Origin of the sequence: Lactococcus taiwanensis, assembly GCF_017068355.1 — a bacterium.
GTDB lineage: Bacteria > Bacillota > Bacilli > Lactobacillales > Streptococcaceae > Lactococcus > Lactococcus taiwanensis.
Map to the genome: position 1 here is coordinate 57,672 of NZ_CP070872.1, position 57,671 is coordinate 115,342.

General features: G+C 40.7%; 41 protein-coding genes, 1 tRNA gene and 5 rRNA genes (2 of these 47 cut by a window edge). 12 read left to right on the top strand and 35 right to left on the bottom strand.

The features are described from left to right. The 10 genes from comGB to rlmH all read right to left on the bottom strand — a co-directional run. A protein-coding gene (gene comGB / locus JW886_RS00360; protein ID WP_205872463.1) for a competence type IV pilus assembly protein ComGB crosses the window boundary here: on the bottom strand, positions 1–750 show its 5' portion. Its footprint begins 267 nt before the window's first position; only the first 750 of its 1,017 coding nucleotides appear in the window; its start codon is at positions 748–750; its stop codon lies off the left edge, out of view. Further along, positions 674–1,657: a competence type IV pilus ATPase ComGA gene (comGA, locus tag JW886_RS00365; protein WP_205872028.1), complete on the bottom strand. Its 984-nt coding sequence runs from the start codon at positions 1,655–1,657 to the stop codon at positions 674–676. The genes comGB and comGA overlap by 77 nt, the downstream gene beginning before the upstream one ends. 92 nt (positions 1,658–1,749) lie before the next feature. After that, positions 1,750–6,657, bottom strand: coding sequence for a PolC-type DNA polymerase III (locus JW886_RS00370; RefSeq protein WP_205872029.1), 4,908 nt, complete (start codon positions 6,655–6,657; stop codon positions 1,750–1,752). Between the two features lie 229 nt (positions 6,658–6,886). Continuing rightward, complete coding sequence (locus JW886_RS00375) at positions 6,887–8,740, bottom strand: proline--tRNA ligase (RefSeq protein WP_200407580.1); 1,854 nt, start codon at positions 8,738–8,740, stop codon at positions 6,887–6,889. A 61-nt stretch (positions 8,741–8,801) separates the two neighbouring features. Beyond that, on the bottom strand, positions 8,802–10,115 hold the full coding sequence (gene rseP / locus JW886_RS00380) for an RIP metalloprotease RseP (protein ID WP_075525585.1): 1,314 nt from the start codon (positions 10,113–10,115) through the stop codon (positions 8,802–8,804). Positions 10,116–10,134: 19 nt separating this feature from the next. Next, positions 10,135–10,938, bottom strand: a complete 804-nt coding sequence (locus tag JW886_RS00385; RefSeq protein WP_075525584.1) for a phosphatidate cytidylyltransferase — start codon at positions 10,936–10,938, stop codon at positions 10,135–10,137. After that, positions 10,938–11,672 carry an isoprenyl transferase gene (locus tag JW886_RS00390; protein WP_075525583.1) on the bottom strand — a complete coding sequence of 245 codons (735 nt, stop codon included), beginning with the start codon at positions 11,670–11,672 and terminating at the stop codon, positions 10,938–10,940. Before JW886_RS00390 ends, JW886_RS00385 begins: the two co-directional genes overlap by 1 nt. Before the next feature lie 501 nt (positions 11,673–12,173). Continuing rightward, on the bottom strand, positions 12,174–12,500 hold the full coding sequence (gene yajC, locus JW886_RS00395) for a preprotein translocase subunit YajC (RefSeq protein WP_075525582.1): 327 nt from the start codon (positions 12,498–12,500) through the stop codon (positions 12,174–12,176). An 81-nt stretch (positions 12,501–12,581) separates the two neighbouring features. Then, positions 12,582–13,292: a DNA alkylation repair protein gene (locus JW886_RS00400; protein ID WP_200407585.1), complete on the bottom strand. Its 711-nt coding sequence runs from the start codon at positions 13,290–13,292 to the stop codon at positions 12,582–12,584. 17 nt (positions 13,293–13,309) lie between these two features. Beyond that, entirely contained in the window at positions 13,310–13,789 is a 480-nt protein-coding gene (rlmH, locus tag JW886_RS00405) for a 23S rRNA (pseudouridine(1915)-N(3))-methyltransferase RlmH (protein ID WP_205872030.1), read from the bottom strand. A 381-nt stretch (positions 13,790–14,170) separates the two neighbouring features. Between rlmH and JW886_RS00410 the strand changes: the two genes are divergently transcribed. The 5 genes from JW886_RS00410 to JW886_RS00430 all read left to right on the top strand — a co-directional run bounded on the left by JW886_RS00410 (position 14,171) and on the right by JW886_RS00430 (position 19,363). Continuing rightward, a complete protein-coding gene (locus tag JW886_RS00410; protein WP_205872031.1) occupies positions 14,171–15,391 on the top strand; it encodes a S1C family serine protease in 1,221 nt (406 codons plus the stop codon). Positions 15,392–15,511: 120 nt separating this feature from the next. Next, positions 15,512–16,510, top strand: coding sequence for an LTA glycolipid anchor biosynthesis glycosyltransferase, IagA/BgsA family (locus tag JW886_RS00415; protein ID WP_075525579.1), 999 nt, complete (start codon positions 15,512–15,514; stop codon positions 16,508–16,510). Positions 16,511–16,568: 58 nt separating this feature from the next. Beyond that, the gene (locus JW886_RS00420; protein WP_200407588.1) at positions 16,569–17,909 is read left to right on the top strand and encodes a glycosyltransferase family 4 protein; all 1,341 of its coding nucleotides are present in this window, start codon (positions 16,569–16,571) and stop codon (positions 17,907–17,909) included. A gap of 108 nt (positions 17,910–18,017) precedes the next feature. After that, the gene (locus JW886_RS00425) at positions 18,018–18,242 is read left to right on the top strand and encodes a YkuJ family protein (protein ID WP_075525577.1); all 225 of its coding nucleotides are present in this window, start codon (positions 18,018–18,020) and stop codon (positions 18,240–18,242) included. Between the two features lie 107 nt (positions 18,243–18,349). Beyond that, a complete protein-coding gene (locus JW886_RS00430; RefSeq protein ID WP_205872032.1) occupies positions 18,350–19,363 on the top strand; it encodes a hypothetical protein in 1,014 nt (337 codons plus the stop codon). A gap of 52 nt (positions 19,364–19,415) precedes the next feature. On the opposite strand, the gene JW886_RS00435 is transcribed toward JW886_RS00430, so the two are convergent. The 10 genes from JW886_RS00435 to rpsB all read right to left on the bottom strand — a co-directional run bounded on the left by JW886_RS00435 (position 19,416) and on the right by rpsB (position 32,890). Then, positions 19,416–20,168, bottom strand: a complete 753-nt coding sequence (locus tag JW886_RS00435) for a tRNA1(Val) (adenine(37)-N6)-methyltransferase (protein ID WP_075525660.1) — start codon at positions 20,166–20,168, stop codon at positions 19,416–19,418. A gap of 150 nt (positions 20,169–20,318) precedes the next feature. Beyond that, positions 20,319–22,952 carry a DNA polymerase I gene (gene polA, locus JW886_RS00440; protein ID WP_205872033.1) on the bottom strand — a complete coding sequence of 878 codons (2,634 nt, stop codon included), beginning with the start codon at positions 22,950–22,952 and terminating at the stop codon, positions 20,319–20,321. A gap of 102 nt (positions 22,953–23,054) precedes the next feature. After that, a 5S ribosomal RNA gene (rrf, locus tag JW886_RS00445) occupies positions 23,055–23,170 on the bottom strand. Positions 23,171–23,252: 82 nt separating this feature from the next. Beyond that, positions 23,253–26,153 (bottom strand): 23S ribosomal RNA (locus tag JW886_RS00450). A 133-nt stretch (positions 26,154–26,286) separates the two neighbouring features. Beyond that, positions 26,287–26,359 (bottom strand) — tRNA-Ala (locus tag JW886_RS00455). Between the two features lie 91 nt (positions 26,360–26,450). After that, positions 26,451–27,997: ribosomal RNA gene (locus tag JW886_RS00460) — 16S ribosomal RNA — on the bottom strand. Together the 16S, 23S and 5S rRNA genes with 1 tRNA gene alongside form the textbook arrangement of a ribosomal RNA operon. Before the next feature lie 336 nt (positions 27,998–28,333). Beyond that, positions 28,334–28,825, bottom strand: coding sequence for a sigma-70 family RNA polymerase sigma factor (locus tag JW886_RS00465; protein ID WP_205872034.1), 492 nt, complete (start codon positions 28,823–28,825; stop codon positions 28,334–28,336). A 245-nt stretch (positions 28,826–29,070) separates the two neighbouring features. Further along, complete coding sequence (gene ezrA / locus JW886_RS00470; RefSeq protein ID WP_205872035.1) at positions 29,071–30,801, bottom strand: septation ring formation regulator EzrA; 1,731 nt, start codon at positions 30,799–30,801, stop codon at positions 29,071–29,073. 180 nt (positions 30,802–30,981) lie between these two features. Then, a complete protein-coding gene (gene tsf, locus JW886_RS00475) occupies positions 30,982–32,010 on the bottom strand; it encodes a translation elongation factor Ts (protein ID WP_205872036.1) in 1,029 nt (342 codons plus the stop codon). Between the two features lie 112 nt (positions 32,011–32,122). Further along, positions 32,123–32,890: a 30S ribosomal protein S2 gene (rpsB, locus tag JW886_RS00480; protein WP_075526251.1), complete on the bottom strand. Its 768-nt coding sequence runs from the start codon at positions 32,888–32,890 to the stop codon at positions 32,123–32,125. Positions 32,891–33,436: 546 nt separating this feature from the next. Between rpsB and JW886_RS00485 the strand changes: the two genes are divergently transcribed. Together JW886_RS00485 and adhE are read left to right on the top strand one after the other, a co-directional pair. Further along, a complete protein-coding gene (locus JW886_RS00485; RefSeq protein ID WP_205872037.1) occupies positions 33,437–34,462 on the top strand; it encodes a lactonase family protein in 1,026 nt (341 codons plus the stop codon). 216 nt (positions 34,463–34,678) lie between these two features. Then, the gene (gene adhE / locus JW886_RS00490; RefSeq protein ID WP_205872038.1) at positions 34,679–37,390 is read left to right on the top strand and encodes a bifunctional acetaldehyde-CoA/alcohol dehydrogenase; all 2,712 of its coding nucleotides are present in this window, start codon (positions 34,679–34,681) and stop codon (positions 37,388–37,390) included. 47 nt (positions 37,391–37,437) lie between these two features. Here adhE and JW886_RS00495 read toward each other — a convergent pair whose 3' ends face one another. The 5 genes from JW886_RS00495 to JW886_RS00515 all read right to left on the bottom strand — a co-directional run bounded on the left by JW886_RS00495 (position 37,438) and on the right by JW886_RS00515 (position 42,178). After that, positions 37,438–38,469, bottom strand: a complete 1,032-nt coding sequence (locus JW886_RS00495) for a SepM family pheromone-processing serine protease (protein WP_205872039.1) — start codon at positions 38,467–38,469, stop codon at positions 37,438–37,440. Then, positions 38,453–38,953 (bottom strand): pantetheine-phosphate adenylyltransferase, encoded by a 501-nt coding sequence (coaD, locus tag JW886_RS00500; protein ID WP_075526255.1) that lies wholly within the window; start codon positions 38,951–38,953, stop codon positions 38,453–38,455. The genes JW886_RS00495 and coaD overlap by 17 nt, the downstream gene beginning before the upstream one ends. A gap of 65 nt (positions 38,954–39,018) precedes the next feature. Then, positions 39,019–39,558 carry a 16S rRNA (guanine(966)-N(2))-methyltransferase RsmD gene (gene rsmD / locus JW886_RS00505; RefSeq protein ID WP_205872040.1) on the bottom strand — a complete coding sequence of 180 codons (540 nt, stop codon included), beginning with the start codon at positions 39,556–39,558 and terminating at the stop codon, positions 39,019–39,021. Positions 39,559–39,653: 95 nt separating this feature from the next. Continuing rightward, positions 39,654–40,883 (bottom strand): MDR family MFS transporter, encoded by a 1,230-nt coding sequence (locus JW886_RS00510; RefSeq protein WP_075526257.1) that lies wholly within the window; start codon positions 40,881–40,883, stop codon positions 39,654–39,656. A gap of 44 nt (positions 40,884–40,927) precedes the next feature. Continuing rightward, complete coding sequence (locus tag JW886_RS00515; RefSeq protein ID WP_205872041.1) at positions 40,928–42,178, bottom strand: MDR family MFS transporter; 1,251 nt, start codon at positions 42,176–42,178, stop codon at positions 40,928–40,930. A 153-nt stretch (positions 42,179–42,331) separates the two neighbouring features. On the opposite strand from JW886_RS00515, the gene JW886_RS00520 reads away from it, so the two are divergent. Further along, positions 42,332–42,769 carry an OsmC family protein gene (locus JW886_RS00520; protein WP_200407789.1) on the top strand — a complete coding sequence of 146 codons (438 nt, stop codon included), beginning with the start codon at positions 42,332–42,334 and terminating at the stop codon, positions 42,767–42,769. A 130-nt stretch (positions 42,770–42,899) separates the two neighbouring features. On the opposite strand, the gene JW886_RS00525 is transcribed toward JW886_RS00520, so the two are convergent. Continuing rightward, positions 42,900–44,246, bottom strand: a complete 1,347-nt coding sequence (locus tag JW886_RS00525; protein ID WP_200407788.1) for a glucose-6-phosphate isomerase — start codon at positions 44,244–44,246, stop codon at positions 42,900–42,902. Positions 44,247–44,556: 310 nt separating this feature from the next. On the opposite strand from JW886_RS00525, the gene JW886_RS00530 reads away from it, so the two are divergent. Beyond that, positions 44,557–45,060, top strand: a complete 504-nt coding sequence (locus JW886_RS00530; RefSeq protein ID WP_200407787.1) for a YkgJ family cysteine cluster protein — start codon at positions 44,557–44,559, stop codon at positions 45,058–45,060. Positions 45,061–45,093: 33 nt separating this feature from the next. Here JW886_RS00530 and JW886_RS00535 read toward each other — a convergent pair whose 3' ends face one another. Continuing rightward, positions 45,094–45,939, bottom strand: coding sequence for an NAD(P)H-binding protein (locus JW886_RS00535; protein ID WP_205872042.1), 846 nt, complete (start codon positions 45,937–45,939; stop codon positions 45,094–45,096). Positions 45,940–46,107: 168 nt separating this feature from the next. Here JW886_RS00535 and JW886_RS00540 point away from each other — a divergent pair, with 168 nt between their 5' ends. Next, on the top strand, positions 46,108–46,440 hold the full coding sequence (locus JW886_RS00540) for a winged helix-turn-helix transcriptional regulator (RefSeq protein ID WP_205872043.1): 333 nt from the start codon (positions 46,108–46,110) through the stop codon (positions 46,438–46,440). Positions 46,441–46,547: 107 nt separating this feature from the next. Continuing rightward, the gene (locus JW886_RS00545; protein WP_241003775.1) at positions 46,548–46,877 is read left to right on the top strand and encodes a hypothetical protein; all 330 of its coding nucleotides are present in this window, start codon (positions 46,548–46,550) and stop codon (positions 46,875–46,877) included. A gap of 42 nt (positions 46,878–46,919) precedes the next feature. Here the strand turns inward: JW886_RS00545 and JW886_RS00550 are convergent, their stop codons facing one another. From JW886_RS00550 to rlmD, 6 genes are all read right to left on the bottom strand, one after another. Next, a complete protein-coding gene (locus JW886_RS00550; protein ID WP_205872044.1) occupies positions 46,920–49,571 on the bottom strand; it encodes a valine--tRNA ligase in 2,652 nt (883 codons plus the stop codon). Positions 49,572–49,826: 255 nt separating this feature from the next. Beyond that, the gene (locus tag JW886_RS00555; protein ID WP_075526265.1) at positions 49,827–50,483 is read right to left on the bottom strand and encodes a FusB/FusC family EF-G-binding protein; all 657 of its coding nucleotides are present in this window, start codon (positions 50,481–50,483) and stop codon (positions 49,827–49,829) included. A 416-nt stretch (positions 50,484–50,899) separates the two neighbouring features. Beyond that, complete coding sequence (locus JW886_RS00560; RefSeq protein WP_075526266.1) at positions 50,900–51,148, bottom strand: DUF1912 family protein; 249 nt, start codon at positions 51,146–51,148, stop codon at positions 50,900–50,902. An 8-nt stretch (positions 51,149–51,156) separates the two neighbouring features. Continuing rightward, positions 51,157–51,501, bottom strand: coding sequence for an MmcQ/YjbR family DNA-binding protein (locus JW886_RS00565; RefSeq protein WP_205872045.1), 345 nt, complete (start codon positions 51,499–51,501; stop codon positions 51,157–51,159). Next, a complete protein-coding gene (locus JW886_RS00570; RefSeq protein ID WP_205872046.1) occupies positions 51,501–52,010 on the bottom strand; it encodes a GNAT family N-acetyltransferase in 510 nt (169 codons plus the stop codon). Before JW886_RS00570 ends, JW886_RS00565 begins: the two co-directional genes overlap by 1 nt. 139 nt (positions 52,011–52,149) lie before the next feature. Further along, the gene (gene rlmD / locus JW886_RS00575; protein WP_075526271.1) at positions 52,150–53,697 is read right to left on the bottom strand and encodes a 23S rRNA (uracil(1939)-C(5))-methyltransferase RlmD; all 1,548 of its coding nucleotides are present in this window, start codon (positions 53,695–53,697) and stop codon (positions 52,150–52,152) included. Between the two features lie 117 nt (positions 53,698–53,814). On the opposite strand from rlmD, the gene recX reads away from it, so the two are divergent. Further along, positions 53,815–54,627, top strand: a complete 813-nt coding sequence (gene recX / locus JW886_RS00580; protein ID WP_205872047.1) for a recombination regulator RecX — start codon at positions 53,815–53,817, stop codon at positions 54,625–54,627. Positions 54,628–54,694: 67 nt separating this feature from the next. On the opposite strand, the gene rrf (JW886_RS00585) is transcribed toward recX, so the two are convergent. Together rrf (JW886_RS00585) and JW886_RS00590 are read right to left on the bottom strand one after the other, a co-directional pair. Continuing rightward, positions 54,695–54,810: ribosomal RNA gene (gene rrf, locus JW886_RS00585) — 5S ribosomal RNA — on the bottom strand. Positions 54,811–54,892: 82 nt separating this feature from the next. Next, positions 54,893–57,671, bottom strand: a 23S ribosomal RNA gene (locus JW886_RS00590) (it continues 122 nt past the right edge of the window).

Consider the following 57,671-nt stretch of genomic DNA (forward strand, 5'->3'; position numbering starts at 1 on the left):
TCCTACTAATCCATTCGCAAGGTAGCTTCCTACTTCACTGAAAATCTGACTTTTTTGCGTGCTCATCAGTTCAAAAATATTACGCAAGTCTACGCCTTGGGCAATTAAATTTCCCCACTCATGCGCAAAATAGCCCGTTAAATATAATCTTACTGTATCTGCAAGTAAGGGAATACGTACTAATATACTGTACTTTAACAAGCTTGTTTGCTTTTTTAAAAAAAGCATGCTAAGGATTGTCAAACACAAAAGAGTAAGGACTCCTCCTCCAATTAGTTCTGGGAGATGGTTAATAAGAAGGGTAGCAAAATTACCCCTCCACCCTCCCTCATCTCCAGAAATTTGCGGCAGTAAGTAGCTTCTGAGGCCAAATATAATTCCTGTAAGAAATACCAGCAACATCACAGGATAGATTGATAATGCCAATAGCTTTTTTCGAACTGCTAAGTGCTTTCTAATATTTCTTTCAATCAGCACTAAAGTTCCAGAGAGATCGCCATGGACCTCTGCTAAAGCAATTTGCGTTACGACGGACTTAGAAAAATGTAATTCGTCTAAGATAGTCGCTAGGTTCCTCCCCGCAGCAAGCCCGTGGCGCATCTTTGCTACAAAATTTCTTTCAACCAGTCCAGAGCGCTCCAGAAAGTCCACTACTTCACCCAGATGAAAACCATTATTCAATAGATTTCCCATGAGTTGGATGAGTTTCACCTGTTTGGGAAGGGGCAATTTTTTCCCGCTCACCTTCATCTCTGTCAAGAGCTCCTTGTGTAACCAATTCTTCAATCTGCCAATTCCATTTCTCATGTGACCAGTGTTCAAAGCCTTCTTTTGCAATTTCCACCATCCCTTTTCCATTTATTAAACGTTGATAAACAACTGCTTGCAGACAACTTTTTAATTCCCATTCTGAAATACCAAATTCTAAGAGGCGTGTCCAGACAGCTGATATTGAGGGGGCATGAATTGTCGAAAAAACTGTATATCCTGTTAAACTCGCTCGAAGAACTGCGCGTGCTGTTTTTTCATCACGGATTTCTCCTACAATCAAAAGATCAGGACGGTGACGCAGGGAAAGCTTGATTAATGCTTCATAATCATTGCCTATTAGATCATTGACTTGCAATTGCACAAATTTTGATACAACAATTTCCACAGGATCTTCCACAGTCATTACCTGTCCACTATCAAAAGCACGATTAGCCCAATTAGTCATCAGGGATGTTTTACCAGACCCTACAGGTCCAGCAAAAAGATATAACCCCCGCCTAAAATTCATCTGTTTGAAAAGTTTTTCAGCTTCAAACCAGAATTCAAGTTGCTCTTTAGGCTCATGTAAAAATCTAATCACTAGCGATTCGTTTCCTTCGAAGTCACCTACTGAAGAGAGGCGTAGCCGTCTTGATTCCGTTCCAAATTGGTACCAACAAGCACCTAACTGTGTTCGCCGTTTTTCTCCGACATTCATCCCCGCACAAAACTTAAAATGAGCAATCAGTGCCAAGCCTGTTTCTAGAGCTAACTCCTCTGTAAATACTTTAGAATTTAAATTTCTAAAGTATAAGTCATAATGCGTCAAACTCCCTTGTAAATAGAGGTCTGTCACACCTCTTTCAACAGCTTGTTTGATAATGCTTTTTGCTTTTTCTTGTATCATATCCCTTTATACGTTTTTTTATAGGCAATGTCACCAAGTATCTTCCTGAAGCTTTAAAATAAAAAAGCACTGGATTTTCATCCAATGCTTTTTTAAAAGAAATCTTCAAATAAACTGAGTTGGTTATCATCAGGCATTCCTTCTAATATTCCCATGTTGGTCATATTTTCAATGATAGTCTGAGAAACGCCTCCCCGTTTTCTGAGCTCCATCTTACTTAAAAATTCACCTTCTGCACGCGCAGCTACAATCTGTTTAGCGACATTTTCTCCCAAGCCATCCATTGTAACAAAAGGAGGGATCAACGTATCGCCATCAATAACAAATTCTGTGGCTTCTGAGCGATAGAGATCTATTTTCCCAAAAGTGAAACCGCGCTCGAGCATTTCATTACAGAGCTCCAAAGTTGTATACAGGTTAGTCTCTACATTTGTAGCTTCAAAACCTTTGTCTTTAATCTCTTTCATTTTAGCTTTAACCGCTTCAAGGCCTGCACCCATTACTCCAATATCAAAAGCTGTTGCTCGTATTGAGAACCAAGCACAATAATAATAAATAGGATAGTGGACTTTGAAGTAGGCCACACGCAGAGCCATCATAATATAGGCAGCGGCATGGGCTTTCGGAAACATATATTTAATTTTTGAGCAAGATTCAATATACCACTCTGGTACATCATGAGCGCGCATTTCTGTAACATATTTCTCCCGCTCTTCGGCAGAAATCTTACTCCACATTCCTTTACGGACACGTTCCATGATATTGAAGGCCATTGAATTATCCAGGCCTGCATGAATCAAATAAACCATAATGTCATCACGACAACCGATTACGCTTGATAAATCTGCAATTCCGGAGCGAATCAAATCTTGAGCATTTCCCGACCAGACATCCGTACCATGTGATAGTCCGGAAATTTGGAGTAGATCAGCAAAAGTTTTTGGCTTAGCCTCTGCAATCATATTCATGGAAGTAAAGGTCCCCATTTCAGGAATTCCTAACGTCCCAAGTTTTACGCCGAGTTGCTCCTCTGTAACGCCGAGAGATTCTGTCCCACTAAATAGTTTCATAACTCCCGGATCATCCATAGGGATATCCTGTGGAACAATACCTGATAAACTTTGCAGCTTCCGGATCATTGTGGGATCATCATGCCCAAGGATATCAAGTTTTAAGATATTGTCATGAATGGCATGGAAATCAAAGTGAGTGGTTTGCCATTCTGCCGTTACATCATCAGCAGGGTATTGGACCGGAGAAAAATCATAGACATCCATGTAGTTAGGAATAACGATAATCCCACCGGGGTGCTGACCTGTTGTTCGCTTAACACCAGTAGAACCTGCGGCTAAACGATCAATCTCAGCATTCCCATAGTATTGGTCATAATCTCGCTCATAGCCTTTGACAAAACCAAAAGCGGTCTTTTCAGCAACTGTACCAATGGTACCCGCCCGAAAAGCATAGTCTTCCCCGAAGATATCCCGTACATCCAAGTGAGCAAAGGGTTGATCATCCCCAGAAAAGTTCAAGTCAATATCGGGAACCTTATCTCCTTTAAAGCCTAGGAAAGTCTCAAATGGAATATCATGACCATCCTTAATCAATTTATGATTGCATGTCGGACAGTCTTTATCAGGCATATCATAGCCTGATCCATAAGTACCATCTTCAAATGCTTCAAAATATTGACACTCCGGACAACGATAATGTGGCGCTAATGGATTAACCTCAGTAATCCCAATCATCGTAGCAACTAGGCTCGATCCGACCGATCCTCGCGATCCAACGATATAACCACGATCATTAGAACGCTTAACCAATTCTTGGGAAATGATATAAACCACGGAGAAGCCATTCCCCAAAATCGAACGTAATTCTTTTTCAAGTCGGGCATCAATCAAATCTGGCAAGGGATTTCCATACCACTCATGCGCTTTTTCATAGGTTAAGCGAACAATGCGCTCCTCGGAAGTCTCTCCACCATCAAATACCATCTTTGGCGTATACAAATCATCACGCACTGGTGTTAGTGTTTCAAACTCATCTGCTAATTTGTTCGTGTTCTCAATGACAATTTCACGGGCAAGTTTTTCTCCTAAAAAGCTAAAAGCTTCTAACATTTCATCAGTTGTTCGAAAATGTGCTTCTGGCAGGGGCAGAGGCTTGGCATGTTCACCATGACCTTGAGTCCAGTTGATTTCGGCACCGAGCCCTAATGAACGCACAATAATTTCACGATAAATGGCATCCTCTGGATTAAGATAATGTAAATTTCCTGTAGCGAGCACAGGCTTACCCAATGTTTTTCCGACCTTGATTAAATCTTTGAGAGTTTGTTCTAATTCTTTTTCAGATTTGAAAGAACCTCCCACCACTAAAGCACGGTAGAGCGCTGGCGGGAATACCTCGATAAAATCATAGAATTTCGCAATTTCTAATGTTTCTTCAAAAGTCTTGTTTGTGATTGCATCAAAGACCTCGCCTACTTCACAGGCCGAACCCACGAGGAGTCCTGCCCGATTTTCTTGTAAAACAGAGCGTGGTACACGAGGCACACCTGAATAATAACGAACGTTACCATAGCTGACAATCTTAAAGAGATTTTTTAACCCTTCTTGCGTTCTTGCATACAATGTCACGTGTTTAGGGCGCACTTTTTTGTAGGAATCTTCACTGACCAGCTTGTCATTAAGTTCCAAAAGGCTACGCCAACCAGTGTTTCGCGTGCGGAGTTCTTCTAAGAACACAAAGAGGAGTCGACCAGTAGCCTCCGCATCAAAGTTGGCCATATGGTGATGCTCAAGTCCGATTTGAAATTTTTTAGTCAGTTGACCAAGTCCAAAACGTTTCATTTCAGGATAAAGATTGCGAGCAAATTCTAATGTATCCACGACGGGCTGCGTAATGAGAGGCAGACCATTACGGGAATAATTCATATTCATAAAGCCCACGTCAAAAGTAGCATTGTGGGCTACAAGTATTGTACCCTCACAGAATTTTTGGAAATGTGTTAAAACTTCATAGAGTGGTTTTGCGTTTTTGAGATGCTCATCCGTAATACCGGTCAATTCTGTAGTAAATTCACTCAAATGATAACCTGGATTAATGAATTCATCAAACTCATCAATAGGGTTACCTTTATGCATCTTAGTGGCCGCAATCTGTATCAAGTCATTGTTGACAGCTGACAAGCCTGTAGTTTCTACGTCAAAGACCACATAAGTTGATTCGTACATATCCACATCGGCCTCGTTGTAAACAATAGGAATTTTATCTTCAACGAGATTGGCCTCAACACCATAGATAATTTTGACCCCATGTTTTTTTCCTGCAGCGTGAGCTTCTGGGAAAGATTGCAAGCCCCCATGGTCAGTAATAGCAATGGCTTTATGTCCCCACTTAGCGGCTTGAGCTACCAAACTGGAAGCTGAGGGAATAGCATCCATCTGGCTCATATTAGTGTGCGCGTGGAATTCCACCCGTTTTTCATCAGCTTTATCCTCCCGCACATTTTGCGTAGGAATTTCGATTAGATCACTCAGCTGCAAGACCAAATCATTTTTAAAAGTATCACGTTGGACTGTTCCACGTACACGGCACCACAATCCTGGTTTAATTTGTTTAGCAAGATTGATTTCTTCATCACCGCGTACCCATTTTTGGACATAAAAGCTGGAGGTATAATCCGTCATTTCAAATTCTAACAAATAGCTGATATTCCCCGTTTTACGGGATTTTATTTCTCGCAATTCCCCTTTAAAAACATAACCTTCAAAAACAACCGGTCCGTTAGTTGAAAATTCACTAACCGAACGCATGGGTGTTACTGGTTCGTTATTTTTAATTTCTCGTCCAAGTTGGATTTTATCCGATTTGACAGCCTTGATTTGGAGTGCCACTCGATCTGCCGTTGGCTTAGGTTTAATCTCAACAACTGCATTGGCCGTCATTACCAAGTCATCTTTGTATTTATCATGCTCAATATTACCTTGAACACGCAACCACAATCCTTCTGCTAAGAGCTCAGCCCAGCTGACCGACTCATCAGTAAACATCCGCTCGGTTTGCGCTTTTACCGCTTGGACAATATGATCAAATTGTGCGATTTCTTCTTCTTTGCGCCCCCACTTAGAAATCATAAAAGTAGAAGTCTCATCTGCCAATTTCATTTCAAGAATGTGGTTCGTTTTGCCAGATTCTTTCCCTGTAAATTCACGGTGAGCCGCTTCAAAAACCACACCTTCAAATATAACTCCAGAACCTTCACCTGCTATAAAAGACATACTGGTGATGGGACTTTGTCCACTGATTTTTCGTCCAAAAGCCACTCCATCATCCAAAGCAGTTTCCACAAATTCGGCTTTAGGCTCACGCGCATGTTTAGTCTCTTGCTCTTGAGTGCGTTGTTTTTTTAGTTCTGATACCTGAGCTTGCTCTGCAGTTTGGGCTGCGAGTCTTGCAGCAACTTTTTCAGCATGCGCAGCTGCTTGCAATGCGGTCAGTTGTTCATCAACCACAGGGCGCAACGTTAATTTTCCAAAACCAAAGTCAGCAAACTTTTCTTCTAATACTGGAAAATATTTCTGAACAAACCAATCCATCCGCGGATTGTCTTCAACCAAGAGATTAAGTTGGACGCCACGTTTTTCCAAATGATATTTTTTAAAAATACTAGAAAATGCCGATTCAGATAGTTCAGGCAGTGTCAGCGCATACTGATAATAATCATTTAATAAGTCTTCATCAAAAGCATTATCGCGGGGCTTGATTACAACTTCTGTACGAGCAATAGTCGCAAAAGCAGTCGCTGACAGCTCTGTCAGTAACTTATAAGTTTCGATTGGCAAAATTTTGTCAAAAATTAAGTAAAAACGCCAAAGTTTACTTGCAGTATGCACTTCGACATTTTCAATTTCAGCCTGCATAAATTGTTCAGAATTGCGCAGATGTGGCGGAAGATTGATTTGATCCATCAATTTTTCAAACAGATTTGCCATGAAATATATCGCCCTTTTCTTTTTATTATTTGAAGAGTTATAACCCTTGTAATGCTGAAAAAACTGGAAGTCTTGATGTCCAAAATTAGACCACTTAACTCCATTTTGAAATCAGCGTTCATTGACCATTATATCATAATTTGAGGCTTAGAGCAGTTTACTTTTTAGCGCTCATCCAACAAAAAAAGCTGCTGACAAGGCTGTCAGTAGCTATAAAAGTATGGATTTTTTAGTTTTGATTCAAAATCTCGATGGTGTTGACCAATTCATCTTTATTGATCTCCACAACCTCACCTGTAGCACGGATTTTCACTTCAACGATACCTTCAGCAGCTTTTTTACCGATGGTAACACGGACTGGTAAACCAATCAAATCGCTATCTGCAAATTTAACACCTGCCCGCTCATTACGATCATCTACTAGGACTTGATAGCCTTTTGCACGAAGTTTCGTTTCAAGCTCTGCCGTAAGGGCCATAGCTGTTTCGTCCTTAATATTCACGGGTACCAAGTGGATATCAAACGGCGCGAGTTCTTTAGGGAAATTGATAGACCAGCTAAATTTGTATTCTTCTTTTGGTGTTTTTTCCACGTAGATTCGTGCAAACTGTTCTAAGATAGCTGAAAGCAAGCGACTAACCCCAATCCCATAACACCCCATAATCATTGGGATAGCACGTCCATTGGCATCTAAAACATTGGCGTTCATTGCTTCTGAGTAACGAGTACCTAGCTTGAAGATGTGTCCAATTTCAATCCCACGAGCAAATTTTAAAGTTCCCCGACCGTCTGGGGAAACTTCACCCTCGTTAACGGTACGTAAATCTACAAATTCAGACACTTCAAAGTCGCGGCCGATATTAACATTTTTGTAGTGGAAACCATCTTCATTTGCACCTACGATGGCATTCTTAACTAATTCGACTTCGCGATCAGCTATAATACGCACCTCTTTTAGACCAACTGGACCTAATGAACCAAAATGAACCCCAAAGGCTGCCTCAACATCCGCCTCACTTGCTGCTTCGACTAAGTCTGCACCAAGATAATTGGTCAATTTAACTTCATTAAGTTGATCATTACCATGCAATAAAACTACTACTAACTCATCATCTGCGCGAAAAACTAATGTTTTAATTGTTTGAGATTGGTCCACCTTAAGAAATTCAGCAACTTCGTCAATCGTTTTAGCATCTGGAGTTGCAACTTTTTCAAGCTCTAACTCTTCGGTGTATGCCGCTTTAGGGTCAAACTGACTCGTTGCCATTTCAAGGTTAGCTGCGTAATCGCCACCGTCTGCATAGACGATTGTATCTTCACCTGCAACTAACCATTTCCCCAGTTCTTCTTTAATATCAGCCAAAACAGATTCAGGAATTTCATCGATTGAAGTGATATTTTTACTCAAGACGAGCCATTTTTCAAGATCTGTACGATCATCTGTAATAGCCATAAATTCTTGGCTATCTTTTCCACCCATGGCTCCACCATCACCGATAATAGGTTTAAAAGTTAAGCCAGCACGTTCAAAGATTTTTTCATATGCTTTTTTATAATCCTGATAAGTTTCATCAAGTGAATCTTGATCTGCGTGGAAACTATAACCATCTTTCATAATGAATTCACGACCACGGAGCAAACCATAACGTGGACGTTTTTCATCACGATATTTTGTCGCAATCTGATAGACATTCAAAGGGAGTTTTTTGTATGACGTGATTTCGTCACGAACGAGCGCTGTCATGGTTTCTTCATGAGTTGGACCCAAGATAAAATCAGAGCTATCACGATTTTTCAATTTGTAGAGATCTTCACCATAAGTGTCATAACGTCCAGATTCGCGCCATAAATCTGCGGTTAATAATGTTGGAGCTAAGAGTTCTACTGCCCCAATTTCTTCAAACTCTTCTCGCATGATATTTTTTAATTTTTCAAGTACACGATTCGCCAAAGGCAGATAGGCATAGATACCTGCCGAAACTTGACGAACATAGCCGGCACGCATTAAAAGCGCATGACTGATAACTTGTGCATCAGAGGGCATTTCCCGAAGAGTTGGGATAAGCATTTTTGATTGTTTCATAATAAAAAATTTCCTTTACGATATGGTTTGACTTCTTTAATTTCAAAAGAGGTTTGAAAGTTTAATGGACAAAGGCACGGAGAATGTCATTCCAAGTGACCGCTATAAAGAGCACTGCCATAAAAACGACACCTACAAGGGTAATAATAGACTCTTTCTCCTGCGACAACGCCTTGCCTCGGATTGCTTCAATAATATTCAGGACAATCTTTCCTCCATCCAATACGGGAATGGGAAAAAGGTTAACAATACCCAAGTTAATTGAAAGCATGGCTAAAAGATAGATGATAGAAGGAAGTCCTGCACGAGCAGCTTCGCCACTCAGTTGGTAAATTGCAACGGGTCCTCCTAATTTGTCAAGGCTCGGTCGTGCGAGCAGGTTCCCAAGTGCTTGGAAAATAGCAGTTGCTGCGCGTCCAGCTTGAACGAAACCACCTGTTATTTTATCCACCACTCCTGTTTTGACCGTTTGCATAATCCCAACACGATAAGTCCCGTCTATTTTTTGAGGGGTCACGCTGATGGATTGACTCGAACCTTTTCGCTCAATCGCCAAATCAAGTTTTTTACCTTCTGAACCTGAGATTTCTGTAACCACCTCATTCCAGTTTGCAGTTTTTGTTCCATTCACTGCTTCGATTTTGTCGCCAGCTTTTAGACCTGCTTGGTAGGCTGGGGTCCCTTTTTCAACCTGACCAATAGCATTGGTTGGTGAAGGGACTCCTCCTTGGACAAAAGTTAAGACAATAAAGGCAATAATTCCTAAAATAAAATTATTGAGTGGCCCACCGAAGTTGGTAAGCATTTTATGAAAGACACCTGCCGATTGATATTGAACATCAAGCGGAGCAATACGTACCTCCGTCCCATCTTCTTCAATAATAGTGGCATCATGATTTACAGGATAGCGCTTGATTTCTCCAAATACTTCGCCTTCGATGAACAGCGCTTCTTCAAAATCATAATCTGTGATGAGCATGGGAACAGCCTGATCAAGCTCCACACGTTCAGAAAGGTTAATTCGTGTAACCTCCTCACTGCTCTGTGTATCAGAAGACACGCTTTCACTGACCGGTGTATCAGCAGCATGTTGCTTTTCTTTTATACTGACAGCAAGACTCGCAGCTTGTCCCTTTTTAATTTCCGTTTTATCATCACCCCAACCTGCTAAACGAACATAGCCTCCTAGAGGGAGAATTCGGATGGTGTAGAGGGTTCCGTCTTTTGCTTGATGTGCAAAGATTTTTGGTCCCATTCCAATCGCATACTCACGCACTAAAATACCTGCACGCTTGGCCCACCAAAGGTGCCCATACTCATGAATGGCAACTATGATACCAAAAATGATAATAAAAGTAACCAAAGTTTCTATCAACTGACTTCCTCCTTAAAAATTAGAACAGTCCTAGTAAATGCATAATTGGGAAAACGAAAATCAGATTATCAAAGCGATCCAAAATACCACCATGACCAGGCAATAACTTACCAGAGTCCTTGACACCAAAATGACGTTTGATACTTGATTCTACAAGATCTCCGATTTGACCTACAATAGAAAAAATTACGGTAAACAAAGTAAGTTTGAGATAGCCAATTTCAGGCATTTCTTTGGTGAACAAGAAGTACATAATAAGAGCGACAACTACTGCTGAAAAGATTCCTCCCAATGAGCCGATCACTGTTTTATTAGGCGAAACGGAAGGGAGAAGTTTTTGAGGAAATTTCTCTTTCAAAGTCCGACCAAAAGCATAAGCACCAATATCTGTCGCCCAAACAATAAAAAGCGCTAAGAAAACAATGTAGACACTACTTTCACGTGCGGTAAGCAGATTTTGAAAACCAATACCTACGTAGAAGGCCGAGATGAAAGGAAAACCTGCATCAACAAATGAATACTTCCCATTTGAAAAGACCATGCCTGTAAGCATTGCGAAAAGAAAGAGTGTAAACAACATCATTCCGCCATCAACGTTAAGTCCCAACCAATCTTTGCCAACAGGAAGAGCAAGCGATAGTGCTGCTAAAGTCGCCAAAATCCCTTCAAATGACAGTAACTGTAACTTGTACATACGAAAAAGTTCGTGCATAGCGATAATGACTAGGAGGGCTATTAGTATCTGAAAATATAATCCTCCAAGTAAGAGTAAGGCAAGGAAAATTCCTCCTGCAATCACTCCCGTAATAATCCGTTGCATCATTATTTCAATCCTCCATATCTGCGTTCCCGTTTTTGAAAGACCGAGATTGCTTTATCAAGTTCAGCTTCATCAAAATCCGGCCAAGCCGTATCTGCAAAATACAATTCACTATAAGCGGCCTGCCAAGTTAAAAAATTGGACATACGTTGTTCACCCGAAGTTCGGATAATTAAATCAGGATCTCGGAGTGCTTTGGGTAAAATTGCTGTTTGAAGCTGATCTGACAACTCCTCCTCAGATAAAGTTGTCAAATCAACTCCTGCACGTGCTAATTTTTGTACCCCTAAAATAATATCACGACGGCCACCATAATTCATCGCAAAGTTTAAAATCATTCCTGTATTTTCTGCTGTCTCCTCAGCGGCTCGATCAATTGAAGCTAAAGTTGCCTTTGGCATACCTTCACGCTCACCAATCATACGAATTTGGATATTTTCTGCCTTGAGTGTTGGCATATATTTTCCATAAAAATCGATGGGAAGACTCATGATGAATTTGACTTCATCAACGGGACGAGCCCAATTTTCAGTGGAGAAGGCATAGACTGTCATTACCTTTAGCCCTCGTCTTGCTCCATGAACAGCTACTTTTTTCAGAGCATCCATTCCTGATTTATGACCAAAAATACGTGGTTTACCTTGAGCTTTTGCCCAGCGTCCATTACCATCCATAATGACACCAACATGCTCGGGCAGTGCTGCTTCTTGTTCTTTATTTTTTAAGTTATTAAACATAGTACCTCACAAGGGAACTTATCAGGAGCTGACTCCTTTCTATAATCACCCATATGTTTTTGAGTGAACTTCTTTTTACTTTTAGATTATAGAAAGTAAGCCACCTGAAACTGTTTTTTCTCTTCCAAAAGATTATCAACGCTTGATTTTCGGGAAAAGACAGTATTAATATTCCTATTCTACCATATTTCAAGAGAGAATTGTAGCTCAAATTTTCTACTCATCAGACTAGACTTTCTTTCATATTACCTGAAGAGTCTAATCTGTGCATTGACTTTCCCTCATACTTTCCAATCTTTCCTGAAAAGTGAAAAACTTTTTTCTAAGGTTTAGACTTTCACAATTCTTGTCCACTCAAAGAAAAAACCTATCAGCAAACTGATAGGTTTTTGTAAGAATCATCTTAATTGTACCAGTTTGAAAATCAACTGACAGATCTGTAAGTTCAAAAATGGAACTTCATGCCGAATTGAATTACATTCAGCACCTAGGAAAAGTTAATTAATTTTCTTCAATTGGACTTTCAACAGTAGGTTCTGCTGGTGTTTCTACTGTTGAAGCGGGTGTCACACCACTTTTAATCGTTTTTACAGCAGCACGATCAAAAGTAAGGATGACCCCTTCACAATCAAGTTCGATTGTTCCTTTAGCTGTATCAATACTTGAAAGCACACCATGTAAACCACCAATGGTTACAATTTCTGAACCAGGTTGCATTGCATCTAATTGTTCTTGACGTTTCGCTTGTTGTTTCTTTTGTTGGCGGTTCATGAAGAACATCATCCCACCCATCACAATAACGATAAAAATAAGAGATAAGCCTGACATTTCTGTCTCCTTTTAAGTTTTATTCAAATTTAAGTTCAATTTTGAACATTGTTTTCATTTTAGCATAGTTTGAAAGCTCTGTCAAATTGAGCTTTTGAGATATTTACTTCCTTCACGAATAGAAAGATTACTCATTTGAGCGCGATTATTATCAATAAAATGTGCTACCCATCGTGGATCTGTTTTTGAGAAATCACGCAAGGCCCAACCTATAGCCTTATTGATAAAAAATTCTTTTTCAAAGGTAGAGCCAGCTAAGTTCTGTCCAATCACAAACGCTAGTAGCACTTCATCCGTCTTTTCTTTAAAACCGAGCTGACAATCAATTGCGATTCGCCGTACCCAAAAATTTTCCGCTGTCGCCCAATCCCTGATCGTTGAATTCACCACATTTTTTTCATTGGTGTTCTCTTGCAACCCTTGACTTCTTTCCTGAAGGAGTAAAAAACCTACCAATTCATCCAAACTATCGACTGTATCCCACCAAGATTTACTCAGGGCGAGTTTTTTTATTTTTTCTAAGTCAGACGCTTGGAGGTATTTTTTCATTTTTCGCAGATAGTCTAGGGCCAGATATTGAAACTCACGTTCAGGTAGGTACCAAAGCGCCCAAACTGTAGGCCAATCTACTTTAGCATCCAACTTTTTTTCTCGTAAAAACTCTTTTTGAAGTGCACGACGCTCAGGAGTCTTTAATCCAATAAATTCAAATTGGTGTCGCAAATAAGCCGCTTGTCCCTCTGCGATCCTCTCATCTCTATGAGCACGAAATTGCTCAACAATATCGATCATTTTTTCTCCTTTACCCACTATTTGTGATATGCCGATCCCCTGTTAATCATCTGTGCACGATATATTTGCTCCACTAACACGAGTCGCATCAATTGGTGTGGTAAAGTCATGCGCCCAAAAGAAACTTGGATGTCACTGCGTTGATAAACTTCTTGGGAGAGGCCTAAAGAACCTCCAATAACGAATACAAGATTTCTGGTACCATAAACTTCGGCTTCTTTTACAAGAAGTGCAAGCTCTTCTGAAGACATGAGTTGACCCTGAATAGAGAGAAGCACCACTTTATCCCCCTCTTGTATACGAGCAAGGATTTTTTGACCTTCTCGATATTTAACGGCCTCTTGCTCTTTTTCTGAAGCATGATCTGGAATTTTTTCATCTGAAAGTTCTATGAGCTCCAAAGGTAACATCGTACTCATACGTTTACAGTATTCTCCGATTCCTTCTTTTAAATACTTCTCTTTTAATTTCCCTACAACAATTAATTTAATTTTCATATTTCTCGTATTTTCCACTGGCGTTGAATGTTTTCGCATAAAATTACAATATTTTTCCCCAAGTAATCTGGGATATTTTGCTGAAGAATTAAGAAAACGATCACTTTAACTTAATTTCCCCCTATAATTTTACCTTTTTCCTCAAGTGAAAACAAGATGAAAACATGATTTATCAACATTTTTACACTTTTATCCACTTTTCTGTGGAAAACCATCTCATTATATCCACTTATACCCATTCAAAAAACACTTATCCACAATTATGTGGAAAGTAAAGTATTTTACTTCTTTTTTTACAACTATTAAGGTATTATTAAGTGTAGATGGATATAATCACCTTATAATAAAACAAGAAAAAGGATTAATTGAAAGGAATGATTTATGGCTAAAGGTAATCTAGGAAAATTGCTTTTGACAGGTGTTGTGGGAGGTGCTATTGCTCTAGGAGGTAGTGCCATCTATCAAACGACCACTAATCAAAATGGAACGAGCTCAAGTAACACAACCAGTACAAAAGTAAGCAATGTTTCAGTGAATGTCAGTACAGATGTGACAGCAGCAATCAAGAAAGTTTCAGGTTCTGTTGTATCCGTCATGAATTATCAAAAGCAAAACAGTTCTGATGATTTCAGCTCTATTTTTGGCAATAAAAGTTCAAGCGCCTCATCTGATAGTCTTCAGTTAGCAAGTGAGGGTTCCGGGGTTATCTACAAGAAAGATGGAGACTCCGCCTATGTGGTAACAAACTACCACGTTATTGCGAGCAATGATTCTCTGGATATCTTACTCTCAGGCGGACAAAAGGTAAGTGCTAAGGTAGTAGGTTACGATGAATATACAGACCTTGCTGTACTAAAAATTAGCTCAGAACATGTGAAAGACGTAGCAACTTTTGCAGATTCTAGCAAGTTGACAGTGGGTGAACCGACCATTGCAGTCGGCTCACCTCTAGGAAGTCAATTTGCCAATACCGCAACAGAAGGGATACTATCTGCCACAAGTCGCCAAGTAACTCTCTCTCAAGAGAATGGGCAAACGACTAATATAAATGCTATTCAAACAGATGCAGCAATCAATCCAGGGAATTCTGGGGGAGCGCTTATCAACATTGATGGTCAAGTAATTGGGATTACCCAAAGTAAACTGACAACTACAGAAGATGGCTCAACAAGTGTCGAAGGCATGGGATTCGCTATCCCTTCTAACGATGTAGTAAATATTATTAATAAGTTGGAATCCGATGGCAAAGTTTCCCGCCCTGCCTTGGGTATCCGAATGGTTGATTTGTCTGACTTATCAACTAATGACAGCTCTCAACTTAACTTACCAAGTAGTGTCACAGGTGGGGTCGTGGTTTATTCTGTACAATCAGGTATGCCTGCTGCTACAGCTGGCCTGAAAGCGGGGGATGTAATTACTAAGGTTGGGGATACTTCCGTTACTTCATCTACCGATTTACAAAGTGCTCTTTATTCTCATAATGTCAATGATACTGTCAAAGTGACTTATTATCGCGACGGAAAATCACATACTGCTAATATTAAGTTAGACAAGACAACAAGTGAACTTGATACCAACAGTTCAAGCTCGTCAAGCAACTAATTACTTAATAAAAAAGACCCACCTAAGGTGGGCTTTTTTTAGGTCTAAAGTCTGAAATTTTAATAAAATGAAAGTATTACATTTCTCTTTATCCGTTTTATGGTAAAATATGAGTTAAGCATGAAAATTTTACTTTACTTAGAAGCCGAAGAATTCCTGAGTCATTCAGGAATTGGACGAGCAATGAAACATCAACAACGCGCATTGGATCTTATGGGAGTGGACTGGACGAAAGATCCCTCAGAAGATTATGATATTCTCCACTTGAATACTTATGGATTTGGCAGCTGGAAAATGCTTAAAAAAGCCAAAAAAGCTGGTAAGAAAGTTGTCTTTCATGGACATTCTACAAAAGAAGATTTTCGTAATTCATTCGTAGGGTCTAATTTGGTTGCACCTTTTTTCAAACAATATCTCATGCGCTTTTATCGCGCAGCAGATCTTGTAATCACACCTACTGAGTACTCTGCAAGCCTTCTTCGTGCTTATGGAATCAAATGTCCAATTTTACCAATATCAAATGGAATTGATTTAGCAAAGTATGAGCGTTCTCTTGAAAAAGAGCAAGCTTTTCAAGAATACTTTAATCTCAAAAGTAATCAAAAAGTGGTTATTACCGCCGGTCTTTACTTTAAACGTAAAGGGATTGATGATTTTGTAAAAGTTGCGGAGCGAATGCCTGAAGTTACTTTCATTTGGTTTGGCTATCAAAACCTTTGGACCATCCCTGGCTGGGTACGGCGAATTGTTAAAAAAAATCATCCCAAAAATGTCTTGTTCCCTGGCTATATAAAAGGGGAGGTTTTTGAAGGGGCGATGACCGCTGCCGATTGTTTCTTTTTCCCTTCACGTGAAGAAACCGAGGGCATTGTAGTGCTTGAAGCTTTGGCTAGTCATCAAAAAGCTTTGATTCGGGATATTCCTGTCTATAAAGGCTGGTTGGATACTTCATCCGTCAGCATGGCCTCTGATATTGACGGATTTGTCCAGGAGCTTGAAGAGATTTTAGAGGGAAAAGTCGATAAGACTGCTGCCGGATTCGATGTTGCACAAGAGCGAACTATTGAAAAGGTTGCGCATGAACTTGTAGCTGCCTACCAGCAAGCTCTAGAACTTTAAAAACTAACTGACGGAGCCATCAGTTTATCAAAGAAGAATTGTTAAATGGGAATTAATTATGAGAGTTGGACTTTTTACAGATAGTTACTATCCACAAATCAGTGGAGTTGCTACGAGTATACAAACTTTAGCTTTAGAGCTAGAAAAATTAGGACATGAGGTCTTCATCTTTACTACGACTGACCCTCGCGCGGATGTAGACCATGAGCGAAACATTATTCGCTTACAATCCATTCCCTTTGTCAGTTTGGCAGAGCGCAAGATTGTCCTTAAGGGGGTCTTTGCTGCCTACCTTATTGCAAAAGACTTTGACTTAGATATTATTCATACACAGACCGAGTTTGGCATGGGGATACTTGGTAAGATGGTTGCTGCACAGCTACGAATACCTGTCATTCACACCCTTCACACAAAATACGAAGATTACGTCTATTACATTGCAAAAGGACGGTTAATCCGCCCTAGCATGGTCAAATATGTTATCCGTAATTTTTTAAGAGGTACAGAAGCGATTATTTGTCCAAGTGAGATGGTCGCTGAGACGGTGGATAGCTATGGCATCACTTTACCAAAGCGTATTATTCCGACTGGGATAGAAATTGAAGTCTTTAAACGTGAGGATATCAAGCCAGAAGAACTCATTGACTTACGCAAAGAACTAGGTATTAAACCTGATGAAATTATGCTCCTCAGTCTTTCAAGGATCGGAGCAGAAAAGAATATTCAAGCCGTTGTGCGCGCCTTGCCTGAAATATTAACAGAGTTTCCCGTGAAACTTGTTATTGTTGGCCACGGCCCTTATGCTGACACTTTAAAAGCTCTCGTAGAAGAATTGGATTTAACTGAGCACGTTGTTTTTACCGGACGCGTAGAAAATGAACAAACTGCTTATTATTATAAAGCTGCTGACTTTTTCATTTCTGCCTCTACTTCCGAAACACAGGGGCTAACTTATTTAGAAGCCATTGCCTCAGGGACGCGTGTATTAGCCGCAAGAAATCCCTATTTATCTGGCTTGATTAATGATGTAGAATACGGCCGACTCTTTGAAGGCGATGATGATTTGGCTGAAGTGACAAAAGCAGCTATGCGTGATCTGCACCCTATTGATAAATTTAAATTTGAAAAGAAACTCTATGAAATTTCTGCTGAAAATTTTGCCAAACAGGTTTATCTCTTCTATCTCGATACGATTATTGAGTACAATAACCTTAAATCCATCGAGGCTGAGCGCTTCCCTATGAAGATGGAAGACACGATCCGTCAGATGCCACTCACTGTGAAACGTTCAATAAAAAGAGAACAAATTCGTGCAAAATATTTTGCTAGAAAAGCCAGTAAACTTGCCAAAAATCTACAAAGTTATGTTAAAATAGATAAGGACAAAGAGCAGGACTAGAGCCAACTATGACAAACTGCTCATTTGAAAGAAAATTTGCAATAAGATAGAGCAATCTGATAAAAACAACGTTTTGCCTTGCAGAACATCGAAAGGAATCCTTTAAACATGAAATCACATTTATTAGCCATCATGAATCGTTTGAATCGCTTAGTTGAAGGTGGCGATCCAAAAGAAACTTATAATTTTGAGCGTGAGGGCGAAGTTATGCTTACCGTCAGTTATAGTCCTGAGGATCAAGCTTTCTCCCTTCGTTATCCAAAACAAAAAGATGCTTCTTTGTTTGATGACATTGACCTTGTAGCAATTGAAATTTACGATATGATTTATTAAAAAAATACTGACAAGCTTGTCAGAATTTTTTTATTTTTGATAAAAGATTGACATTAGTACTTGTTCATAGTAAAATTAGCTGTAAATTTAGGAATTTGGAGAATTTAATGAAAAAGAAAAAATGGCTCGTCCCTGCTGCCTTTGGTCTGGCACTCCTTACGCTATCTGCTTGTGCTCCTTCCCAAAGTAATGCCAATGCAGCCAAAAAAACTTTTATAAAAGATGTTGTGGCACTTAATGATACTTCTGTTTACAATGCTCAGGAATTCACACTTAAAGTAGCAGACTTTAAGGCAAGTGGAGAAGACGCCTCTGAAATGAACAAACTACTCACTGGTTCATCACTTCAACTCAACGTTAATTTGGATAAAGCGCATCAACTTGCCAGCCTTTCTGGCCAAGTGGGATTCAATAAAGCAAGCTATGCTTTGAGTTTGTTGATGTCTGAAAAAGGAATTTATCTTAAGAGCGACGACCTTAAAAACATCTATAAAGCAAGCCCTGCTGCTTCTTCAAGCTCTCAAATAGGGACTATTTATGGTGGAATGATAGAGGGCCTGACGAAACCTTATTTTCTCTTAGATGATCAAACCATCAATGCTGGTGCAAGCAGTACAGCTGATGATGGTACAACGGAGGATTGGTCAAGCACCTTCAACACAATCTTTGAAAATAAGAATACAACAAAAGAAGAATTAAACAATGCTTTAAAAGACGTACCTGCCTCAGCTTTTAGCCAAAAAGGAGACAAAGTAACTTTCAAAATCTCTGGTAATGACATTTCCTTTTCTGAACTTATCAAAGGCTTGAGCCAAGTTAATAATCTCCCAAAAGAACAAGTTGATACACTCATTAAAGAAAGCAAATCTCTTAAAGCGGAACATGTCGCTCTTGATTTGACGTTAAACGAAAAAACGCACCGACTTAACGGTACGATTGCTGCAAAAATTAAAGATACTGAACAAGATTCAAATGTCACTTTTAAGTTAGACTTGGATGCCAAGCGCAGTAAACTCAAAACAGCGCTTAAGGAACCTACAAGTAGTGAAGTTGATACTTTGTCCGATCTGCAAAATGCTTATATGACTAATTTAGAAACTCAAGCTGGACTGAGCGCTTGATTTATCAGTTCTTCTCTCTCAAAAACTACTGACAGCCTGGTCAGTAGTTTTTTTAATGCTTTCCATAATATATTTCATTGATTTCATCCGTATAATTTCCGTCTTGATCATGGACAATCAGCGGAGGCAGAAAAATTTCACCGCCTGGTTTGCCATCCTTAATCGCATCAATCAATAAAATATTGGCAGGTTGATCAGCCTTAGGATAAACAAACTGGATCCATTTGGGTTGGAGATTGTTTGCACGCATCTTATCTACAATCTCTAAGAAACGCTCTGGTCGATGAACCATAGCAATATGTCCGTTTGATTTAAGGAGCTTTTTGCTTGTTTCAAAGATTTCATCAAGATTTGTGGTCAATTCATGTCTTGCTAAGGTATAGTGTTCGCTCTCATTGAGGCGGCTTCTTTTAGAGTCCACTTTGAAATAAGGCGGGTTACAAAAAATTAAATCCGTGCTCGAAGGGTGGAGATAATCTAAAGCATGCTTTAAATTATCAGTAATAACCTCCATTTGGTCCTCTAAGCCATTAAGTGCAATCGAACGGCGAGCCATTTCAGAAAGGCGTTCTTGCAATTCCAACTCAATTATTTTAGCACTTGTCTTGCTACTAGCAAACAGGCCTACAGCACCGTTTCCTGCACACATATCCACTACCTGACCCCGCCTGGGTAGACGGGGAAAACGAGCCAATAAAATTGCATCAATACTAAAAGAAAAAACCTCACGGCTTTGAATAATCTTTACGCCGCTGCTAGCAATCTCATCAATTCGTTCGTTCTCATGTAGTACAATATTTTCCATACTTTTATTATAGCGTAAGAAGTTCAAAACAACAATTTTATACCTTAGTTTTCGATCAATTTCTCTTTTTAAACTTATGAAAAAAGTTCCCTTTAGCTTAGGGGAACTTTTTTATTACTGACAGCTTGATCAGTAAGCTGACTGACTCTTCTATTTAGCTTCGTACCAAGTCTGCCCTGTGTTTTCATCAACTTTAAGAGGGACAGCTAATGTCATAGCTTCTTCCATTGTTTCTTTGACTAGTTTTTGTATAACGTCAAGTTCTTCCTTAGGGACATCCAGGATAATTTCATCGTGCACTTGTAAAAGTAACTGCGTTTTATAACCTTTTTCAGTCAAAGCCCTATCTAGATTAATCATAGCAATTTTCAAAATATCGGCTGCTGATCCCTGAATTGGCGAATTGATTGCTGTACGCTCAGCAAATCCTCGTACGTTAAAGTTCCGTGCGTTAATATCTGGAATTTTTCGCCGACGATGACTCATTGTTTCCACAAAGCCCTTGTCTCTAGCTTCACGTACAATATTTTCCATATAAGCCTTAATACCAGGATAACGCTCAAAATATGTTTCGATATAATTTTTGGCATCTTTTCTTGTGATTCCTAAATTCCGGGCTAATCCGAAGTCTGAAATTCCATAAACTACCCCAAAGTTGACTGCTTTTGCATTACGGCGATCATTAGGCGTGACAGCTTCTGGTTTATCAATGCCAAAAACCCGCATCGCTGTTGAAGTATGGATATCTGCTCCATGGTTAAAAGCATCAATCAAGTGCTCATCCCCTGAAATATGAGCTAAAACACGTAATTCAATTTGCGAATAGTCGGAGCTCAAGAGGATTGCATTTTTACTGGGAACAAATGCCTTACGGATTTTGCGTCCTTCTTCTAAGCGAACTGGTATGTTTTGTAAGTTTGGATCTACAGAGCTTAAGCGTCCCGTCTGTGTCAAATCTTGGATATAACGCGTATGAATTTTTCCATCAGAAGCAATCTGTGGAATTAATCCTTTCACGTAAGTGGACTGCACCTTATTAATCTGACGATATTCCAAGATTTTGGCCACGACAGGGGACATTGTAGCCAACTCTTCCAAGACATCCACCGCTGTAGAATAACCCGTCTTCGTTTTCTTACCTGCCGGTAATTGCAATTTTTCAAATAAAATCACACCCAGTTGTTTAGGAGAATTAATGTTGAACTCTTCACCAGCTAAATCGTAGATTTCTCTAGTGAGCAAGGCAAGTTTTTCCTCATTTTCGGCTCCTATTTGCTCCAAGGTTTGTTGATTAACAAAAATTCCTGCAATTTCCATCTTCGCCAAAACTTCTGCTAAAGGCAACTCCATCTCATTCAACAACTGCAATTGCTCATTGTCTACGAGCTCTTGAATCATCTTGGGCTTCGCCTGCGCTAAAACTCTGATTTTCCGAGCCAAATGTTCAAACATTACCTCATCCGCTGGTAAAGCCAGTTTTGTTCCTTTACCATATATTTCTTCATCAGAAGCAACATACCCTGCATCAAACAATCGAGCAATCGTCGTGATTTTATTGTCTTCCGTCGTAGAAATTAAATATTTCGCAAGCATGGCATCAAACTTACTAACAGAAAGCTGTACGCCAAGACGATTGAGCAAAACACGATTCTTTTTAAAATCATACGTATTCTCTGGTAAATTAAGCTGTTTGAGAAGGTCTACATTCTTTGAAACATAAATCTTATCTACATTTCCCCAAGCAAAGCCGATAATTTCTTCTCGATGATAATTTTCCCCTAAAGTTTCCAAGTAGAAAAAGTCGTCAGGGGATATCTCCATACTGACAGAGTCATCAGAGACCAGTTCGTAACTTATCTCCTCTTTAATTCCAATTGCATCATCACTTACAGCACCATCAGTCAATAATTTACTCTTGAATTGTGCAAAACCCATTTCATCATAAAAAACACCTAATTCAGCAATCTTTTTGGGTTGCAGTACAGTATCCTCTAGACTGATTTCAATTGGAGCTTGAGTATTGATTGTAGCTAATCTTTGAGATAAAAAAGCCATGTCTTTATCAGCGATCAAGTTCTCTTTCATCTTGCTCGCCTTCAATGTTTCCACATTTGCGTAGAGATTTTCCAATGACCCCCACTCTTGCAAAAGCTTCAAAGCCGTTTTTTCTCCTACTTTGGTTACACCTGGATAATTATCCGAACTATCCCCCATTAACGCCTTGAGATCAATAAATTGTTGAGGTGTTAAGCCCATCTTTTCCATTAAATAAGCCGTTGTATACTCTTCAAATTCAGCTACACCCTTTTTGGAAATTTCAACTCGCGTATTTCCATCCACAAGCTGAATCATATCCTTATCACCCGTCACAATAGTAACATCAAAATTAACATCTGGGGCTTCCGCCATTTTGTCCAAAGTCCCAATAATATCATCAGCCTCATAATTAGCTAACTCATAATGACGGATTCCTAATTTCTCAATCATTTCCTTAATAAAAGGTAACTGTTCGCGAAATTCATCTGGTGTTTTTGAACGTCCACCTTTATAGTCAGCAAACATTTCCGTACGAAAAGTTGTTTTTCCAGCATCAAAGGCAATTAATACATGTGTGGGTTGAATTCTTTCCATTAAAGAAGAAAGCATTGTATGAAATGCAAAAATTGCATTTGTATGAAGCCCATTAGGTGCTCTGAAACGATCCAACTGACTGTATAAAGCAAAGAAAGCTCTAAAAGCAATCGATGATCCATCAATAAGCAAAAGTCTATTCTTATTTTCCATAGTACAATTATACCCTAAAAAATAAAGAAAAAGAATGATTGGACTCCTTTCATTCTTTTTCAATCAAACGTATAAAAAAAGGAGCCGTAGCTCCTTAAGTTCACTTGGCCACTCGCCTATCTCCCAGGGGGCAACCCCCAAGTACTTCCGCCGTAGATGGACTTAACTTCTGTGTTCGACATGGGAACAGGTGTATCTCCATCGCAATGATGACCAAATCATTAAATGTTACCTTGAACATTCAAAACTAAATAACAATTCTTCTAACTCATAAACCTTAAGCATTTTATATTTGACTCTTTGGTAAAGTCCTCGAGCGATTAGTACTGGTCCGCTCCACGTCTCGCAACGCTCCCACTTCCAGCCTATCTACCAGATCATCTCTCTGGGCTCTTAATTCTTACGAATGGGTAATCTCATCTTGAGGTGGGCTTCGCACTTAGATGCTTTCAGCGCTTATCCCTTCCCTACATAGCTATCCAGCCGTGCTCCTGGCGGAACAACTGGTACACCAGCGGTAAGTCCATCCCGGTCCTCTCGTACTAAGGACAGATCCTCTCAAATTACCTACGCCCGCGACGGATAGGGACCGAACTGTCTCACGACGTTCTGAACCCAGCTCGCGTGCCGCTTTAATGGGCGAACAGCCCAACCCTTGGGACCGACTACAGCCCCAGGATGCGACGAGCCGACATCGAGGTGCCAAACCTCCCCGTCGATGTGAACTCTTGGGGGAGATAAGCCTGTTATCCCCAGGGTAGCTTTTATCCGTTGAGCGATGGCCCTTCCATGCGGTACCACCGGATCACTAAGTCCTAGTTTCCTACCTGCTCGAGTTGTAGCTCTCGCAGTCAAGCTGGCTTTTACCTTTACACTCTACGATTGATTTCCAACCAATCTGAGCCAACCTTTGAGCGCCTCCGTTACTCTTTAGGAGGCGACCGCCCCAGTCAAACTGTCCGTCAGACACTGTCTCCCTGGCCGATTATGCCAGCGGGTTAGAGTAACCATAAGTCAAGGGTAGTATCCCAACAACGCCTCAATAGAAACTAGCGTCCCTATTTCAATGGCTCCTACCTATCCTGTACATGACTTACAGGTACTCAATATCAAACTACAGTAAAGCTCCATGGGGTCTTTCCGTCCTGTCGCGGGTAACCTGCATCTTCACAGGTACTAAAATTTCACCGAGTCTCTCGTTGAGACAGTGCCCAAATCATTACGCCTTTCGTGCGGGTCGGAACTTACCCGACAAGGAATTTCGCTACCTTAGGACCGTTATAGTTACGGCCGCCGTTTACTGGGGCTTCAATTCATACCTTCGACTTACGTCTAAGCACTCCTCTTAACCTTCCAGCACCGGGCAGGCGTCACCCCCTATACATCACCTTGCGGTTTAGCAGAGAGCTGTGTTTTTGATAAACAGTTGCTTGGGCCTATTCACTGCGGCTGGCTTTTACACCAGCACCCCTTCTCCCGAAGTTACGGGGCTATTTTGCCGAGTTCCTTAACGAGAGTTCTCTCGATCACCTGAGGCTACTCGCCTCGACTACCTGTGTCGGTTTGCGGTACGGGTAGATATGACTTTACGCTAGAAGCTTTTCTTGGCAGTGTGACATCACGGAGTTCGCAACCGTAGTTGCTTCCCCATCACAGCTCAATGTTAAAGAGAAATGCATTTGACACATCTCACACCTCACTGCTTAGACCAGAATCCATTAACTGGCATCCGTTAGCCTACTGCGTCCCTCCATCACGATCATATCTAGTACTGGAATATCAACCAGTTGTCCATCGACTACGCCTTTCGGCCTCGCCTTAGGTCCCGACTAACCCAGGGCGGACGAGCCTTCCCCTGGAAACCTTAGTCTTACGGTGGATAAGATTCTCACTTATCTTGCGCTACTCATACCGGCATTCTCACTTCTTAACGCTCCAGCACTCCTCACGGTATACCTTCATCGCGGTTAAGAACGCTCTCCTACCATTGATAAAATATCAATCCAAAGCTTCGGTAATATGTTTAGCCCCGGTACATTTTCGGCGCAGGGTCACTCGACTAGTGAGCTATTACGCACTCTTTGAATGATAGCTGCTTCTGAGCTAACATCCTAGTTGTCTGTGCAACCCCACATCCTTTTCCACTTAACATATATTTTGGGACCTTAGCTGTTGGTCTGGGCTGTTTCCCTTTCGACTACGGATCTTAGCACTCGCAGTCTGACTGCCGAACATGTGTATTAGCATTCGGAGTTTATCTGAGATTGGTAATCCGAGATGGACCCCTCACCCAAACAGTGCTCTACCTCCAATACACTTACATTTCGACGCTAGCCCTAAAGCTATTTCGGAGAGAACCAGCTATCTCCCAGTTCGTTTGGAATTTCTCCGCTATCCACAAGTCATCCAAACACTTTTCAACGTGTCCTGGTTCGGGCCTCCAGTGCGTCTTACCACACCTTCACCCTGCTCATGGATAGGTCACTAGGTTTCGGGTCTACATCATGATACTAAGTCGCCCTATTCAGACTCGGTTTCCCTACGGCTCCGTCTCTTCAACTTAACCTCGCATCATAACGTAACTCGCCGGTTCATTCTACAAAAGGCACGCTCTCACCCATTAACGGGCTCGAACTTCTTGTAGGCACACGGTTTCAGGTGCTATTTCACTCCCCTCTCGGGGTTCTTTTCACCTTTCCCTCACGGTACTGGTTCACTATCGGTCACTAAGGAGTATTTAGGGTTGGGAGATGGTCCTCCCGGATTCAAACTGGATTTCGCGTGTCCAGCCCTACTCAGGATACTGCTAGGTATAAGCGCTATTTCGTCTACGGGATTATTACCCTCTTTGATTAACCTTCCCAGGTTATTCGACTATAATGCTTAAGTCCACGTTGCAGTCCTACAACCCCAAGAAGCAAGCTTCTTGGTTTGCCCTTCTTCGCGTTCGCTCGCCGCTACTTACGAAATCGTTTTTACTTTCTCTTCCTGCAGGTACTTAGATGTTTCAGTTCTCTGCGTTACCTTCACGTAAGCTATGTATTCACTTACGGATAACTGCTAGTAGCAGCTGGGTTTCCCCATTCGGAGACCTAGGGATCAATGCGTACTTACTGCTCCCCCTAGAATATCGTCGTTAGTCACGTCCTTCATCGGCTCTTAGTGCCAAGGCATCCACCGTGCGCCCTTATTAACTTTGCCATGATGATTTAAATCATCGTTTTTCAAGTATAAGTTTGTAAATTCTTTAAAATTCACAGCTTTTCGGTTTATTTATCGTTATTAGATATTGTTATTTAGTTTTCAATGTTCAAGTTTGAAACTTTCGTTTCAATGGAGCCTAGCGGGATCGAACCGCTGACCTCCTGCGTGCAAAGCAGGCGCTCTCCCAGCTGAGCTAAGGCCCCACAATCAAGAAGTTGATTCTTGTGTAGGTTTTTTACTAAACCCCTCAAAACTGAATAAAGTTGAATGCTCACTCTTGTATATATTCCTTAGAAAGGAGGTGATCCAGCCGCACCTTCCGATACGGCTACCTTGTTACGACTTCACCCCAGTCATCGGTCTTACCTTAGGTAGCGCCCTCCTTGCGGTTAGGCAACCAACTTCGGGTACTCCCAACTCCCGTGGTGTGACGGGCGGTGTGTACAAGGCCCGGGAACGTATTCACCGCGGCGTGCTGATCCGCGATTACTAGCGATTCCGACTTCATGTAGGCGAGTTGCAGCCTACAATCCGAACTGAGAATGGTTTTAAGAGATTAGCTAAACATCACTGTCTCGCGACTCGTTGTACCATCCATTGTAGCACGTGTGTAGCCCAGGTCATAAGGGGCATGATGATTTGACGTCATCCCCACCTTCCTCCGGTTTATCACCGGCAGTCTCGTTAGAGTGCCCAACTTAATGATGGCAACTAACAATAGGGGTTGCGCTCGTTGCGGGACTTAACCCAACATCTCACGACACGAGCTGACGACAACCATGCACCACCTGTATCCCGTGTCCCGAAGGAACTTCCTATCTCTAGGAATAGCACGAGTATGTCAAGACCTGGTAAGGTTCTTCGCGTTGCTTCGAATTAAACCACATGCTCCACCGCTTGTGCGGGCCCCCGTCAATTCCTTTGAGTTTCAACCTTGCGGTCGTACTCCCCAGGCGGAGTGCTTATTGCGTTAGCTGCGATACAGAGAACTTATAGCTCCCTACATCTAGCACTCATCGTTTACGGCGTGGACTACCAGGGTATCTAATCCTGTTTGCTCCCCACGCTTTCGAGCCTCAGTGTCAGTTACAGGCCAGAGAGCCGCTTTCGCCACCGGTGTTCCTCCATATATCTACGCATTTCACCGCTACACATGGAATTCCACTCTCCTCTCCTGCACTCAAGTCTACCAGTTTCCAATGCATACAATGGTTGAGCCACTGCCTTTTACACCAGACTTAATAAACCACCTGCGCTCGCTTTACGCCCAATAAATCCGGACAACGCTCGGGACCTACGTATTACCGCGGCTGCTGGCACGTAGTTAGCCGTCCCTTTCTGGTTAGATACCGTCACACGAGGAGCTTTCCACTCTCCTCGTCGTTCTTCTCTAACAACAGAGTTTTACGATCCGAAAACCTTCTTCACTCACGCGGCGTTGCTCGGTCAGACTTTCGTCCATTGCCGAAGATTCCCTACTGCTGCCTCCCGTAGGAGTTTGGGCCGTGTCTCAGTCCCAATGTGGCCGATCACCCTCTCAGGTCGGCTATGTATCATCGCCTTGGTGAGCCTTTACCTCACCAACTAGCTAATACAACGCGGGATCATCTTTGAGTGATGCAATTGCATCTTTCAAACTTAAAACTTATGTTTAAAGCTATTATGCGGTATTAGCATTCGTTTCCAAATGTTGTCCCCCGCTCAAAGGCAGATTCCCCACGCGTTACTCACCCGTTCGCTGCTCATCCAATCGGTACAAGTACCAATCTTCAGCGCTCAACTTGCATGTATTAGGCACGCCGCCAGCGTTCGTCCTGAGCCAGGATCAAACTCTCAAATAAAGTATTTAAGTCACCGAAGTGACTGGCTTGTCTTTCATTATTGATTGACAGATTTTTGATGTATTTCTACATCACATGAGTCATTCTTCTTTATTCAGTTTTCAATGGTCTAGCTCGCTTCAAGACCCTCGTCTCTCGCGACAACTATTATATTCTATCAAACCTAACTCCCCTTGTCAAGAATAAACTGTGACTTTTCCCCCTTTTTTCCTCCCTCGTTCGCTTTTGAATTCTTTGTATCCGTTTGCTTTGTATGCCACGACTCACTTTACCCTAAGCAATCTTTTTTCAAAAAGAAAGGCCTCTTCTCAATTGAAGAGGCCTGCTCAGTTACGGTTAGTCTTCATCAAATAAAATCGCTTTAATTTTTTCCTTTAAACGATACTTCTGCATTCTCGTAAGATGTTCCCCATGCATTTGCTTTACCAACAGTTCTTTATAGTGTGTTGAAAGTTTATCATAAACTTCTTCTAGTAGATGGTTGAAAACTATCTCGCTTTCAGGTGTAGCAAGGTTTGAGCCGATCCAATCTGCGCAGTCATAAACATTGATCGGATGGAGCTGATCAAAACCTCTTTTTCGTGCTTTAATATGGCGAATTTCGTCAATTAAGTGCTGATGGTAAGCCACTTTAAATTTCGTATGTACATGATCTAAATTTGTAATTTTCTGTAGCAATTCGTGTAGTGTAATCATTCCCTCTTGGAAGTAATCATCGTAATCCCATGTGTTGATGTACAATTGCTTCATCAATTTATAAATTATCGGCCGCATCTCAGAGAATAATTCGTTGAATTCTAAACCGTATTTTTCTTGAATGTCATCCATATGTTAACTCCCTATATTCTATGTCCAATAAATTGTCTAAAACATTCGCGAAAATCAGGAGGGCGGATGACTTCCCCGCTCAAATTCGGGGAGGTGGGTTATTTTTAGGAATATCCATTTTTTCTCCTTTCTATACGATATTCCCCATATTCACGTCTACTTTCTTATATTATAATGCTTTCACTCCTCTTAGACTAATAATATGCAAAAACTCAGAGAAAAAATTTCCCTGAGTTTTCTATATTTTAAAGATAATCTGGTGTTTGCTTTGTCTTGAAGTAAACTCCAGAGATTCTTGAAGCCGCTCCTGGTTCAGCTATTTCTAAAGTCTTAGAAATTTCATCAAAGGAACCATCATAATCACGATCTCTTTCAAAAAGTTGTAACGCTCGAGAAATACCTTGAGCAACCTGTTCATTCGAAGCCTTATACCGATTTGCATACTGGATTAACTGCTCTGCTAATACAGCATGATCAGTCATATTCGTTGTTGCTTCTTTCAAAACATGCATATCTTCTGTGCTGACATCTACCAGGTGATTAATGGTATCAATATTAATTCTCACACGCCCTAACTCTTTAAAAAGATTTTGTACACGGTCACCTGTAGTGAAGAATAAATCGAGATAATCTTTGGGCAAACCTGGAAGGTTTCTCTTCTCAACATAACGTTTTATGGTGCGAAGCTCTGAGTCAAATCGATCTGCAATTTCTTGCGCCGCCCGTTCTTCGTCTTTGAGTCCTGTCAGCGTATTACTGATTTTGATTTGATTTTTTTCCATTTCTTCAAGAGCACTCACGACGGAGTTCACTCTGCGTGAAAGTACTGAATATGGAAGTTTCTTGCCTTCAATACTTTCCATGATCTCATCAACATCTGATTCTAAAGCTTCTAAGTGTTCCTGATAGCCTCGAACATAACCTTTTTCATTGCCTGATAAAACATAGGCTTGTGTCACATGATCAATTTCGAGAAGTAGATTCTTATTATTGACCCGAATATGTTCGATATATTCACGAAGTACTGTAGAACGTTTTTCGACATTGCGACGAGCAGCATATTCTTTTTCAAAAATAGCATAAATTTCTTCTACTTTTTCTTGAATAAGTGCTAACTCAGTTTCAACTCGATCAAGCTCAAATTGTTCTAAAAGAGCATTGCTTTCAACAAGATGTTGATGCAACTCATTCATTTTGTCATCCAGGTTGATGCTTTCAGGTAAGACGTAATCATCTTCAATAAATTTGTCACATGCTTCTTGAAGTTCTTCAAATTGCTTAGGAATTTCTTTATCTATTTTGGATATAAAGGCAGGGATTTGTTCTGTGATAGCTCTTAAAGCAATCGTATGTTCTTCAGCGGTTTCTAAAACCTCTGCCGCTTCAATCGGATCCCCTGTTGAGTTTAAAGTAACAAATTGTGAAAACTCAGTCTCAATATTTGCAAGATGTTTTTCGAGCTCAGTGATGACACTTCCATACAAATCAGCATTATCTGTAATGTCATTTCGAAGGTTATCATACAAATCTAGCGATTCTTGAATTTTATTTGAATTACGTTTTTCTTGCTCCACAAGTTGATCAACACCTTGACGAATCCCCTGAACTTCTTCTTCCATCAATTCTATTTGTGCTTCACTATCTGCGACAGATTCGCGTGCTCGGAAAAAATGGAATGAATCATTTAACTGTTCGGCCTCAAAAATATGGTTCTCCAAATCAGCAAAAGAATTCGAGGACAAATCAATCCATTTTTGATTCCATTCGCGGAAAATAGTTTGGGATTGTCCAACAAGATGCATTTTTTTAACTGCATCTATCTCCTCTTGAACTGGTAAGTCAAAAAGAGTTTCTTTTCTTTCTTCTAATTCTAATATACGATCTTCGGTCTTTTTACGCATCAAAATTGCGAAAACATAGAAACCGATGATAACAACTACTAATGCTACAATGAGGATAATGACAGTACTTGACATGCTTTACTCCATAAAATGTTTTAATTACTTAGGGATAGGTTTATTTAGATAGAAAATCTCAAATATAATTATAGCATATTGAGTGAAATAAATACACTATTTTTTCAGCTTGTCTCTAAATTCTTTTCTCATTTTATATCGTTCTAAATAAAAAAAACAGCCTTCGGCTGTTTTTAAGGTTTAAAGTCCAGCTTTAGCAGCTTCAACTTCTGCTGCGAAATCACTTTCTGCTTTCTCGATTCCTTCACCCACTTCAAAACGTGCAAATGAGATGGCTTTTGCACCTTTTGAGTCAAGGAATTCTTCAACTGTTTTGCTATCATCCATGATATAAAGTTGAGCAAGAAGAGCAAATTGTTGATCCACTTTTGTATTATCAACAATGAATTTAGCCATTTTACCTGGCAAGATTTTATCCCAAATCTTTTCAGGTTTTCCTTCAGCTTTAAGTTCTTCTTTGAAATCCGCTTCTGCTTTTGCAAGAACTTCTTCAGTCAATTGACTCTTAGAACCGTATTCGTGATGTGGCAATTCAGGTTTGTTAACGAGAACACGACTTGCATTGTCTTCATCGATCTTGTGGTTCATTTGTGCCAATTCAGTTTTTACAAATTCTTCATCAAGCTCATCTGCAGAAAGAACTGTTGGATTCATTGCAGCGATATGCATAGAAACTTGTTTAGCTAATGTTTCATCTGCACCTTCAAGCACTGTGATAACTCCGATTTTACCACCGTTATGTTGGTAAGCACCGAAGTGTTGAGCAGCTTCTTTTTCGATAACAACAAAACGACGGAAAGTGATTTTTTCTCCGATTGTAGCTGTTGCTTGAACAAGCTCTTGTTCAAGGGTTACACCTGAAGCAGTTTGGATCGCTAAAGCTTCTTCATTGTTAACTGGTTTGTTTGCAGCAATAAGTTCTGCAGCTTCTTTAACTAACGCTACAAATTGGTCATTTTTTGCAACAAAGTCAGTTTCAGAGTTCAACTCAACAAGGGCCGCTACATTACCATTTACTGCAATTCCTGTAAGACCTTCAGCAGCTACACGATCAGCTTTTTTAGCTGCTTTTGCAATTCCTTTTTCACGAAGGAGTTCTGCGGCTGCTTCCATATTCCCATCAGTTTCAACAAGGGCACGTTTGGCATCCATGATACCTGCACCAGTTTTTTCACGCAATTCTTTTACTTGAGCTGCTGTTACTGCCATTTTGTAAATCTCCTATATCATTTTTTTACCAAAGATTTGGTAGTTTTTTATTTTAAAAAACAGACGAGGCGTAAGGCCTCGCCTGTAGTAATCACTTAATTAATGAGTCGACTTATTTACCTTCGACGATTTCAGCAAGTTCTTCAAGAGATTCTTCTGAAGCTGCTTCTTCGGCTACAAAGTCTTCTGCTGCATCTTCACCTTGACGACCTTCGATGATTGCATCTGCCATTTTAGCTGTAATCAATTTAACAGCACGGATAGCATCGTCATTTGCAGGAATAACTACATCGATTGGTTCTGGATCTGCGTTTGTATCGACCATAGCTACAACTGGGATTCCCAAAGTTTTAGCTTCTTTAACTGCGATTTGTTCAGCATGCGGGTCAACGATGTACATAACATCTGGAATACGAGGCATATCAGCGATACCACCGATGAATTTTTCAAGGCGTTCGCGTTCTTTGTTCAAGAGTACAACTTCTTTTTTAGGAAGAACTTCGAAAGTTCCTTCTTCTTCCATTTTGTTGATTTCTTTAAGGCGAGCTACACGGGTTTGGATAGTGTTCCAGTTAGTGAGCATCCCACCCAACCAACGATGGTTAACGTAGTATTGACCAGCACGAAGAGCTTCTTCTTTAACTGCTTCAGCGGCTTGCTTTTTAGTCCCAACAAAGAGTACTACTGCACCTTCTTGTGAAGCATTTTTTACATAGTTGTAAGCATCGTCAACAAGTTTTACAGTTTTTTGAAGGTCGATAACGTGGATACCATTACGTTCTGTGAAGATGTATGGTTTCATTTTTGGATTCCAACGACGCGTTTGGTGACCAAAGTGTACACCAGCTTCGAGGAGTTGTTTCATTGAAATAACTGACATGAGTATGTCTCCTTTTAAAATAGTTTTTCCTCTTTTACCTATCATCCGCCGCCGCAATACTTGCGTACACTACGACTTTGTCCAGATAAAATGCGAGATGGTTACTACCGTAAAATTTTCTACACATAGCAACTTTTTAATTATACACTGTTTCGGCTTCATTTGCAAGCATATTTTTACTGACAAAACTATCAATCAACTTTCTTTTCTTCAAGCTGGGCGTTACTTAGCTAAGTATCTTGTTTAGTTTAATGAATAGCATCGCTTCTGAGAATATTTTGGCAATTCAAGATCGTAGCTTTATCAAAAAGTAGTCTCCTGCAGACATTGTCCACAAGTGGTCTTAAGGTTCTCTCGCTTCCTGATGTTTAGCTTTTGACAGGTCGAATTTCCCGTCACTTATCAACGTAATCCTTTTCTTACACGATAACATTTACTGACAGCACCATCAGTAAATTTTTTCTAAGAAAAAATTAATATTTTTCACTGTAACCGCTTTTTTGTGATAAAATAGAATATATAATATAATAGATTAAGGAGAAAAACATGAAAGAAAAAATCCTCTTAGGCGGTTATACAAAACGCAAATCTACAGGTGTTTATAGTGTCCTTTTAGATAAAAAGAAAGCTGAATTATCAAATTTAAGCGAAGTGGCAGCAGTGCAAAATCCCACTTATATCACATTAGATACAGCGGGACACCTCTATACTTGTGCCGCTGATGGTAACGGTGGCGGTGTAGCAGCTTTTGATTTTGATGGTGATGTGGCCACTCCTTTAGGTAACGTGACCTCAACTGGCGCTCCCCTTTGTTATGTAGCTGTTGATGAGAAACGCCAGCTGGTTTACGGTGCGAATTACCACCTTGGCGAAATTCGTGTTTATAAAATTCAAGGCGATGGCACCCTCAAATTAACAGATACAGTCAAACATACTGGTTCTGGACCACGTCCTGAACAAAGTAGTGCACATGTCCATTACGCCGATCTGACACCTGATGGCAGACTAGTTACTTGTGATTTAGGTACAGATGAAGTCACAGTCTATGATGTACTTGGCGAAGGAAAATTGAATATTGTAACAATCTACCGTGCCGAAAAAGGAATGGGTGCTCGCCACTTAACTTTCCATCCAAACGGAAAAGTTGCTTATTTGGTTGGAGAGTTGAACTCTACTATCGAAGTCTTGAGTTACAATGAAGAACGCGGTCGATTTGCACGTTTACAGACTATTTCTACTCTTCCAGAGAACTATCATCAACATAATGGGGTAGCAGCTATCCGCATTAGTAAAGATGGTAAATTCTTGTATGTTTCAAATCGCGGACATAACTCTATCGCCCTTTATAAGGTCAGCCCTTTGGGAACAAAACTGACTTCTGAGGGTTGGGTGGAGACAGAGGGAGACTTCCCACGGGATTTTAATCTTAACCAAACAGAAGATTTCCTGATTGTTGCACACCAAAACTCTGATAACCTCAGCCTGTTTTCAAGAGACAAAGAAACAGGGCGCTTAACACTTGAACAAAAAGATTTCTACGCTCCAGAAATGACTTGTGTGCTTCCAGTATAACAGGTGATTCGGAATGGATTCATTTATATATAAAGAATGCCAACCCATTTCTGGGTTGGCGTTTTTTTATAAAAGAGCCTCTACCACAAAGTTCTAGAGCGATGTATTCTATAAATTGTAAAAGTTTTCACAAAATATTTGACAAGTTTTCAGAAGTTTGTTAAAATATTCACGTAAAGATAAGTGAATTATATCACAAAGGAGAAATCTAGAAATATGGCAACTAAAAAAGCTGCTCCAGCTGTTAAGAAAGTCCTGACTGCGGAAGAAAAAGCCGCAAAATTCCAAGAAGCTGTCGCTTATACTGATAATTTAGTCAAAAAAGCACATGAAGCTGTTCTTAAATTTGAAGGTTATACACAAACTCAAGTTGATACAATCGTTGCTGCTATGGCACTTGCTGCAAGTAAGCATTCTCTTGAACTCGCTCACGAAGCCGTCAATGAAACTGGTCGTGGAGTTGTTGAAGACAAAGATACAAAAAATCACTTCGCCTCTGAATCTGTTTATAACGCCATCAAAAACGACAAAACTGTTGGCGTGATTGCTGAAAATAAAGTCGCTGGCTCGGTCGAAATCGCAAGCCCACTCGGTGTCCTTGCTGGTATCGTACCAACAACTAACCCAACATCGACAGCCATTTTCAAATCACTCTTGACCGCAAAAACACGTAATGCGATTGTCTTTGCCTTCCATCCACAAGCGCAAAAATGTTCTTCGCATGCAGCAAAAATTGTTTACGATGCGGCCGTTGAAGCTGGCGCACCTGAAAACTTTATCCAATGGATTGAAGTACCAAGTCTTGATATGACAACGGCGCTGATTCAAAATCGTGGGATTGCAACAATCCTCGCAACAGGGGGGCCTGGTATGGTCAATGCCGCCCTCAAATCTGGTAATCCTTCACTTGGTGTGGGTGCCGGTAATGGTGCAGTTTACGTTGATGCTACGGCAAATATTGAACGTGCCGTTGAAGATTTATTGCTTTCAAAACGTTTTGATAACGGAATGATTTGCGCTACTGAAAATTCAGCGGTTATTGACGCTTCTATCTATGATGAATTTGTTGCTAAAATGCAAGCACAAGGTGCTTACATGGTGCCTAAAGAAGACTATAAAGCCATCGAAAGCTTTGTATTCGTGGAACGCGCTGGCGAAGGCTTTGGTGTTACAGGCCCTGTAGCTGGTCGCTCTGGTCAATGGATTGCTGAGCAAGCTGGCGTAAACGTCCCTAAAGACAAAGATGTTCTCTTGTTTGAACTTGACAAGAAAAACATTGGCGAAGCGCTCTCTTCTGAAAAACTTTCTCCATTGCTTTCACTCTACAAAGCAGAAACACGTGAAGAAGGAATCGAGATTGTACGTAGCTTACTTGCTTATCAAGGTGCTGGTCACAATGCTGCAATTCAAATCGGTGCGATGGATGATCCATTCGTTAAAGAATATGGCGAAAAAGTCGAAGCTTCTCGTATCCTCGTCAACCAACCTGACTCAATCGGTGGTGTCGGCGATATCTATACAGATGCAATGCGTCCATCACTTACACTTGGAACTGGTTCATGGGGGAAAAATTCACTTTCACACAATTTGAGTACATACGATCTATTGAATGTTAAAACAGTGGCTAAACGTCGTAATCGCCCACAATGGGTTCGTTTGCCAAAAGAAATCTACTACGAAAAAAATGCAATCTCTTACTTACAAGAATTGCCACACGTCCACAAAGCTTTCATCGTTGCTGACCCTGGTATGGTTAAGTTTGGTTTCGTTGATAAAGTTTTGGAACAACTTGCTATCCGCCCAACTCAAGTTGAAACAAGCATTTATGGCTCTGTTCAACCTGACCCAACTTTGAGCGAAGCAATTGCAATCGCTCGTCAAATGAAACAATTTGAACCAGATACTGTCATCTGTCTTGGGGGTGGTTCTGCTCTTGACGCTGGTAAAATTGGTCGTTTGATTTATGAATATGATGCGCGTGGTGAAGCTGACCTTTCTGATGATGCAAGCCTCAAAGAACTCTTCCAAGAATTGGCTCAAAAATTCGTGGATATTCGTAAACGGATTGTCAAATTCTACCACCCCCATAAAGCACAAATGGTCGCTATCCCTACTACTTCTGGTACTGGTTCTGAAGTGACACCATTTGCCGTTATCACGGATGATGAAACGCACGTGAAATACCCACTTGCTGACTATCAATTGACACCACAAGTAGCGATTGTTGACCCTGAGTTCGTTATGACTGTGCCAAAACGTACGGTTTCTTGGTCTGGTATTGATGCGATGTCACACGCGCTTGAATCTTATGTTTCTGTTATGGCTTCTGACTATACAAAACCAATTTCACTTCAAGCCATTAAACTCATCTTTGAAAACTTGACTGCATCTTACCACTACGATCCAGCTCATCCAACTAAAGAAGGACAAAAAGCTCGCGAAAACATGCATAATGCTGCAACGCTTGCTGGTATGGCTTTCGCCAATGCCTTCCTCGGTATTAACCACTCGTTGGCACACAAAATTGGTGGTGAATTTGGATTGCCTCACGGTCTTGCTATTGCCATTGCGATGCCACACGTCATCAAATTTAACGCTGTAACAGGAAACGTTAAACGTACCCCTTACCCACGTTATGAAACTTATCGTGCTCAAGAAGACTACGCTGAAATTGCACGTTTCATGGGATTTGCTGGCAAAGAGGATTCTGATGAAATCGCAGTCCAAGCTTTAATTGCTGAACTTAAGAAATTGACTGATAGCATTGATATTAACATCACCCTTTCAGGAAATGGTGTCGATAAAGCTCATCTCGAACGTGAACTTGATAAATTGGCTGATCTCGTTTACGATGACCAATGTACTCCTGCTAATCCACGTCAACCACGTATTGACGAGATTAAACAATTGTTGTTGGATCAATATTAGAAAAAAACTCATATAAAAAGTTACTGACAGCTCTGTCAGTAACTTTTTTATTTTTCCAGATAATCTAAAGCATCTTGAATGGTTTTTACTGGGATGATTTTCATGTTTGTTTTTAATTTTTTTGCCGCAGCCTTTGCCGCTAAGTAGTTGTTACTACTCTCTTTTTTGGTACCAGAGTCTGGTACCATGAAGACCTGAGCCCCTTCTTTACTCGCTGTGGCTACTTTTTTATCAACGCCACCAATTTGGCCAATGGTTCCATCGTGTTCAATCGTTCCAGTTCCTGCAATTTCACGGCCGTTTCGCAAATCTTTACCTGTGAGTTGGCTGTAAATTTCTAGAGTAAACATCATCCCAGCACTCGGTCCCCCAATACTGCCGGCATTGATAGTTACTTTAGGATCTGTTACTACCTCAGTATGATCCACAAGACCGATCCCTATCCCGGTTTTACCATTAGAAAGCTTGATGTATTTTCCCGTAGAGGTGTGCTTGCTTCCATCCATCCTAGTATAGGAAATGGTCACAGGATCGCCAACTTTTTGTTGGGAGACATAATCAATCATTGCTGTACTCGAATCAAAACGTTTGCCGTTGATTGCTGTTACAGTATCTGCGAGTTCCAAATCCCCTTTAAAAGTAGAGTTTTTGGCAATGCTCAGGACGTAGACACCTTCATACTTCAGTTGATACGGACGATTGGCCAGTTTGAAAGCTTGATAAATTGCAGTGTTTTGGGCAGTTTCCATATAATACTGGTTGACCTGATTAAACTGCTCATCATTAAGTCCTCCAGTCATTTCTTCTTCACTATAAATAGTTGTAAAGCTATTAAAGTGGCTATAAATTATCGTTGCTAGGTTTGCCCGCGCAATCTGTACCGTAGTCAAAAAGAAATCTCCCTCATGCTTGTCCTTTTTACCTTCAACCTCAACCATTTTTCCTAGCGGCTCTGTGGTTCCGGGCATCTCAACATAACTTTTAGTGGGATAAAGAAGTGTGACAATCACCACAAGGAGGGCTGCAATGAGTAAGCCCCATTTTAACTTACGGCTAATTTTTTTAGATGTTTTTTTCATTTAACTTCCTCAACTCTCGACTGACATTTTTAGGCACCCACTGGCTGATGTCTTGACCAAAAGCATGTAACTCCCGCATCCGTGTTGAATTTAGTGGTTCTAGTTCTGGTTTAGCCATAAGCAGGAGCGTTTCAATGCCAGACATTTCAAAATTAAAGTAAAACATATTTTTCTCATATTCGAGATCTTGAGCATTTCTGACAGCTCTGACAAGTGCTGTTACACCAAGTCTTTGAGCAACATTTACCGTCAAATCACGTTGATGCGTAATAACTTCAATATTAGTACCTACTGACAGCTCTGTCAGTGCCGTTTTGATCATTTCGACACGTTTTGCTGTGGGAAAAAGAGGATGCTTTTGGTCATTCTTAAAAATGCCCACATAGAGCTTATCAAAGTGTTGACTCGCCCGTCGAATAATATCAACATGACCATTCGTCAAGGGATCAAAAGTTCCTGTAAAAAGTCCAATTTTTTCTGTCATTACTTCTCTTTTCTTTCTCAAAAAACTGACCAGTCCGTCAGTAAGCTGCCATCCCGTCTATGGAATCAGAACATGTAAATAGACACCTTGGAAATGCCATAGGTCTTTTGTTTTTTCAAAACTAATTGCTCAATTCGTTCGGGCAATTCTACAGCTTGATCTGTCTCACAGACAACAATCACCTCAGCAGCTAATAAACCTTTAGCTTGTAGGAAACTCAAATTTTTCACAATTTGCTCTTTAGCGTAGGGTGGATCAAGCAAGACCAAATCAAAAGTTCCTGACAGCGTCGTCAGCGCACGCTCCGCAGGCATTTTTAAGAGTTGAAATTTTTCCACTTCCTTTGTCATCTTGATATTTTCGGCGATGACTTGCTGTGCCGCCCGTTCTTTTTCTACCAGAACCGCCTTCGCCATCCCTCGCGAGATGGCTTCAATAGCTAAGCTCCCTGAGCCAGCATACAGATCCAGCACGCGTCCGCCCTCAAAATAAGGACCTATCATATTAAAAATCGCCCCTTTGACTTTATCAGTCGTTGGACGTGTCATTTTACCTGCCAATGTCTTGAGCGGTCTTCCGCCATAATTACCTGAAACTACTCTCATGAAAATAATTATAACGTATAACAACAAAAACAACAATATTTAACCTTTTATTCCCTATAAAAAATGAACAAGTTTCGGCTTGTTCATTGATGAGTTTAAAGGCTTTTGGGGAAACGCTCATGCATGTGAATAGCACGTAGTGCTGGAAAGAGTCCCAGCAGAATGATGATTAACATGAAAAAGGCCATCCCCAAATTGCCGTAGAGGCTTGATAGAGAAACCAGCACTCCAGATAAGACAGCAGCAATTGGTTGCGTCACTGAAAAAGCTCCCGTGTAGGTTCCGACCTGATCTCCCTCCATTAAGTCTGCACGTAGGGCCTGGGAGAAAGGAACCAATATCATTTCACCGACCGTTGCTACCAATGCAGCGATGATTTCCCAAGTCAGATTTCTTCCTAGAAAAGCAATAATGAAACCCGCGCCTTGAAGAACAATTCCAATCCCAATCCCCGTACTACGAGACCAATTTTTAGTCAAATGATTTACCTTGCTCATAAAAAGAACAATCACCAAAGTATTGATCATTAAAAATACCGTCAACATGCGTTGCCCATAGATTTCAAGCCCTAAAATACGAGTGGAACGGAAACTATCGCTCAAGTGAACAGGTAGATAATAATCAATCTGGTTAAATATCATTGCAATAAAAACGGAAGCAAAAAGATAATACATAAACACCGTATCTTTTGCCACTGTGAAATACGCTTTAATGATATTAGTTTCTTGCTTTTTATGTTGTACAGTTGGATCAAAAGACTCGTCGATCCAAAAGAAGACAACAAGACAACTTGCCACTTCTTCTAAGGTAATCGCAAGGAGCAACCAGACCAGATGATCACGGAAAAACCACCCTGATAGACCTGAACCAATCATGATCGCAAAATTGATAATCCAATATTGGATGCTATAAACCACACGGCGATTTTGACGAGTTGTGAGGTCCACAATCATTGCCTGACTGGCTGTATTAAAAAAGCCGAATCCAAAATTGACAATTAAAAAACCTAAAAACGTTGTCCATGGATTAAAATAAAACATGGAGTTCGAATAGGTGGCAAGCCCAGCCCCCAAGGCTGTGATTAGAGTAGAAAAGAGCATGATGGGACGCCGCCCTCTTAAATCGGCCAAATGCCCCGCATAAAGTCCAATTAAAAAAACCATTACCGAGCTGATAATCAGCAGTATCCCCGTAATACCAGCCCCCATATACTTGTTATAGTAAATCGTCATAGAACCACCTACTGTACTAAAGCAAAGCGTGCCAAAAAAGTTCATCACCAGCCGAAGCTTGATGGTAGGATGTAATCCAAAAAAATCTTTCATTATAGTTTATCCCTATTTATCTTATTTTTATTATTTATTATTTATTAATCGTGTTGTCCTCGAACGACTTCTCGTTGATGTCGTACGGCTGCATAGTGCACCAACACGATGGCGAAAATTTCTACTACTCCAAGAACCAAAGAGACACCGGCAGCATGAATGAGAGGCGAAACAGAGACCAACAGACCTGCTAAGACAGAAGCAATTGGCGTACGTACCGCACCAACCCCATTGTAAGCCCCAATCTTATCTGGATGCATCAAATCAGCGCCTAGCGTTTGAACACTAGGCGTATAAATGATCTCTCCTAGTGTATAGATAATCCCAGCAATAAAAATGGGAACAAAGCTCGTTGTCAAAAAGGCAAAGATCATGCCGAGCGCCATTCCGAGGCTACCAAGCACAAAACCTTTTTGATGAGACCAATTTTGAGTGAATCGATTCAGTGTGGTCATTAAAGCAACCACAAGCACACACGCTAAGATTAAAAATATGGTAAGCATTCGCTGACCATAAATCTCGAATCCCCAAAAGGTTACTGTCTGAAAACTGTTTGCCAGATGAACAGGTAAAAAATTGTCAAATTGCATAATAATAAAAGTGGTGCCGATACTCGCTGTCATAAATACCATGTAGGTACGATCTTTTACCACTGTACGATAAGCTTGAAAAATATTCTCCTTGGCTAGCGGTTCACCATCTTCTGAATGCTTTACAGGACTAAAAGTTTCAGTCATTACAAAGGTCGTCAAAAAGAAAGAGACGAGCACTGTCACAAGCAAAATAGCCAATAATGCTTCAAAAGCCGGTCTAAATAGCCAAGCCCCCAGAGCAGCACCTAAAATAACGGATAAATTTTGCGCCCAGTAATCTAGTAAGAAAACTATTTTTCGATTTTCAGCATTAGAGGCATCAATAATCATTGCATTTCCTGCTGTAATCACAAAATTATAACCAAAACTAATGCACAAAAAGGCTAAGAAAGTGAGCCAAGGATTGATATGACCAGGGAGATTGGCTAAAATAGCTAAGATTGCTCCGCCAAATTGGATAAGCGTGCCAACTACCATGACCGGCTTACGCCCTTGACGATCAGCAAAAAAACCTGCTAAAAGACCTGCCACAAAAGTAGCGACAGCAGATAAAGCTAATAACACACCAGTGATGGCGCTACCGAGATATTGGTTATAATAGATGGTCATTGAGGAAAAGACGGTACCATAAGAGAAAGCACCTAAAAAAACAATTCCTAAGCGGAGTTGTAAATTTTTATCTAAATTCCAAAATTCTTTCATAGCCGTTCCTTAAAGTTTCTAATTTTCTAATTTATGTATAATTGTAGCACAAATACACACTAAAAACTAGATAGCAAGAAAGCCACAGGCAGGATTTTTAAAATTTTAGCTCAAATAGCATAAAATAGAAGTATCACATCTCAGGAGGTTTTTATGTCACAACTTAAATCACACCCTACAGCTACTTACCACACTACTGCAATTAACGAGACTGGTGTAAACGGAGTTTCTTATATTAAGAATGCTGAAACTTACCCGATTTCTTCCCCTTCGCTTGCTGAGCCAACAGGAAATCCAGAAAAATTTCTTGGTCTGGCCTTGGCGACTTGTTTAAATGCCACCCTCGAATCTATTGCTAAAAAGAACCAATTGGAGCATCAAAGTAAAGTTCAAGTGGATGTCTATCAGGCTCCTGATACCAAAGGCTTGAAGTTTCTAATCGACGTCACCGTCTTTATCCCCCTAACGGAAAAAGTGGATGAAAAACGCGCTCAAGCCATGTTTCAATTGGCTGAAGCGCGCTGTCCTGTTGCTAAACTGTTGGGAAATTCTGAAAATGTGAATTTTCAGTTGGTACATGAGTGGGACTAACCGTTTGTCAAGGAAAAATCGATTACTGATCAGCTGATCAGCAGTAGCGCATCTCAGAAAGTTTTGTAAATGAGCCAAAAAAATTACTGACCAATTGGTCAGTAATTTTTTCTTTTATTTTCTGTCCTTATTAAAGACGGGCATTTAATTCTGCACCGAGTTCTTCAAATCCTGGTTTACCAAGAAGCGCGAACATATTTTTCTTGTAAGCTTCAACACCTGGTTGGTTGAATGGGTTGATGCCGTTCAAGTAACCTGAGATACCGATAGCAAGTTCAAAGAAGTAAATCGCATAGCCAAGTGTGAATTCGTCTTGTTCAGGCAATGTCACAATCATGTTTGGCACATTTCCGTCAGTGTGAGCAAGAAGCACGCCGTCAGCTGCTTTTTTGTTAACGAAGTCCACATCTTTACCTTGCAAGTAGCCAAGTCCATCAAGGTCAGCGTCAAGTTCTGGAATGTTGATGTTTTTACGTGGTTTTTCAATACGGATTGCTGTTTCAAAAACAGTACGTGTTCCTTCTTGAATCCATTGACCTAATGAGTGGAGGTCTGTTGAGAAGTTAGCTGAAGTTGGGTAAATTCCTTTTTGGTCTTTCCCTTCTGATTCACCTGCCAATTGTTTCCACCATTCTGAGAAATATTGAAGGCTTGGTTCATAATTGATCAAGATTTCTGAGAATTTACCTTTACGGTAAAGGATATTGCGGAGGGCAGCATAGGCGTAAGCGTCGTTTTCACGAACATTTGTAGAAGTGTATTCTTTACGCGCAGCGTTAGCACCTTCCATCAAAGCTGTGATATCAGCACCTGAAGCGGCGATTGGCAAAAGTCCAACAGCTGTCAATACTGAGAAACGTCCACCAACTGAATCTGGAACAACGAAAGTTTCCCAGTTGTTTGCGTCAGCATTAACTTTTACCGCACCTTTTTCTTTGTCAGTAGTTGCGTAAATCCGTTTGTTTGCTTCTTCACGACCGTATTTTTTAACGAGCATTTCTTCGAAGACACGGAAAGCAATTGCTGGTTCTGTTGTTGTCCCTGATTTAGAGATGACATTGACAGAAAAATCTTTATCTGCAACATAATCAACAAGGTCAGCCAAGTAAGATGAAGAAATAGAGTTACCAGCATAAAGAATGCGTGGTGCTTTACGTTCTTCAGCAGTTTGCAAGTTCACAAAGCTGTTGTTTAAGAAATCGATAGCTGCGCGTGCACCGAGGTATGAACCACCGATACCGATAACGATGAGGACTTCTGAGTCAGATTTGATTTTTTCTGCTGCTTTTTGAATACGAGCAAATTCTTCTTTATCATAATCTTCTGGAAGATCGAGCCAACCGATAAAGTCTGAACCAGCACCTTTTCCTTCACGGAGCAATTTATCAGCACCGTCGATTTGCCATTGGATTTCGTCCAATTCATTGTCAGCTACAAATGGAGTGAGTTTTGAATAGTCAAATTTAATATGAGCCATTTTGATTCCTTTCAATTTCTTGCACATGCAAGAATGAGCTATTGAAGAGAGGACGATTTTAGGATCATCTTCTCTTCCAATTTTCTAGTTCATTTTATCACTTTTTCGCCTTTTTAACAATACTAAGCCTTGTGTAAGCGCTTATTTGTTAGCTTTTCCATTTTCTTTATCTTTGGGTTAATTTTCTGGAAAACTTTCCTTAAAATTGACTGACCAAGGCTATTGAGGAACTTCTTATAAAGGGGGTGTCAAATCTTTTTGACGAGAGAATAATCCATCTTTGCAACTGTTTTTTGCTAAAATAAGTACAATGAAATACACATTTGAAATCGACCTTGATCATTATAAAAATCTCGCCCAACAAAAGCAAAAAAGCCATCGTAAATTCCTCGCAGGATTGGCCAAAAAACCGCCCAAACAATTAGATAAAATAGTGAAAGAAATCCATGAAGAAGTCTTCACCGAAATCGACTGCACCACTTGCGCTAATTGTTGTAAAACCTTGGGCCCCCTTTGGACCGAAGCCGATATTGAACGCGTCGCAAAACATCTGCGCATGAAAGTTGGAGACTTTGAAGCGAGCTATCTGCGAACTGACGAAGACGGTGATAAAGTTTTTCAAACCATGCCCTGTCCGTTTTTGGGAAGTGATAATCTGTGCAGCATTTATGAAGTTCGTCCGAAAGCTTGCCGTGAATTTCCGCATACTGACCGTAAAAAGATTTATCAAATCAACAATTTAACGATAAAAAATACCCTTTACTGTCCAGCTGCTTATGAATTTGTTGAGAAATTATCTTATCGACTCAAATAAAAATTACTGACAGGTCTGTCAGTAATTTTTTTATTAGGCCAAAAGTTCTTTCAAAGCTTCTTTTGTATCCGTCAGTGAATGTCCCAAGGCTTTTTCAAAATCTTTAGATTCCACATCTAAATCTTTTGCTTCAATATCTTTTTGGAAGCCAAGGAAAAGTTCTGCTACAAAATCTGGAAGTCCAGTTTCAACTAAATGACTGACAAAAGTTTTGTCATCAGCGACAATCACTTCAAAATCCTTATCAGAAACTGATTTGAGGACTTGAGCAAGCTCTGCGTAAGTCAATCTTTTTCCTGAAAGCTCCAAAATTTCTGGAAAATCTGCTCCAGCAAGTGCTTTTGCTCCCACTTCTGCGTATTCGCGTTTCAAAGCCCAGCCCACTTTACCTGTTGGTGCATTGTAAACAAATTTCCCAGTTGAAAGTGCGGCAGCAATAATTGGCAGCTCATTTTCAAGGTACCAGTTATTACGCAAAAAGGTGTGGGCAATTCCTGATTTTTCAATCGCTTTTTCAGTATAAATGTGGTCAGCAGCTAAGCCACTTGTCGCAGTATCTGCATGTGGGAAACTTGTATAAGCAATATAAGAAATGCCCGCGCTTTTGGCTGCATCAACCACATTTTGGTGCTCAACTTGACGATTTCCCGGCGCTCCTGAAACAAAAAGCAAACGGTCAATTCCTGTGAAGGCTTGTTCTAAAGCAGTTAGATCTGAATAATCTGCCAAACGTACATCGTAGCCTGCCGCTTTGAGTGGGGCTGCTTTTTCTTCTGTGCGAGCCAAAACCGCAATATCAGAAATTGGAACCAATTCTTTCAAAAATCCGAGTGCATAAGTACCGTATCCACCTGTCGCACCTGTTACTAAATATTTCATGTTAAATCCTCCATTATTTTGTTTTAAAATTTCCAAGCAGTTTGCTTTTTCTGCTCTATAAATGTATAATAACATTGTACTGCTTATCTGTAAAGTAAGCACTTTAAAGTTAGATACTCCCCTTTTAGATACTATTGTATAATATCAACGATTAGAGGTAATAAAAAAATGAAAAAAATTTCTGAACTTCCAGATTGTCCTGTTGAAACAGCACTTGTTTTGATGGGCGACCGCTGGAAAATGCTTATTGTCCGTGACTTATTAGAAAAAACCATGCGCTTTGGCGAACTCCAACGTTCCGTTGGACATATTTCCCAAAAAGTTTTGACCCAACATTTACGTGCCCTTGAAGAGAGCGGGCTGGTTCATCGTGAAGTCTATGCAGAAGTGCCCCCTCGTGTTGAATATTCACTGACAGAGCTTGGAAGAACCCTCAAGCCCATCCATGATACGATGGCAGCTTGGGGAAATCTTTATAAAAAAGAGATCAGCAAAGCTTAAAAGTTACTGACAGACTTGTCAGTAACTTTTTTGATAAAAAACACTTATTTTTCGAACCTTTCTTTCCAAAAAGGACTATAATATAAGGAAACAGGGAGGTCTAAATAATGCCAAAGGTCACTAAATTATTTAAAATCGGGCTTATTCTTAGCAGCTACTTGGTCATTGTTACTTTCATAAGCACGCTTTTCTTATCATTCTTTGAACTCCCTCTGGCACGAACATCTGCTGGGATAGAATGTTTTAGTCTAGCCCTCCTCCCCTTCTTTTTTCAAAAATACGCTGAACAAACAGTCAGTAAAGAAGCAGATTACTGGATTCCACGAAAATTTAGTTTAGGTATGAGTATCAATCCTCATACAAAGACAAGTAAAAGAGGGACTACCCTTCTGGATTGCCTTCTTATTCTCGGTGGCATTTTATTAATATTTTTGTAGAAATAAAAAACCCAGTAGCTATTGAGCTACCGGGTTTTTATATTAGTTTTCTTTCAATTCTGCGATACGAGCTTTCACCGTATCGAATTTTTCTTGATAATCGGCTAATTTATCTTTTTCTTTTTGAACAACTTCTGCTTTAGCATTCGCAACAAAACGTTCATTACCCAATTTTTTATTCACTAAATCTAACTCTTTTTGCCATTTAGCCAATTCTTTTTCAAGTCGAGCAATTTCTTCTTCGATGTTAATCAGACCTTTGAGCGGTAAGAAAAGCTCAGCCCCTGTGATAACAGCAGTCATCGCTTGCTCATTAAGCACGACTTCTTCTGCAATGACAAGCTCTGACGGGTTGGCAAAGCGTGCGATATAAGGCGCCACAGAGTTCAAGAATTCCGCTTGTTCAGACTTGATGAAGATTGGCACTTGTTTAGACAATGGAGTATTAACCTCAGCACGAATATTACGAACGGCTGTAATTAATTCAATTAACATCGCCACACCTTCGCTTGCCTTATCATCATTAAATTCTGGACGTACTTTTGGATATTCGGCAACAACAATTGAACCAGAAGTATTTGGTAATTTTTCAAAGATTTCTTCAGTGAAGAAAGGCATAATTGGGTGTAATAGACGTAAAACTTGATCTAAAACATGGAGCAATACTGCACGTGTAATGTCTTTTTCAGCTTCATCCTCACCAAACATAACTTCTTTTGTTAATTCCAAATACCAGTTTGCAAACTCATCCCAAATGAAATTGTAAAGGATATGACCAGCGACACCAAATTCAAATTTATCCATTTGTTCAGTCACGCGCCGGGCAGTATCATTCAAACGTGTCAAAATCCAACGGTCAGTGACATTACCAGCAGTTTGTTTTGCAACTTTTGTCAAAGCCGAAGAAACAGCATCAGCGCTGACATCTTCTGCATTCATCAAAATATAACGTGAAACATTCCAAATTTTATTGATGAAATTCCAAGCGGCATCCATTTTATCATAAGAAAAACGCACATCTTGTCCTGGTGCAGAACCATTTGATAGGAACCAACGGAGTGCATCAGCGCCGTATTTTTCAATCACATCCATTGGGTCAATCCCGTTACCGAGCGATTTAGACATTTTACGTCCTTCTTCGTCACGAATCAAACCATGAATCAAAACATTGTGAAATGGTGCTTTGCCTGTGAATTCTAAAGATTGGAAAATCATCCGTGAAACCCAGAAGAAGATAATATCATAACCTGTGACAAGGGTACTTGTTGGGAAATAACGTTTGAAGTCTGCTGAGTTTTCATCTGGCCAACCCATTGTTGAAAATGGCCACAAAGCTGAACTAAACCAAGTATCGAGCACATCTTCATCTTGTGTCCACCCTTCTCCCTCAGGCGCTTCTTCACCAACATACATTTCACCCGCTTCGTTATACCAAGCTGGAATTTGATGTCCCCACCAAAGCTGACGTGAAATAACCCAATCATGAACATTTTCCATCCATTGCATGAACGTATCATTGAAACGTGGTGGATAAAATTCTACGGCATCTTCTGTTGCTTGATTAGCAATGGCATTCTTAGCTAATTCGTCCATTTTGACGAACCATTGTGTTGATAAACGTGGTTCCACAACCACTCCTGTTCGCTCTGAGTGCCCAACTTCGTGACGGACTGGTTTAACATCAACCAACTGCCCCAATTCCTTGAGGTCAGCAACAATTTGTTTGCGGGCTTCAAAACGGTCAAGTCCTTCATATTTTCCACCATTTTCATTGATGGTTCCGTCATTGTTCATCATGTTAATCATTGGCAAATCATGACGCATCGCCACTTCAAAGTCATTAGGATCATGAGCGGGTGTAATTTTTACAACCCCAGTTCCTTTTTCCATATCAGCATGGTCGTCTGTCAAAATCGGAATGACACGATTAATGATTGGGAGGATAACATTTTTGCCCACTAAATGTTTATAGCGCTCATCTTTTTCATTGACGATAACAGCCGTATCACCAAGGAAAGTTTCTGGACGTGTTGTAGCAATTTCAACAAACTCATCACTTCCTTCAATTTGGTAAGTGATGTGGTAAAAAGCCCCATCAATTTCTTTGTGAATGACTTCAATGTCTGACAAAGCAGTCATCGCTTTTGGATCCCAGTTGATGAGTTTTTCACCACGGTAAATCCAACCTTTATTGTAAAGTTGAACAAAAACTTTACGAACCGCTTGTGAAAGGCCTTCATCAAGAGTAAAACGTTCACGAGAATAATCCACTGAGATTCCCATTTTACCCCATTGTTCCTTGATTGTTGCGGCATATTCATCTTTCCACTCCCAAACTTTATCAAGGAATTTTTCACGTCCAAGGTCTTGTGGTAAAATACCATCTTCAGCAAGGCGGGCAGCAACTTTTGCTTGAGTGGCAATCCCCGCATGGTCCATTCCTGGCAACCAAAGCGTATCAAAACCTTGCATCCGTTTTTGACGGATGATGATGTCTTGCAAAGTTGTATCCCAAGCATGACCCAAGTGGAGTTTTCCTGTCACATTTGGTGGTGGAATAACGATGCTATAAGGGTGTGATTCTGACGTTGAGCCATTAGAACCCGGCTCAAAAACACCCGCAGCCAACCATTTTTCATAGCGTCCTGCTTCTACTTCTGTGGGAATGAATTTTGTTGATAGTTCGTTTGTCATGTTAGTCTCCTTTGGGTACAAAAAAAGCACCCTGATTTATTCTCCAGGGTGCTTCCGCACGGTACCACCTGATTTTCGTCAATTGACGACACTCATTTTATGCCTTAATTTTCTTGAAATGACGCAACCTTCATAAAGTTTGACTGAACACTTTCACTAGCCGTGTTCTCTCTATAAGTCTTGCTTTATTACTCCTCGTCAACTTGTTTTTATTTTAGCAGAATTCTTGTTTTTTTACAAGATACTTCTAAATTTTTACTTTTCTTTGATGATTTCTAAAAAGTGTTCTAAACCTTCTTTGGCTTGAATTTGCTGATTACATTGTTCAGAATCTAAGCAAATATAGGTACCATTTTTAGTATAAGTGCCGTCAGCACCTCTTTTTGTTGTTGCTAGAAATTGAGTGACAATACTTGTTTTTTGGCAAATGGCACAGATATTTTTCATACTGCCAGAGATACTTCCATAAAAACCACGCCCGTCAGCGGTCAAAAGATATTTTCGATTACTTGAAACTTCATTCCAAGCAAAGTAAGTGACTTCACGTAAATCCCATTGACTTGTCGCTGGAATTTTTAACTTTTTAACTTTTTTGAAAGCTTTTTTCATTTGAGCTTCGCTCGGTAAATGAAAAGCTTCGACTAAAATTTTAAGTTCTGTCAGTAATTTTTCAGCTTGTTCTCTTGATAATTTAGGATGATCAATGGCTGATAAGTATTCTTGAATCGCAACTTTTACGGACAGATTATTTTCACTGACGGAGCTGTCAGCATTTTCAGCGATTTGCAAAATTTCTGTGGCGACTTGGGCATAAACTGCCTCAACCGTCGATTTATCATTGACAGAGTGGTAGACATTGACGAGGTCAAAGGTCAGGTATTTAATTCGATTATATTCATATGGTTTTAACATTTTCTTATTCCTTAAGATGTGAACCCGACTGCTTTGAAGTTATGAAAATTAGGAAAATGCGGTTCTGTGCAAGGCACAGGTTCCATTTTGTCTATTTTCATCCACTTCAAGGAGGGTGAACTCAATTTGTTCTTATCCGCAAAGAAATAAGACTTTGCGGTAATCTAAGCGAGAGCTCTTACTCGCACTTGATTACCAACCATCTTCTTAAAATTCATTGGAATCTCCTTAAGATGTGAGCCCGACTGCTTTGAAGTTATGAAAATTGGGATAATGCGGTTCTGTGCAAAGCACAGGTTCCATTTTCTCTATCCATGCCACTATGTGGCCTATGCTGTCCATTCGCTCTAAGCAACTAAAGCTGCAAGGCGAATCGCATTTTCACTCACTTCAAGGAGGCCGAACTCAATTATTAATTAAAATGTTTTTGTTCCAAAATCTGGAACGTCATGGAAATCTTTCCCATTTTTGTAGTTTTCAAATTTTCCTTGCAAGAATTGGTAGGCGTCCAGACGACTTTCATAGCGAATGGCAGCTTCTTGTGCTTCTTTTTTACCATCTTCTGTACCGATCTTTTCAGCTGCTTTCATGGCAAGTTCAGAAATTTGAACTTGTTGGTCCACCCATTCTTCAAAATCTTTCAAAAATTTTTGTTCGTAATTCATTTTTACCTCTATCGCTTTGGTTTGATTAAATCATAACTGTTTTCAATCATTTTATAGACTTGCTCATCTGCTACATCCCCGCCAATCCGGATATCCGACCAGTGCATTTTATTCATGTGAAAAGCCGGGGTGACATCTGCAAAAAACTCTCGCAATTCTAGGGCTACCTCTGGATTTAGCTTGACTGCTACGATCAAATCATCGCCACGTTCAGAAATAAATGCAAAGATTTTTTTATTTTTTAAGTGACGGATAACAAGAGTTGGTGTTCGCTTTTCCATTTTTTTAAAGGGTGTATCTGCAAAAGTTGGCCCCAGATTTATGGCAAAGTCAATGAGTGCTTGCTTATTCATCACTTCTCCACTTCAAGTTGGTAAGCGAGACGCTCCCCTTCGATCTCCACCAGCCCTTTTTGGATGAACCCCTCACGCTCAAAAACTCGTTGCATCACCTGATTTAACGGATGAGTATCCACACGAAAATCACGATAACCTTGTGCAGACATCAAACTAAAAATAGCCGTGAACAAATACCGAGTAAGAGATCTTCCACGAAAGGCATCGGCTAAAGCAATACGATGTATCGCAATATAATCTAAGTTTGGATTCGACCATGCCCCGTTTTTTATCTGAGTATAAGCAGGATCTTCGCCGGGGATTAAAGCACAGTATCCTGCAATCACCTGATCTACCACTAAGACATACCCTTGTGCTTGTTCAAAATCATGCTCAATATCAGCCACTGCTGGGTATACACCTTGCCACTGATCACTACCTGAGTTTGCCAAAAATAGGCGTGCTTCTTGAATAATAGCCATGATTGCTCTTAGGTCTTTAGGACCTGCTTGTCTTAAATAAATCATTTGCTCAACTCCTGTTTATTTTCTTTATTTTAACATAAAAATAAGCAGGACAGAGCCGTCAGTAATTTTGACGGCTCTGTGTGTTGAACGCACATATCAAGGTACGCTTGATCAGGAGCTGACCAATTTGTCAGTAAGCTTATTTACTGTATTTACCATATTTTTGCGGACGACGTCCCCCTTTTTTACCCTTAGCAAAAGCTTCGGCTTTACGTTCTTCTTCCAAATGTTCAAATTTAACAATTTTCAAAGGTTCATCGCGTTTTGTCAATTTCACAACGGCTTCAGTTCTTGCTGTATGTGGGAACATATCCACTGATTGGATATATTCTACTTTGTAATAATTGGCCAAAACGACTAAATCTTTTGCCAAAGTTGAAACGTTACAGCTGACATAAACCATTTTTTCCGGTGGGAATTTAGTAATTGTTTCAAGCAAGGCATCATCAAGCCCCGTACGTGGTGGGTCAACAATCATTGCAGTTGCTCTATGACCAGATTTGTTCCAGTTTGGAATAATTCGCTCCGCTTTACCAATTTCATAGTGGCAATTTTTAAGCCCCAAACGTTTAGCATTTTCACGCGCATCAAAAATTGATTCCGGTGTAATATCCATCCCATGAACTGATTTTACTTTTTTAGCCACGGCAAAACCAATCGTACCTACACCACAATATGCATCAATGACACGGTCATCTTTTTTAGGATTCAACGCCTTAACTGCTTCACCATAAAGTACATTGGCTTGCTCAGAGTTCAATTGATAGAAAGCACGAGGACTCAATTCAAATTCATAATCCAAAACGCCTTCGGTAATTGTTTCTTTTTCATTGAACAAAATTTGTGTGCGTTCGCCATAGATTTCACTGGTTTTTCTTGGGTGGAAATTGACCGCAACCGTCACAATTTCTTCAAATTCTTCTGTCAGTGCTGACAACATTTTATCAAATTTAACAAAAGAATTTTTTTGACGTTTTGAAGGTTCTTCACGTAATTCAGGCCAAACTTGTCCGTCCAAAATAATTGGTGTTGAAGTCACAAAAATAATTTGTACTTCACCTGTTTTTTGTGAACGACGAACCATGACCGTACGAATACCGCCGATTTTACGTTCATCATATACAGGTAAATCAAATTTTTCAATCAAACGGCAAATGTGATTGATAATTTCTTGGGTTTTGGGATCTTGCACTAAACAATTCTCCAAATTTACCAAATGATGTGTCCCCTCTTTATAGAGGCCTGCAATTACTGTGCCATCATTCAAACGACGCACTTGGAACTGCAATTTATTGCGGTAACCAAGTGTGTTTTCCATTCCCAAAGTTGCACGCAACTCATAATTGTGCCAACCAGCTGGCTTATATTTTTCTAAGGCCTGACGCAAAACATCACGCTTAAATTCCAATTGCATGGGATAAGAAAGATGCATGATGTGAGATTGACTCATTTCATGATACGCTCTATCTTGGGGTTTCACGCGATTTGGAGACTTTTTATTAATTTTAACCAATTTTGCTCGACTAAAATTTCTAGCATTTTCAGTAATTTCAACTAAAACTTCTTCCCCTGGAAGCGCATAAGGAATAAAAACAAGTCGTCCTGAAATGACGCCAATCCCTTCCCCATTAATTCCCATCCGCTCAATTTCGAGTTGAATTTTTTGTCCTATTTTTAAATTTATCATGTTCTGATTATACCATAAAAGCCAGCATTTTGAACGCTCTATCGCCAATAATCCTTTAAAATTTACTGACCAATCTGTCAGTGACAAATCCCCTTACTTTTCGTATATAATAGAGATATGGGAAAAATTACCGCAATAAAAAAATTGAAACGACTCTATCGGGTAGATCTTGCTGAATTAGATCAAAATAAACTCTATGTTTGCGAAGATACCATTGTCCATTTCTTCTTGAGTGTTGACAAGATTATAGAAGATGACGAACTCTTAGAAATACAACGCTTTGATCAATTCGCTCAAGGCAAATCACTAGCCCTCTACTTTCTTTCTTTCAAGATGCGCACCGCTTACGAAGTTAAAAAATACTTACAAGAACATGAAATAAACTCAGAACAAATTGAAGAAATACTGACAGTCCTATCAGAAAACCATTTGATCAATGATCGAGCTTATGCCGAAAACTTTATCAGGGGAAAAATTTCCATGGCGAGCGCTGGCCCATATCAAATCAAACAAAAGTTAGGTTTGAAAGGAATTCCAAACGAATTAAGTGACGAAGTAATAAGTGAAATTTATACTGAAGAAGACCAAATTGATGTAGCATATAAATTAGCAGAAAAACTCGTACGGAGTTCAGGCCATCGACTTACCCTTCATCAGTTACAACAGAAAATTATCCAACATCTCATGAACAAAGGTTTCAACTATTCTGTAAGCTCGATTGCGTTAGAAAGTTTAGAGCTATCCAGTGATGAAGAACATGAAGCAGAGCTCTTGTATGACGAGCTTGAAAAAGTAGCAAAAAGATATAACCGAAATTATGACGGGTACGAAAGAAAACAAAAAATTATCGCAAGTCTCTTGAGAAAAGGCTACGATTACAGCGATGTGGAACGTGCTCTACGCGATTTTACCTTCGAAGATGATAACTAAAAAAGCTCAGAATTTCTGAGCTTTTTTAACCAAACGTATAAAAAAGGAGCCGTAGCTCCTTAAGTTCACTTGGCCACTCGCCTATCTCCCAGGGGGCAACCCCCAAGTACTTCCGCCGTAGATGGACTTAACTTCTGTGTTCGACATGGGAACAGGTGTATCTCCATCGCAATGATGACCAAATCATTAAATGTTACCTTGAACATTCAAAACTAAATAACAATTCTTCTAACTCATAAACCTTAAGCATTTTATATTTGACTCTTTGGTAAAGTCCTCGAGCGATTAGTACTGGTCCGCTCCACGTCTCGCAACGCTCCCACTTCCAGCCTATCTACCAGATCATCTCTCTGGGCTCTTAATTCTTACGAATGGGTAATCTCATCTTGAGGTGGGCTTCGCACTTAGATGCTTTCAGCGCTTATCCCTTCCCTACATAGCTATCCAGCCGTGCTCCTGGCGGAACAACTGGTACACCAGCGGTAAGTCCATCCCGGTCCTCTCGTACTAAGGACAGATCCTCTCAAATTACCTACGCCCGCGACGGATAGGGACCGAACTGTCTCACGACGTTCTGAACCCAGCTCGCGTGCCGCTTTAATGGGCGAACAGCCCAACCCTTGGGACCGACTACAGCCCCAGGATGCGACGAGCCGACATCGAGGTGCCAAACCTCCCCGTCGATGTGAACTCTTGGGGGAGATAAGCCTGTTATCCCCAGGGTAGCTTTTATCCGTTGAGCGATGGCCCTTCCATGCGGTACCACCGGATCACTAAGTCCTAGTTTCCTACCTGCTCGAGTTGTAGCTCTCGCAGTCAAGCTGGCTTTTACCTTTACACTCTACGATTGATTTCCAACCAATCTGAGCCAACCTTTGAGCGCCTCCGTTACTCTTTAGGAGGCGACCGCCCCAGTCAAACTGTCCGTCAGACACTGTCTCCCTGGCCGATTATGCCAGCGGGTTAGAGTAACCATAAGTCAAGGGTAGTATCCCAACAACGCCTCAATAGAAACTAGCGTCCCTATTTCAATGGCTCCTACCTATCCTGTACATGACTTACAGGTACTCAATATCAAACTACAGTAAAGCTCCATGGGGTCTTTCCGTCCTGTCGCGGGTAACCTGCATCTTCACAGGTACTAAAATTTCACCGAGTCTCTCGTTGAGACAGTGCCCAAATCATTACGCCTTTCGTGCGGGTCGGAACTTACCCGACAAGGAATTTCGCTACCTTAGGACCGTTATAGTTACGGCCGCCGTTTACTGGGGCTTCAATTCATACCTTCGACTTACGTCTAAGCACTCCTCTTAACCTTCCAGCACCGGGCAGGCGTCACCCCCTATACATCACCTTGCGGTTTAGCAGAGAGCTGTGTTTTTGATAAACAGTTGCTTGGGCCTATTCACTGCGGCTGGCTTTTACACCAGCACCCCTTCTCCCGAAGTTACGGGGCTATTTTGCCGAGTTCCTTAACGAGAGTTCTCTCGATCACCTGAGGCTACTCGCCTCGACTACCTGTGTCGGTTTGCGGTACGGGTAGATATGACTTTACGCTAGAAGCTTTTCTTGGCAGTGTGACATCACGGAGTTCGCAACCGTAGTTGCTTCCCCATCACAGCTCAATGTTAAAGAGAAATGCATTTGACACATCTCACACCTCACTGCTTAGACCAGAATCCATTAACTGGCATCCGTTAGCCTACTGCGTCCCTCCATCACGATCATATCTAGTACTGGAATATCAACCAGTTGTCCATCGACTACGCCTTTCGGCCTCGCCTTAGGTCCCGACTAACCCAGGGCGGACGAGCCTTCCCCTGGAAACCTTAGTCTTACGGTGGATAAGATTCTCACTTATCTTGCGCTACTCATACCGGCATTCTCACTTCTTAACGCTCCAGCACTCCTCACGGTATACCTTCATCGCGGTTAAGAACGCTCTCCTACCATTGATAAAATATCAATCCAAAGCTTCGGTAATATGTTTAGCCCCGGTACATTTTCGGCGCAGGGTCACTCGACTAGTGAGCTATTACGCACTCTTTGAATGATAGCTGCTTCTGAGCTAACATCCTAGTTGTCTGTGCAACCCCACATCCTTTTCCACTTAACATATATTTTGGGACCTTAGCTGTTGGTCTGGGCTGTTTCCCTTTCGACTACGGATCTTAGCACTCGCAGTCTGACTGCCGAACATGTGTATTAGCATTCGGAGTTTATCTGAGATTGGTAATCCGAGATGGACCCCTCACCCAAACAGTGCTCTACCTCCAATACACTTACATTTCGACGCTAGCCCTAAAGCTATTTCGGAGAGAACCAGCTATCTCCCAGTTCGTTTGGAATTTCTCCGCTATCCACAAGTCATCCAAACACTTTTCAACGTGTCCTGGTTCGGGCCTCCAGTGCGTCTTACCACACCTTCACCCTGCTCATGGATAGGTCACTAGGTTTCGGGTCTACATCATGATACTAAGTCGCCCTATTCAGACTCGGTTTCCCTACGGCTCCGTCTCTTCAACTTAACCTCGCATCATAACGTAACTCGCCGGTTCATTCTACAAAAGGCACGCTCTCACCCATTAACGGGCTCGAACTTCTTGTAGGCACACGGTTTCAGGTGCTATTTCACTCCCCTCTCGGGGTTCTTTTCACCTTTCCCTCACGGTACTGGTTCACTATCGGTCACTAAGGAGTATTTAGGGTTGGGAGATGGTCCTCCCGGATTCAAACTGGATTTCGCGTGTCCAGCCCTACTCAGGATACTGCTAGGTATAAGCGCTATTTCGTCTACGGGATTATTACCCTCTTTGATTAACCTTCCCAGGTTATTCGACTATAATGCTTAAGTCCACGTTGCAGTCCTACAACCCCAAGAAGCAAGCTTCTTGGTTTGCCCTTCTTCGCGTTCGCTCGCCGCTACTTACGAAATCGTTTTTACTTTCTCTTCCTGCAGGTACTTAGATGTTTCAGTTCTCTGCGTTACCTTCACGTAAGCTATGTATTCACTTACGGATAACTGCTAGTAGCAGCTGGGTTTC

Bases quoted from the DNA above. Each gene is read 5' to 3' on its own strand.
- comGA (WP_205872028.1), bottom strand. From the start codon at position 1,657: ATGATACAAGAAAAAGCAAAAAGCATTATCAAACAAGCTGTTGAAAGA.
- JW886_RS00370 (WP_205872029.1), bottom strand. From the start codon at position 6,657: ATGGCAAATCTGTTTGAAAAATTGATGGATCAAATCAATCTTCCGCCA.
- JW886_RS00375 (WP_200407580.1), bottom strand. From the start codon at position 8,740: ATGAAACAATCAAAAATGCTTATCCCAACTCTTCGGGAAATGCCCTCT.
- JW886_RS00385 (WP_075525584.1), bottom strand. From the start codon at position 10,938: ATGATGCAACGGATTATTACGGGAGTGATTGCAGGAGGAATTTTCCTT.
- JW886_RS00390 (WP_075525583.1), bottom strand. From the start codon at position 11,672: ATGTTTAATAACTTAAAAAATAAAGAACAAGAAGCAGCACTGCCCGAG.
- yajC (WP_075525582.1), bottom strand. From the start codon at position 12,500: ATGTCAGGCTTATCTCTTATTTTTATCGTTATTGTGATGGGTGGGATG.
- JW886_RS00400 (WP_200407585.1), bottom strand. From the start codon at position 13,292: ATGATCGATATTGTTGAGCAATTTCGTGCTCATAGAGATGAGAGGATC.
- rlmH (WP_205872030.1), bottom strand. From the start codon at position 13,789: ATGAAAATTAAATTAATTGTTGTAGGGAAATTAAAAGAGAAGTATTTA.
- JW886_RS00410 (WP_205872031.1), top strand. From the start codon at position 14,171: ATGGCTAAAGGTAATCTAGGAAAATTGCTTTTGACAGGTGTTGTGGGA.
- JW886_RS00415 (WP_075525579.1), top strand. From the start codon at position 15,512: ATGAAAATTTTACTTTACTTAGAAGCCGAAGAATTCCTGAGTCATTCA.
- JW886_RS00420 (WP_200407588.1), top strand. From the start codon at position 16,569: ATGAGAGTTGGACTTTTTACAGATAGTTACTATCCACAAATCAGTGGA.
- JW886_RS00425 (WP_075525577.1), top strand. From the start codon at position 18,018: ATGAAATCACATTTATTAGCCATCATGAATCGTTTGAATCGCTTAGTT.
- JW886_RS00430 (WP_205872032.1), top strand. From the start codon at position 18,350: ATGAAAAAGAAAAAATGGCTCGTCCCTGCTGCCTTTGGTCTGGCACTC.
- JW886_RS00435 (WP_075525660.1), bottom strand. From the start codon at position 20,168: ATGGAAAATATTGTACTACATGAGAACGAACGAATTGATGAGATTGCT.
- polA (WP_205872033.1), bottom strand. From the start codon at position 22,952: ATGGAAAATAAGAATAGACTTTTGCTTATTGATGGATCATCGATTGCT.
- JW886_RS00465 (WP_205872034.1), bottom strand. From the start codon at position 28,825: ATGGATGACATTCAAGAAAAATACGGTTTAGAATTCAACGAATTATTC.
- ezrA (WP_205872035.1), bottom strand. From the start codon at position 30,801: ATGTCAAGTACTGTCATTATCCTCATTGTAGCATTAGTAGTTGTTATC.
- tsf (WP_205872036.1), bottom strand. From the start codon at position 32,010: ATGGCAGTAACAGCAGCTCAAGTAAAAGAATTGCGTGAAAAAACTGGT.
- rpsB (WP_075526251.1), bottom strand. From the start codon at position 32,890: ATGTCAGTTATTTCAATGAAACAACTCCTCGAAGCTGGTGTACACTTT.
- JW886_RS00485 (WP_205872037.1), top strand. From the start codon at position 33,437: ATGAAAGAAAAAATCCTCTTAGGCGGTTATACAAAACGCAAATCTACA.
- adhE (WP_205872038.1), top strand. From the start codon at position 34,679: ATGGCAACTAAAAAAGCTGCTCCAGCTGTTAAGAAAGTCCTGACTGCG.
- JW886_RS00495 (WP_205872039.1), bottom strand. From the start codon at position 38,469: ATGAAAAAAACATCTAAAAAAATTAGCCGTAAGTTAAAATGGGGCTTA.
- coaD (WP_075526255.1), bottom strand. From the start codon at position 38,953: ATGACAGAAAAAATTGGACTTTTTACAGGAACTTTTGATCCCTTGACG.
- rsmD (WP_205872040.1), bottom strand. From the start codon at position 39,558: ATGAGAGTAGTTTCAGGTAATTATGGCGGAAGACCGCTCAAGACATTG.
- JW886_RS00510 (WP_075526257.1), bottom strand. From the start codon at position 40,883: ATGAAAGATTTTTTTGGATTACATCCTACCATCAAGCTTCGGCTGGTG.
- JW886_RS00515 (WP_205872041.1), bottom strand. From the start codon at position 42,178: ATGAAAGAATTTTGGAATTTAGATAAAAATTTACAACTCCGCTTAGGA.
- JW886_RS00520 (WP_200407789.1), top strand. From the start codon at position 42,332: ATGTCACAACTTAAATCACACCCTACAGCTACTTACCACACTACTGCA.
- JW886_RS00525 (WP_200407788.1), bottom strand. From the start codon at position 44,246: ATGGCTCATATTAAATTTGACTATTCAAAACTCACTCCATTTGTAGCT.
- JW886_RS00530 (WP_200407787.1), top strand. From the start codon at position 44,557: ATGAAATACACATTTGAAATCGACCTTGATCATTATAAAAATCTCGCC.
- JW886_RS00535 (WP_205872042.1), bottom strand. From the start codon at position 45,939: ATGAAATATTTAGTAACAGGTGCGACAGGTGGATACGGTACTTATGCA.
- JW886_RS00540 (WP_205872043.1), top strand. From the start codon at position 46,108: ATGAAAAAAATTTCTGAACTTCCAGATTGTCCTGTTGAAACAGCACTT.
- JW886_RS00545 (WP_241003775.1), top strand. From the start codon at position 46,548: ATGCCAAAGGTCACTAAATTATTTAAAATCGGGCTTATTCTTAGCAGC.
- JW886_RS00550 (WP_205872044.1), bottom strand. From the start codon at position 49,571: ATGACAAACGAACTATCAACAAAATTCATTCCCACAGAAGTAGAAGCA.
- JW886_RS00555 (WP_075526265.1), bottom strand. From the start codon at position 50,483: ATGTTAAAACCATATGAATATAATCGAATTAAATACCTGACCTTTGAC.
- JW886_RS00560 (WP_075526266.1), bottom strand. From the start codon at position 51,148: ATGAATTACGAACAAAAATTTTTGAAAGATTTTGAAGAATGGGTGGAC.
- JW886_RS00565 (WP_205872045.1), bottom strand. From the start codon at position 51,501: ATGAATAAGCAAGCACTCATTGACTTTGCCATAAATCTGGGGCCAACT.
- JW886_RS00570 (WP_205872046.1), bottom strand. From the start codon at position 52,010: ATGATTTATTTAAGACAAGCAGGTCCTAAAGACCTAAGAGCAATCATG.
- rlmD (WP_075526271.1), bottom strand. From the start codon at position 53,697: ATGATAAATTTAAAAATAGGACAAAAAATTCAACTCGAAATTGAGCGG.
- recX (WP_205872047.1), top strand. From the start codon at position 53,815: ATGGGAAAAATTACCGCAATAAAAAAATTGAAACGACTCTATCGGGTA.